The organism is Massilia sp. H6, assembly GCF_024802625.1.
Classification (GTDB): domain Bacteria; phylum Pseudomonadota; class Gammaproteobacteria; order Burkholderiales; family Burkholderiaceae_D; genus Telluria.
In genome coordinates, this window is record NZ_CP103371.1 from 3,483,985 (window position 1) to 3,538,323 (window position 54,339).

Below are 54,339 nucleotides of genomic sequence, written 5' to 3' on the forward strand. Positions count from 1 at the left end.
CTGGCGGCAGGACGCCGATGCCAGCTGGTCACGGTCATCAAGACCTGGGGCTCGAGCCCGCGCCCGATTGGCGCCACCCTCGGTATCCGCGACGACGGCATGGTGGTCGGTTCGGTGTCCGGCGGCTGCATCGAGGACGACCTGATCGAGCGGGTGCGCGCCAACGGCATCGAGCTGTCACGTCCCGAGATCCTTAGCTACGGCATCAGCGCCGACGAGGCGCACCGCTTCGGCCTGCCCTGCGGCGGCACCATCGAACTGGCGATCGAGCCATTGTCCGGCGCTAGCTGCATACCTCAATTGCTGGAGCGCCTGCACCAGGGCGAACTGGTGGAACGGCGCGTGTGCCTGGCCACCGGCGCGGTAACACTCGAACGTGCCGCTGCCAGTGCCATCCAGCGCGTGCAAGACGGCGTACTGGCCACCGTCCACGGTCCGCGCTGGCGCCTGTTCATCATCGGTGCCGGGCCGCTGTCGCGTTTCCTGGCCCAGGTGGCCAGCGGCATGGACTACCGCGTCACCGTCTGCGACCCGCGCGAGCAATACCGCGGCGACTGGAATGTGCCAGGGGTAGAACTGCTGCATGTGATGCCCGACGACCTGGTGCTGGAGGCGCGGCTGGACGCGCGCAGCGCCGTGGTCGCGCTCACCCACGATCCCAAGCTGGACGACCTGACCCTGATGGAAGCGCTCAAGTCCGAGGCCTTCTATGTCGGCGCGATCGGCTCGCGCCTGAATAACGAGCGGCGGCGCGAACGCCTCAAGCTGTTCGACCTCGACGATACCCAACTGGCGCGCCTGCACGGGCCGGTCGGCATCTACATCGGCAGCAAGACCCCGGCCGAAATCGCGATCTCGATCCTGGCGCAGATGACCGCCATCAAGAATGGCGTACCGGACCGATTGCAGGTGTCGCATGCAGCAGCGCCGGCAGCGCCAGGCGGCGCCATCTGCGCGCGCTAGCGTCGAACGCAAGAAACGGATGGCGCGCTGCGCTGCACGCGGCCATAATCCCAGCTTCGTCCCGATTCTATCTTCCATGAACACCGTGAACATGCTGCGCCTGGTGGCGCTGGCCGCCATCTGGGGCAGCTCCTTTCTATTCATGCGCATCGCCGCGCCGGTACTGGGCCCCGCCGTGCTGATCGAATACCGGGTGCTGTTCGCCGCCCTGTTCCTGGCCGGTGTCGCCTGGCTCCTGCGCCTGCGCGGCAAGGGCGCGCCGCTCGCGCTGCGCCAGCACTGGAAGCATTACCTGATCCTGGGCTTGTTCAATTCGGCCCTGCCCTTCTTGCTGTTCGCATTTGCCGCGCGTACCCTGAGCGCTTCGGTGCTGTCGGTGCTGAACGCCACCGCGCCCATGTGGGGCGCACTGGTCGGCGCGCTGTGGGCACGCCAGGCAGTGCCCGGGCGCGCCGCACTGGGCCTGCTGCTGGGCACGGTCGGGGTCGCGCTGCTGGTCGGGCTCGACCATGTGTCGGAGCGGCCAGGCGCCTTTGTTGCCATCGGGGCCGCGCTGGTGGCGGCCTTGAGCTACAGCATCGCCAGCCAGTACGCCAGGTCGGCGCGGGCGGTGGCGCCCTTCGCCAACGCGCACGGCTCGATGTGGGCCGCGACGCTGTGCGTGATCCCGGTGCTGCCTTTCTTTCCGGCGCCGGCCGAACCGACCATGGGCATCATGGGCGCGGTACTGGCGCTGGGCGTGCTGTGCAGCGGAATCGCCTACATCCTCTACTTCAAGCTGATCGAAGAGGTCGGCCCCACTTCGGCCCTGACCGTTACTTTCCTGAACCCGATGTTCGGCATCTTGTGGGGGGCGCTGTTCCTGCATGAAGCCGTCGGCTGGCATACGCTGCTGGGCTCGGCCATCGTACTGACCGGCACCGCGCTGGTGACGGGCTTCGTGCCTTCGTTTCTGCGCGTACGCGCCGCGCTGCCGGGCAAGTAATGGAGACAGGCTACGAGATCGTGCTGCCGCCCGGCTATCGCCGTCAGGATGTGCTGGCCTTTCACGGCCGCGATACCGAAGCGCTCGCCGAACAGGTAGGACCCGAGCGCTTGCGCAAGGGCGTGCTGCTCGATGGGGTCGCGGTCGTGCTGGCGGTCGCCTTCGACGATCGCACCGTGCGCTGCACGGTCGATGCCGACGGCGCGCTCACGCCCGCGCTGCTCGGACGTGCGCACGAAGCGCTGCTCAATATCCTGGGCCTGCGCATCGACCCCGCCGCGTTTGGCAGCCTGGTGCGCGACGACCCGCTGCTGGGACCACTGGTGGCGCGCCAGCCCGGCCTGCGCATCGTGCAATCGGCAACCGTGTTCGAGGCGCTGAGCTGGGCCATCATTGGCCAGCAGATCAACCTGCCGTTTGCGATCGCGCTGCGCCGCAGTGTCATCGGGCTGGCCGGGCGCCGCCATGCGAGCGGTCTGTGGTGCTATCCGGAAGCGCCGGACCTGGCCCGCCTGCCCCTCGACGAACTGCTGAGCCGCAAGTTCTCGCGCGCGAAAGCCGAGACCCTGCTGCGGCTGGCGCAGCTCGTCGAGGCTGGCACCGTCGTGCTCGAGCGCGAGCGGCCGGTCGCCGAATTCGTGCAAGAGCTGCTGGCGATCAAGGGCATTGGCCCCTGGACCGTCAACTACGCCTTGCTGCGCGGTATTGGCTACCCCGATTGCTCACTGCACGGCGACGTGGCGATCCGTACTGCCTTGCACCGCCTGCTGGGCGGCGCCGAACGGCCGGACATCGCGGCCACCGAACTGCTGCTGGCCCGCTATGCGCCGCATCGCACGATGGCGGCCGCCTACCTGTGGGCCAGCCTCGGCAAGACCAGCGATTGAGCCCTGGCAACGCCGCGGCTCGCTAGTTCCAGCGAGGCAGCAAGTCGAATTGCTGCGCGCCCTCCCCTGAAAAGCGTATCAGCTGCGGCAGGGGAACGATGGCCAGGTTGTCGCGCCCGTAGTGGCCACCCAGGGCACTGGGAATCCTGAGGCAATAGCTGCGGTCGTCGGTAAGCGGCCCCAGCGTCGCTTCGGCCAGGTGCACGACTTCGGGCATGTACCAGTCGTTCAGAAAATCCTGGTTGTACGACAGCGCGTCGAGCGCGTCGCGGCTGTCGGCCAGCGGTTCGCAGCACAGGTCTTGCGGCCGCAGGCGCCAGTAGCACCCTTCGTCGTCACGGATGATGAGATTGCCGAATGCATTGGCCCCCAGCACCTCGACAGCGGTCAAGCCAACCCACCCCCAGGCCTCGTTGATGTCGTCCACGTTGATCATGCTTGTCTTCCCCTTCGTGTCAGCGGCCGCACCAGCGCCGGCCATCGTCTGGTTCGACCGGCCTCGACAGGCAAGATTGCGGACAGACGCCCGGAGCTTGACCTGCGTCGTGAATAAGGGAAAGAAACAAGCGAAAAACGGTGATTCAGGCGCGCATGCGAAAAAGCCGCCGGCTCTTGCGAACCGGCGGCTTTTGATATTGGTTGCGGGGACAGGATTTGAACCTGTGACCTTCGGGTTATGAGCCCGACGAGCTGCCAGACTGCTCCACCCCGCGGAATGAATTATACGCCGACCACCCTGATTACGCAAATGCAATTGCTAAAAAGGCGGCAAGGGCAGAACAAGTCGGCTTCAGAGCCCGGTAGCGGCGCGCTGGCTCTGTCTGCGTGGCATCGCTCGCCAGTGGCGATTCAGTGTAAAGTAAGCATACTTCCAAGCTTCAGAGCCCTTATGAAATTTTGTTCCGAGTGCGCCCATCCGGTTAGCCTGGCCATTCCTGACGGTGACAACCGGCCACGCTACGTCTGCCCGCAGTGCCACACCATTCATTACCAGAATCCAAAACTGGTCATCGGCACGCTTCCCGTCTGGGAATGCGACGGCAAGCTGCAAGTGCTGCTGTGCAAGCGTGCAATCGAACCGCGTTACGGCTACTGGACCCTGCCGGCCGGCTTCATGGAAAACGAAGAGACCACCGAACAGGCCGCCCTGCGCGAGACCGAAGAAGAAGCCGGTGCCGATGTCGAACTCGGCAAGCTGTTCACCTTATTGAACGTGGCCCATGTCCACCAGGTTCATCTGTTCTACCTGGCACGCCTGCGCAGCCTCGACTTCGCACCCGGCGAGGAAAGCCTCGAAGTTCAGTTGTTCACGCAAGACGACATTCCCTGGGACGACCTGGCCTTCCCGACGGTGCGCAATACGCTGGAACTGTTCTTTGCCGACCGCGTCAAAATGCGCGAGGGGGGCGGCTACGGATTTCATTGCCGGGACATCCATCGGCCCATGCTGGCTCCCCGCGAACCCGACTGACCCATTGAAGACAGCATGATTCCCTGGCTCGAGCCGACTTCGCCGTTTCCCGACGTGTCCGAGGCCTTGACCCTGGACGCGCCCGGCCTGCTGGCGGCCGGCGCCGACCTGTCGCCGCAGCGCCTGCTGCTGGCCTACCAGAACGGCATCTTCCCGTGGTTCTCGGAAGGCCAGCCTATTCTCTGGTGGAGTACCGACCCGCGCATGGTGCTGCAAACCGAGCACTTCAAGGTGAGCGACAGCCTGAAAAAAACCCTGCGCCGCGTCGAGCGCAGCCGTACCGGACACGGCGCCGCCGCACCTCGCTGGGAAGTCCGCTTCGACAGCGCGTTCGAAGACGTGATGCGCGCCTGTGCGGCGCCGCGCCGGGACGGGCCCGGCACCTGGATCTCCGAAGACATCATCGACGGCTACACCGGCCTGCACGCGATGGGCTATGCGCATTGTTCCGAAGTCTGGCTCGATGGCGAACTGGTAGGCGGCGCCTACGGCGTGTGCATCGGCCGCATGTTCTACGGCGAGTCGATGTTCGCGCGCGTGCCCGATGCATCCAAGGTGGCGCTCGCCTACCTGGTCGCTTTCCTGCGCGGGCAAGGCGTGCGCATGATCGACTGCCAGCAGGAGACCGGCCACCTGGCCTCGCTGGGCGCGGCGCCGATCGCGCGCAGCGCCTTTCTTGCGCACCTGCGCGAAGCCATTCGTGAGCCCGCCATCTCGCGCTGGGAGGTGGTGGCACCGTTGACGCCCTGACGGTAATCCGGGCGCGAATTGGCTAGAATAGCGTTACCACGCCGTCTCGAGAGCCTTGCATGACGCACCTAAATGACCTGCCCTTCGCCACGCTGCAGTTCTACACGACGGCGCCCTATCCGTGCAGCTATCTCGACGCACGCCAGGCACGTTCGCAGGTTGCGACGCCTTCGCACCTGATCAACGCCGACGTGTATTCCGAGCTGGTGCGCAATGGTTTCCGCCGTAGCGGCATCTTCACCTACCGCCCTTACTGCGACGGCTGCCAGGCCTGCATCCCGGTGCGCGTGAAATGCGCCGACTTCGCGCCCAACCGCACCCAGCGCCGCGCCTGGAAGCGCCATGCCGAGCTGGTCGCCATGGTGGCCAACCTGGCCTTCTCCGACGAGCACTACGCGCTGTACCTGCGCTACCAGACCACGCGCCACGTCGGCGGCGGCATGGACCAGGACAGCCGCGACCAGTACGCGCAGTTCCTGTTGCAAAGCCGGGTCAACACGCGCCTGGTCGAATTTCGCGAGCCGGACGGCACCCTGCGCATGGTCTCGATCATCGACGTACTGTCCGACGGCCTGTCGTCGGTCTATACCTTCTTCGACCCCGACCTGGCCGGCGCCTCGTTCGGCACCTACAACGTCATGTGGCAGGTGAACCAGGCGCGCGAACTCGGCCTGCAATATGTCTACCTGGGCTACTGGATCGAGCAGAGCCCGAAGATGGCGTACAAGATCAACTTCCGGCCGCTGGAGGCACGCATCAGGGGCGAATGGGGTGTGCTAGAGCGCTAACGGCGAGCATGCCCGCTGCACGCGGCTGCGCGCGCCGGGTAAAATGGCGGGAGTCACCATCATGAGCCTTCCATGTCCCTGTACACCCTCGCCCGCCCGTTCCTGTTCTCCCTCGATGCCGAGACCGCCCACCACCTGACCCTGCCGCTGCTGCGCCGCGCCGCCTCGCTCGGCTTGAGCCGGCTGGGGGCCAGGCCCGCCCCGGACCCGCGCACCGTCATGGGGATCACCTTCCCGAACCCGGTTGGCCTGGCCGCCGGCCTGGACAAGGACGGCGCCTATATCGACGGCCTCGCCTCGCTCGGCTTCGGTTCGATCGAGATCGGTACCGTGACCCCGCGGCCCCAGGCCGGCAACCCGAAGCCGCGCATCTTCCGCTTGCCGCAGGCACAGGGCATCATCAACCGCATGGGCTTTAACAATGGCGGCGTGGATGCCTTCGTCGCCAACGTGCAGGCTTCGCGCTTTTATCAAGACAAGGCCGGCGTACTCGGCCTGAACATCGGCAAGAACGCCGACACCCCGATCGAACGCGCCGCCGACGATTACCTGCACTGCCTGCGCAAGGTCTATCCCTACGCCAGCTATGTGACGGTGAACATCTCGTCGCCGAACACCAAGAACCTGCGCCAGTTGCAGGGCGAATCCGAGCTCGATTCGCTGCTGGCCCAATTGAAACAGGAACAGCTGCGCCTGGCCGACCAGCACAAGCGCTATGTGCCAGTGACGCTCAAGATTGCACCGGACATCGACGCCGACCAGGTGCGCAATATTGCCGGCGCCCTGCTGCGCCACAGGATCGACGGCGTCATCGCCACCAACACCACCCTCAGCCGCACGGCAGTGCAAGGCATGCAGCACGGCGAGGAAAGCGGCGGCCTGTCGGGCGCACCGGTGTTCGAGCTATCGAACACCGTGATCCGGTTACTCAAGGCCGAGCTGGGCGACGCGCTGCCGATCATTGGCGTGGGCGGCATCATGCGCGGCGAGCATGCGCGCGCCAAGATCGATGCGGGCGCGCAGCTGGTGCAGCTCTATAGCGGCTTGATCTACGCCGGCCCGGCGCTGGTGCGCGAGTGCGCCGCCGCGCTGCGCCGCTAAGGACTGCCCCATGGACCGCAGGCAGCTGGGACAAAGCGATTTGATGGTAACCAAGGCCTGCCTGGGCAGCATGACCTTCGGCGAGCAAAATACCGAAAGCGAAGCGCATAGCCAGCTCGACTACGCGCTCGGGCGCGGCATCAATTTCATCGATACCGCCGAGATGTACCCGGTGATGGCCAGCGCCGCAACGCAAGGCGCGACCGAGCGCTACATCGGTAGCTGGCTCAAGAAAAGTGGCCGCCGTGGCGACGTCGTGCTGGCCACCAAGATCGCCGGCCCGAATGCCAATATGCCGTGGATCCGCGGCGCCCGCCACAACCTGGACGCCGCGAATATCCGCGCTGCCGTCGAGGCCAGCCTGCGCCGCCTGCAGACCGATTACATCGACCTGTACCAGGTTCACTGGCCAAGCCGCAACCTGCCGATTTTCGGGGCCAACAGTTTCAACCCGCAAGCCGAGCGCGCGGCCGTGCCGATCGAGGACACGCTGGGCGCGCTGGGCGAATTGGTCAAGGCCGGCACCATCCGTCACATCGGCATCTCGAACGAAAGCACCTGGGGTGTGTGCGAATACCTCAAGCAGGCGCAGGCGCGCGGACTGCCGCGCATCGCCACGGTGCAGAACTTGTACAACCTGACCGCGCGCGCCTTTGAAACCAGCTTGATGGACGAAACCTGCTATCGCGAAGGCGTCAGCCTGCTGGCCTATAGCCCGCTGGCCTTCGGGCAGCTCACTGCCAAATACCTCGACGACCCACAGGCGCGCGGTCGGCTGACGGTGTTTCCGCCAAACTGGAGCCCGCGCTATGTGCGGCCCGCCGTGCTGGCCGCTGCCGCCGAGTATGCGGCCCTGGCGCGTGCGCATGGCTTGCTGCCTTCGCAAATGGCGCTGGCATGGTGTTACTCGCGCTGGTTCGTAGGATCGACCATCATCGGCGCCACCAGTCTCGCGCAGCTGCAGGAAAATATCGATGCGATGGACCTGGTGCTGCCGCCAGAGGTAGTTAAAGGGATCGACGCGATCCATGCCCGCTACACGAATCCGGGGCAGTGATGGCGCGTGCGCGGATCGGGCCTGGCTTGCCGCCTAGATCCCCTCTCCCGCATCCACGAACACGTCGATACGGCGCGCCTTGAGCACCACCGTGTCGCCTTCCTTGAAACCCTGGCGCGAGAACAGATCGTTCGACATCACCGCTTCGATCAGCTGCTGGTTGTCGAGGCGCTCGAGATCGAGCTGGGCCAGCGGGCCGATGGCATGCGCGCGGCGCAGCCTGGCCACCACACCGCCGGCATCGACCGCGCCCGGGGTATAGCGTTCGACGTCGAGGTCGTGCGGGCGCACGTAGCCGATGCCCTTGCCGTTGCGGGCGCCCTCATGCCGGGGCAGGTCGAATTGCACCTCGCCGCTGGCCAGGACGCCGTCCTGTACGCGTCCATGGAACAGGTTGACGTTGCCAAGAAAGCCGTAGACGAAGGGCGAGGCCGGATGGTTGTAGACCGCGTCGGGCGTGCCGAGCTGCTCGATGCTTCCCTTGTTCATCAAGACCACCTGATCGGCCACTTCCAGTGCTTCTTCCTGGTCGTGGGTGACGAAGATCGAGGTCACGTGCAGGTCGTCGTGCAGGCGGCGCAGCCAGCGCCGCAGTTCCTTGCGCACCTTGGCGTCGAGCGCGCCGAAGGGTTCGTCGAGCAGCAGCACGCGCGGCTCCACCGCCAGGGCGCGCGCCAGCGCGATACGCTGGCGCTGGCCGCCTGAAAGCTGTGGTGGATAGCGGTCGGCGATCCAGTCGAGCTGCACCAGCTCGAGCAGCTGGCGCACCTTGTCGCGGATCTGCGATTCAGACGGGCGCTCCTTGCGCGGCTTGACGCGCAGGCCGAAAGCGACGTTCTCGAACACGGTCATGTGCTTGAACAGTGCGTAGTGCTGGAACACGAAGCCGACCTGGCGCTCGCGCACGTGGCGGTGCGAAGCATCCTCGCCGTCGAGCAGCACGGCGCCTGCATCCGGATGCTCCAGGCCCGCGATGATGCGCAGCAGCGTCGTCTTGCCGCAGCCCGAAGGCCCGAGCAAGGCGGTCAGCTGGCCATCCGGGAACTGGAGCGAGACGTCGTCGAGCGCGGTGAACTGGCCGAACTGCTTGCGGATGTGTTGAACTTCGATCGTCATGCTAGCGCTTCCTTTTGTCGTTCGTCGGCGGCGTTCTTGCGTGCCTGATGCAGGCGCCATTCGATAAAGCTCTTCACCGCCAGGGTCACCAGCGCGAGCAGGGCCAGCAGCGAGGCGATCGCGAACGCGGCCGTGAAGTTGTATTCGTTATAGAGGATCTCGACCTGCAGCGGCATGGTATTGGTCTCGCCGCGGATATGGCCCGACACCACCGACACCGCGCCGAACTCGCCCATCGCGCGCGCATTGCACAGGATGACGCCGTACAGCAGGCCCCACTTGATGTTGGGGAGCGTCACCCGCATGAAGGTCAACCAGCCGGAGGCCCCCAACACCAGCGCGGCTTCTTCTTCTTCGGTGCCCTGCTGCTGCATCAGCGGAATCAGTTCGCGCGCCACGAAGGGAAAGGTAATGAACACGGTGGCCAGTACGATGCCCGGCACCGCGAACAGGATCTTGATGTCGTGTTCCATCAGCCACTCACCGAACCAGCCCTGGGCGCCGAACATCAGTACGTAGATCAGGCCCGCGATCACCGGCGACACCGAGAACGGCAGGTCGATCAGGGTCAGCAGGATGCTTTTTCCGCGGAATTCAAACTTGGCGATGCACCACGCGGCCGCGACCCCGAACACCAGGTTCAGCGGCACCGAGATACCGGCCGCGATCAGGGTCAGCTTGATGGCCGACAGCGCATCGGGATCGGTGATCGACTCGATATAAGTACCCCAACCCTTCTTGAGCGCTTCGACGAAGACGGCCGCCAGCGGCACGAACAGGAACAGGGTCAGAAAGCCCAGGGCCACCGCGATCAAGAGATAGCGCACCCAGCTTGGCTCGAGCACATTGTTCGAAGATCTGCGCGCAGGCGCCGCTGCCTTGGACGGCGGGGTGATGTTGTCGATGACTGCGCTCATGATCGGCCCATCCCCTTGCCTGCCCGCCTGCGGGTCCAGGCCTGCAGCAGGTTAATCGTCAGCAGCAGGATAAACGAGATCAACAGCATGACCACCGCGATGGCGGTAGCGCCCGCGTAATCGTACTGCTCGAGTTTGGTGATGATGAACAGCGGCGTGATCTCGGAGACCATGGGCAGGTTGCCGGCGATGAAAATTACCGAGCCGTATTCGCCGGTGGCGCGCGCGAACGCCAGCGCGAAGCCGGTCAGCAGCGCTGGCGTGATGGTGGGCAGCACCACGCGGATAAAGGTCTGCACCGGCGACGCGCCCAGGCTGGCGGCCGCTTCTTCGAGTTCGCGCTCGGCTTCTTCCAGCACCGGCTGCACCGTGCGCACGACGAAAGGCAGGCCGATAAAGGTCAGTGCAACCAGCACCCCGAGTGGCGTGAAGGCGACCTTGATGCCGATCTTGGCCAGTTGTTCGCCAATCAGGCCGTTATGCGAATACAGGGCAGTAAGGGTGATGCCGGCCACCGCGGTCGGCAAGGCGAACGGCAGGTCGACCAGCGCGTCGATGATGCGCTTGCCCGGGAAGCTGTAGCGCACCAGCACCCAGGCGACGATGCCGCCGAAAATCACGTTGATGAATGCGGCGATCAGCGAGGTGCCGAAACTGAGGCGATACGACGCCATCACGCGCTCCGAGGTGACTGCGCTCCAGAATGCTTCCCAGGTCATCGTGAAGGTCTTGAGAAAGACCGCCGACAAGGGGATCAGCACGATCAGCGCCAGGTAGAACAGCGTGAAGCCGAGCGAAATCCCGAAGCCGGGAATGACCCGGCCCGGTGACTTGCGTGGCGGGGCGAGCGATGTCATGGAGGCCTTCACATATTCTTGAGGGCGCCATACTCCCACAGCGCCCCCGGATTACAAACGAAGCAATCCTTATTTGCATAGACAGTTCAGCTATTAGCTTGCACGCCCGGCTTACAGCACCAGCTTGGCGGCGACGCCCGTCAGGGTAGTGGCCAGCAAGGCGCGCAGGAAGCGTTCCGGCACCTTGCGCGCCAACATGGCGCCCAGCGTGATGCCCGGCACCGAGCCGATTAGCAAGGTGGCCAGCAGCACCCAGTCGATGGTGCCGAGCCACCAGTGGCCGGCGGCGGCGATGGCAGTTAGCGGCACCGCGTAGGCGATGTCGGTGCCTGCCACTTCTGCCGAACTCAGGTGCGGATACAGCAGGACCAGCAGCGTCGCGCCAATCGCCCCGGCGCCAATCGACGACACGGTCACAAGCACGCCAAGTACGGCGCCCGACACGATGGTGGCAACGATCAACTTTTTTCCATGCAACTGGCGCTCGGGATGGGCGCTCATCCAGCGCAGCATGCGCGTGCGCAACAGCAACGCGACCACGGTCAGCATCACGGAACCGGCAATGGCATAGCGAATGATCTGGCCGATCTGCTGGTCGAGCGTGCCGAACCGGCTCAGCGCCAGCGTGGTGAGCAGCGCCGCAGGCAAGGCCCCCAGGCACAGGTGGCGCACGATCGGCCACTGGACGGTTCGGTTGAAGCGGTGGGTAACCGTGCCGACGCCCTTGGTGATCGAGGCGAAGGCCAGATCGGTGCCGACCGCCACCGAAGGAGACACGCCAAACAGCAGCGTGAGCAGCGGCGTCATGAGCGACCCTCCGCCGACCCCGGTCATGCCGACCAGGAGGCCCACCGCGAAACCCGCCACCACATATGTCATCGACATGCCATTGCCCCCATTGATGACACAGCCTAAAGGGACTGAGCGGTAATGGGAACGACAGGTTTCTTATTTGCTTATGGTGAGCAGACGGTGGAGGGGGCGCTGCAGCAGCCCCCTACGGGCTTACTTGTTTGGCTGCGGTGTCAGGCGAAGATAAGGACGCGGCGAGGTATAGCCTTTTGGATACTTCTGTTCGATGACGGCAGGATCTTGCACGGTGAGCGGAATGATGACATCGTCGCCATCGCGCCAGTTGCCGGGCGTTGCAACCGTATAGGCATCGGTCAGCTGCAGGGCATCGATCACGCGCAGCACTTCATCGAAATTGCGGCCGGTACTCATCGGGTAGGTAATGGTCAGGCGAATTTTCTTGGCCGGATCGATCACGAACAGCGAACGCACGGTCGCCGTGGCCGAGGCCTCGGGGTGGATCATGTCATACAAGGCCGAGACCGAGCGGTCGGCGTCGGCAATGATAGGAAAACCAACCACGGTCTGCTGGGTTTCCTCGATGTCCTTGATCCAGTCGTGGTGCGAGCTGGCCGGGTCGACCGACAGGGCAATGGCCTTGACGTTGCGCTTGTCGAATTCCGGCTTGAGCTTGGCAGTCAGGCCCAGTTCGGTCGTGCAGACCGGGGTAAAGTCGGCCGGGTGCGAGAACAGCACTACCCAGGAATCGCCCGCCCACTCGTGGAAGCGGATCTTGCCGACACTGGAATCCTGCTCGAAGTCAGGGGCGGTATCGCCGAGGCGTAAGGTCATGATTAACTCTCCATGTTGATGGGACTGCAGGGGCAAAGCCTGGCCGTCGCGTCCAAGGCGCCAGACTGCCTAGTCTAGGGGAAGCGGGGGATTAAACAAACGACAAGTTTGTTATTTGCTTGTGCGCTGGTGCTGCTGAAGGATAGACAGGTCTTGCCAGAACCGCCTTGATCTTGCCACGGTCGAGAGCAGCGCCGCGCTACAGATAGCGGCTGTACAGCACCACCGCCCAGGTCGACACCGCCAGCAGCAGGGTCAGGGCAACGGCGGCGCTGCCCATGTCCTTGGCAACCTTTGACAAGGGGTGGCGGTCGAGCGAAATACGGTCGACGATGGCCTCGATGGCCGAGTTGATGATCTCGACGATCAGCACCAGCACCAGCACCCCGATCAGGGCCAGTTTCTGGATGCCCGACACCGGCAGCAGCAGCGCAAGCAGCGAAGCCAGGGCGATGACCACGATTTCCTGGCGGAAGGCAGCTTCGCTGCGCCAGGCCCAGGCGAGGCCATCGCAGGTGTTGCGGCAAGCTGCAAGCAGGCGCGCAATGCCGCGCTTGGTCTTGAATGGGCTGATCGGTTGCTCCATGGGCGGTAGACTGACGTGGTTGAACTTGTTAGATGAAACAGATCGAACTGGCATTATGCCGTGCAAGTTAGATATTGCACACCAAAGCCCGAGGGTTTGCATCAGCGTTTCACATCATGGTATAAAGAGCCAATACTGCACTGCATCAAGCACATGATGAAAATGGAAACACCCGAACTAGCCGCCGCGCCCGCCAAGACGTCGATCCAGGTGATCGAGCGCATGGTGGCGCTGCTCGACGCCCTGGCAGGCTATTCCGATCCAGTGAGCCTGAAGGAATTAGCCAAGGTCTCGGGTCTGCATCCGTCCACCGCCCACCGCATCCTGAACGACATGGTGGTGACGCGCTTCGTCGACCGGGTCGAGCCCGGCACCTACCGCCTCGGCATGCGCCTACTGGAACTGGGCAACGTGGTCAAGAGCCGCCTGTCGGTACGCGAAGCGGCGCTCGACTTCATGCGCGCATTGCACAAGAAAACCCAACAGACCGTGAACCTGTCGGTGCGCCAGGGCGACGAAATCGTTTATATCGACCGTGCGTTTTCGGAGCGTTCCGGCATGCAGGTGGTGCGCGCGATCGGCGGGCGCGCCCCGCTGCACCTGACCTCGACCGGCAAACTGTTCTTGTCGATCGACGATCCGAAGGGCGTGCGCGCCTACGCCACCCGCACCGGCCTGGCCGGGCACAACAAGAATTCGATCACCGACCTGGCGCGCCTGGAGCGCGAATTGAGCCTGGTACGCGCGCGCGGCTATGCGCGCGACAACGAAGAGCTGGAACTGGGTGTGCGCTGCATGGCCGCCGGCATCTTCGACGACGGCGGCAAGCTGGTGGCCGGGCTGTCGATTTCGGCGCCGGCCGACCGCCTTCAAGAGCAATGGCTGGAAGACCTGGTACAGACGGCATCGAGTATTTCGGGAACCCTCGGTTACCGCCCTATTCCGGCCCTGTAATCAATGCACTGCGGGCGCTACGCTGGCCGCGCTTATCACCGGGGGAACGACCGGGCCGCCCAGGGTGCCTGGCGCCAGCACGTCGATCTTGTCCGGAGACAGAGATTCAAGAAAGCGCCTGACCCGGCCCGCATCCGCGGTACGCGACATCTTTCCCTTGGAATCGAGGAACACCATGATCACGCTGCGGCCGTGGATGGCTGCCTGCATCACGAGGCAGCGGCCGGCCTCGTTGATGAAGCCGGTCTTTTGCAGGCCAATGTTCCAGTCGGGCAGCGCGACCAGGTAGTTGGTGTTCGCATAGCGCATTGCGCGGCCGCTGGCGTTGACGATGGAATTGGGCGTGGTCGAGTATTCGCGCAGCAGCGGCTCTCCATAGGCCTTGGCCACGAGCCGTGCCAGGTCGCGGGCGCTGGAGACATTGCGGCTCGACAGGCCGCTGGCGTCGACATAGCGCGTATCGCGCATGCCCAGTTCGCGCGCCTTGCCATTCATTGCAGCGATAAATGCGTCGGTTCCGCCCGGATAATGACGGCCTAGCGCCGAGGCCGCGCGGTTTTCCGAGCTCATCAGGGCAATGTGCAGTAGTTCGCGGCGCGTCATGCGCGTGCCGACCGGCAGGCGCGAGCTGGAATACTTGTGGCGATCGACGTCGGCATCGGTAATGCGCAGCACTTCTTCCAGGTCCTGGTTGGCCTGGACCACGACCAGGCCGGTCATGAGTTTGGTGATGGAAGCGATCGGCAGTGGCACGCCGGCATTTTTCTCGAACAGCACTTCAAGGCTGTCCTGGTCAAGCACCAGGGCGACATTCGAGCGCAGCGACAGTGCGTCGGCCGTGCCACCGAGGCCGGCTGCGTCGCCGGCGGTGCGTGGCGCATAGGCGGCCACGCGTGAGGTTGCCGCGCCGGCACGGCGCACCATCTGGTAAGTCACTTTGCGCTTGCCGCGCACCATTTCCACCCGGCGCACCATGCGTGCGCGGTTGTCGTTGGCAATGGCGTGGGCCAGGTCCTGGCGTTTGGCGCGCGCGCCCTTGCGCGCGACTTTCTTGCGCACCGTTTTTTTACTGACAGCAGCGCGCTGGGGTTTCTTCTTGGCGACCTGGCTTTTTTCGGCGCCCGCGCCCGTACCTGCACCTGTACCTGCGCCAGCTGCCTGGACTGGCTGAAACGCAAACAGCAGCGACACGATGGTGGCCAATGCAACTTTGAACATCCGGGAACCCTTCGACGCAAACTGATGAGGTACAAATGCAGTTTAGCCGAACGAGGCGCCATCGCAAGTGAAATGTGCGTTCCGTGCAGCAACACAACGGCTTGTCGTCGCCCGCTATCTACCTGCCGCGCGCCCTTATTCCATGAAGCGGGCGAAGCTGCTCGCCGGCTCGCGCTCGGTTACCAGGGAATTTTCGATTTTTCCCTGGTCGGCCCAGCCCAGCGCCATGCCGCAGACGACCATTTCATTGTCCGGCAAACGCAGTTGTTGCGCAATCACGCGATGGTATTGCGTGAACGCCGCTTGCGGGCAGGTGTCGAGACCCCGCGCGCGCGCCGCTACCATGATGTTTTGCAAGAACATGCCGTAGTCAAGCCATGAGCCCTGTTCCAGGATGCGGTCGATGGTAAAGATCAAGCCGACGGGCGCATCGAAGAAACCATAATTGCGCGCGTGCTGCGCGGCCATGCCCGCCTTGTTATCACGCGTCAGGCCAAGCAATGCATACAAGTCCCAACCGAGTTTGCGGCGCCGATCCACGAAGGGCGCTACCCATTCCCTCGGATAATAGGCATATTCCTCGGTATGCTCCCTGGCCTGCTCGGGGTCGGCGTTCACGGCCAGGATTGCATCGCACAGTTGCTGGCGGGCCTGTCCCGTCACCACCACAACCTTCCACGGCTGGATGTTGGTGCCGGAAGGCGCGCGCGCGGCCACCTCGAGGATGCGCTCGACGTCGGCGCGCTCTACCGGCTTGTCCAGAAAAGCGCGGATCGAACGGCGCGAGGTAATCGCCGCATCGACGGCTTCTTGCTGGGGGGTGTGGATCATCGTATTACCTTGTATTGAATGATCGCGTCGACCGGCCGCGGCTGCGCGTCGACAGCTTGAGAAAATGACAAGCGACTAGTCTAGCATGGCCTTTGCAGACGACTGGCCCGGCCGGGGCACCTGGATTTATTGCCATAGATCAAACATAAACGCTTGAAAATTCTTGCAATCAATGCATTTCAGAATTTTATGCACATCGGATGGTGCAGCGCATCAAATTCGCTTGACTCATTTGTCCACATGGGTGAAAATTCGTTCTGTTGCGGTGCACAAAAAAGAGTTTCGTCGTCATCAATCGAATAAAACCTGTCTCACCGGCCTGAGCAACATTTCATCCACTTGCACTTTTTGAATTCTGGAGATCCACATGTTTGCAATCCCTGAGCAGTTCTCGAACGCCACCAAATCCAACCTGGAAGCGCAATTCGCGCTGTTTTCCTCGCTGACCGCCAAGACCTTCGAAGGCATGGAGAAACTGGTCGAGCTCAACATCAACGCCGCCCGTACTTCGCTGGAAGCGTCGCAAAACGTCACCCGTCAGCTGATGGGCGCCAAAGACCCACAAGAATTCTTCTCGGTCACCGCTTCGCAAGCCCAGCCAACGGCTGAAAAGGCGATGTCGTACAGCCGCCAGCTGGCATCGATCGCCAGCGGCACCGGTGCCGAGTTCTCGAAAGTCGCCGAGACCCAGATCGTCGAAACCAACCGCAAGGTCATCGCACTGGTCGACGAAGTGAGCAAGAGCGCACCTGCCGGTTCGGAAAGCATCGTCGCTGCCGTCAAGACCGCGATCAGCAACGCCAACGCAGGCTACGAGCAGTTCAGCAAGACCAGCAAGCAGGCTGCCGAAGCCATCGAAAACAACGTCAGCGCCGCTGTCAATCAGTTTTCGGCTACCGCACGCAAGGCAACTGCTACCGCCACTGGCGCTGGCACTGCCGCCGCCTAAGCTGGGTAGCTTCAGCTAGAAAAGCCGGAACGGTGACGTTCCGGCTTTTTGCTTTTTACTTCTTGCTGTTCGGTGTCGCCGCTGCCGTCAGGCGGCGCGCCTTACTCCCCCAGATATGCCGCCCGCACCCGTGGGTCGTCCAGCATCTGCGCCGCATTGCCGGTCATCGTCACCAGCCCCGATTCCATGACATAGCCCCGGTGCGCCGCCTGCAGCGCCAGCCGGGCGTTCTGCTCTACCAGCAAGACCGTGATCCCCTGCTGCGACACGTCGCGAATGACCTCGAAGATCTTCTCGACCATGATCGGCGCCAGCCCCATCGACGGCTCATCCAGCAGCAGCAGGGTCGGATGGCTCATCAATGCGCGTGCCATTGCCAGCATCTGCTGCTCGCCGCCGGACAAGGTGCCGGCCAGCTGGCCCGAGCGTTCTTTCAGGCGCGGGAACACGCCGTACCACTTCTCGACGTCGAGCGCGATGCCGGCCTTGTCGTCGCGCGTAAAGGCCCCCATCAGCAGATTCTCGTGGATCGTCATGCGGGTGAACACGCCGCGTCCCTCCGGCACCATGGCCAGCTTCTGCTGCACCAAGCGAAATGGCGCGGTCCCCTTCAGCGACTTGCCCAGGTAGGTAATCTCGCCCTCGACCTTGCAGGGCGGGAGCGTGCCGGTGATCGCCTTGAGGGTGGTGGTCTTGCCGGCGCCGTTGGCACCGATCAGGGTTACCAGCTCGCCCTTGTTCACTTCGAGGTCGATGCCCTTGACCGCCTTGATGCCGCCGTAGGCAACCTTCAGGCCCGCCACTTTCAGGATGTTTTCGCTCATAGTCAATGGGCCCCGCCCAGGTAAGCCTTGATCACTGCCTCGTTCTTCTGGATCTCGGCCGGCACGCCTTCCGCGATCTGTTTGCCGTATTCCAGCACCGTCATGCGGTCGCACAGGCCCATCATCAGCTTGACGTCGTGCTCGATCAGCAGCACGGTCTTGCCCTGCGCCTTGATTTTCACCAGCAGGTCGCGCAGCCCCATTTTTTCGGTGGCGTTCATGCCCGCTGCCGGCTCGTCCAGCGCCAGCAGCTGCGGGTCGGTGGCCAGTGCGCGCGCGATTTCCAGGCGCCGCTGGTCGCCGTACGACAGGTATTTGGCGGTGCGGTTGGCGTATTCACCGATGCCCACGAACTCGAGCAGCTCCTGCGCGCGCACGCGGATCGCGGCTTCTTCCAGGCGCGCGGCCTTGTGCCGGAAGATCGCGCCAAACACTCCCTGGCGGGTGCGGACGTGGCGCCCCACCATGACGTTTTCCAGCGCGCTCATCTCGCCAAACAGGCGAATGTTCTGGAAGGTGCGCGCAATGCCAGCCCTGGCCACTTGGTGCGGGGCCGACGGCGAATACGGCTTGCCGCCCAACTCGAAGCTGCCGCTGTCGGGCTGGTACAGACCGGTAATCACGTTGAAGAAGGTGGTCTTGCCGGCGCCGTTCGGGCCGATCAGTCCATAGATCTGGCCACGTTCGATGCGGATGCCGACATCGGTCAGCGCCTGCAGGCCGCCGAAGCGCTTGTTCACGCCGGCGATGTTCAAGATCAGGTCGCTCATGGCGCGGCTCCTGCCTGTTCTTCACGGGCCAGCGCCGCATTCGGGCGCTCTTCCTTGTTCGGCGACGGCCACAGGCCGGCCGGGTTGATCAGCATGATCAGCACAAGCGCCAGGCCGTACAGCAGCTGGCGCAGCACCTCGGCCTCGATCAGCACGGTGCCGAACAGCGCCTGCTGGGCCGGCTCCACCACGTGGCGCAGCACTTCCGGCAGGGCCGCCAGCAGGACCCCACCCAATACCACGCCGGGAATATGCCCGATCCCGCCCAGCACCACCATCGCCAGCACCGCGATCGATTCGGTCAGCGAAAACGATTCCGGCGACACGAAGCCCTGGAAGGCGCCGAACATGGCGCCGGCCACGCCACCGAAGCTGGCGCCCATCGCAAAGGCCAGCAGCTTGACGTTGCGGGTATTGATGCCCATTGCCTTGGCCGCGATCTCGTCTTCGCGGATTGCCACCCAGGCCCGGCCCAGGCGCGAATGCTGCAGGCGGCTGGTAACGAAGATCGTCGCGATACACAGGAACAAAAACAAGAAATAGTAAGCGTTAACCGAGGGCATCGCGTAGCCGCCGATGAACACCGTGGCCTGCGAACCCGGCTCGCCGGCCAGCGACACCCCGAACACGCGGATCGGGTCGATCATGTTGATCCCCTGCGGCCCGTTGGTGAAGTTGATCGGGTCGTTCAGGTTGTTCATGAAGATACGGATGATCTCGCCAAATCCGAGCGTGACGATCGCCAGGTAGTCGCCGCGCAGCTTCAGGGTCGGGGCGCCGAGCAAGGCACCGGCCAGCCCGGCGACGATGCCCGCCAGCGGTACGATTGCCCACACCGACAGGTGGATGCCGTCTTGCGCGATCTCGGGCCCGAACAGGGCCACCAGCGCCTCGCCCAGCGCCGGCGAATAATAGAGGATCGATTCGAGCAGCGCCGCGAACTGCGGCGACGAGAACAGCCCGACCAGGTAGGCGCCCACCGCGAAGAAAGCGATATAGCCCAGGTCGAGCAGGCCGGCAAAGCCGACCACGATGTTCAGGCCCAGCGCCAGCATGATGTAGAGCAGCGCGATGTCGATGATGCGCACCCACGAGTTGCCGAACTGGGAAGCGACAAACGGAAAGACCAGCATCAGCGCCAGCACGGCCGCCATGCTCAGGCGCGCCTGGCGCGGCTTGTGCTGGAGGTCGAAAGTCAGGAGTGCCATGGTTCGTATCTCCTTGATGTCAGGCGCGGTCGGCCACGCGCTCGCCCATGATGCCGGACGGGCGCAGGGTCAGTACCAGGATCAGCACGACGAAGGCGAAGATGTCCTGGTAGTGGCTGCCCAGGAAACCGCCGGTCAGGTCGCCGATATAACCGGCGCCGAGCGCCTCGATGATTCCGAGCAGGATGCCGCCAATCATGGCGCCGTAAATGTTGCCGATCCCGCCCAGCACCGCGGCGCAAAAGGCTTTCAAGCCCGGCAGCACGCCCATGGTGAAGGTGATCGACGCGTAGTTCGCGCCCCACATGACCCCCGCGACCGCGGCCAGCGCGGCGCCGATCGCAAACGTGGCGACAATCACCCGGTTCGAATCCACGCCCATCAGGCCGGCCACGCGCGGGTTCTCGGCCACCGCGCGCATTGCGCGGCCCATCCGGGTGCGCTCGACCAGCAGCACCAGCGCCACCATGGCGAGCGCCGCCAGCACCAGCAGCAGCAGCTGGGTTTGCGAGATCAGCGCGCCGCCGATCTCGATCGGCTCGGGCGAGAGCAATTGCGGAAACGGCAGCGGACTACGGCCCCAGATCATCATGGCAAAGGTCTGCAGCAGGATCGATACGCCGATCGCCGTGATCAGGGGCGCCAGGCGCGGAGCGTTGCGCAGGCGCCGATAGGCCACCCGCTCGATCACGATATTGACCAGCATGGTCATGGGAATGGCGCCGAGGATGGCGATGGCCAGCTGCAGGTAGCCCGGCAGCCCGGGCAGGTAGGCATCCAACAGCTTCAGGATACTCAGGCCGACCATGGCGCCGATCATGAGCACATCGCCGTGGGCGAAATTGATCAGGTTGAGCACCCCGTACACCATGGTGTAGCCCAGGGCCACCAGGGCGTACATACTACCCAGTACCAGGCCGTTGAGTAACTGTTGGATGAAGGTTTCCATCTTGCGCTTTGCCTCTTTAGAACTAACAAAAAACGGCACTCCGGATTAACCCGCAGTGCCGCTCATGGCGGTGCTACCGCCTGCTTGTTGCCTGCCTACGAGATCCGCGCCCCGTCCAGCCCCTTCGGCAAGGGAAACACCACGTTCTCTTCCACGCCTTCGAGCGCGCGCACGCTGGCCGCGCCGAGCTGCTTGAGGCGGTCGATCACGGCCTGCACCAGCACTTCGGGTGCCGAGGCCCCGGCGGTGACGCCAATGCGCCGCTTGCCAGCGATCCATTGCGGATCGATCGCCGCGGCGTTGTCGACCATGTACGCCGGCGTACCCATCTTGTCGGCCACTTCGCGCAGCCGGTTCGAGTTCGAGCTGTTCGGGCTGCCGACGACGATTACCACTTCGACCTGCGGCGCCAGGAATTTGACCGCCTCCTGGCGGTTGGTGGTGGCGTAGCAGATGTCGCCCTTTTTTGGCTCGATGATGCTCGGGAAGCGCTGCTTCAGGGCCGCGATGATCTCGGCGGTGTCGTCCACCGACAGCGTGGTTTGCGAGACATAGGCCAGGTGCTCGGGATTATTGACCCGCAGCGTGGCGACGTCTTCCACGGTTTCGACCAGGTGCATGCCCTCTTCGGCCTGCCCCATCGTGCCTTCGACTTCCGGATGGCCGTCGTGGCCGATCATGACGATCTCGCAGCCCTGCCTGCGCATCTTGGCCACTTCGACGTGGACCTTGGTCACCAGCGGACAGGTCGCATCGAAGATCGTCAGGCCGCGAGATTCGGCCTCGGCCCGCACCGCCTTCGAGACGCCGTGCGCCGAGAACACCAGGGTGTTACCGGCGGGGACGTCGTCGAGATTCTCGATGAAGATCGCGCCCTTGTTGCGCAGGTCTTCCACCACATAGGCGTTGTGGACGATCTCGTGGCGCACGTAGATCGGGGCGCCGAACTGGGTCAAGGCGCGCTCGACGATCTCGATGGCGCGGTCCACGCCGGCGCAGAAGCCGCGCGGCTGGGCAAGCAGAATTTCATTTTCCATGGCGGGTCCTGTTTACAAAACCGAAATCAGTTTCACTTCGAACTGCAAGGCCTGGCCGGCCAGCGGGTGGTTGAAATCGAATAGCGCCGAGGTTTCGCGCATTTCCAGCAGCATGCCGGCAAAGCGCCCGCCCTTGGGCGCATTGAACTCGACCAGTTCGCCGACCTTGTAGTCGGCGTCCGGCACCGAGTTCTCGGCCAGCGTGGCCTTCGACACCGACTGCACCAGCTCGGGATTACGTTCTCCAAAAGCATCGAGCGCGCTCAACTCGAAAGTCTGGTGCGCGCCTTCCGCCAGGCCGATCAAACGTTGCTCTAGAAACGGTGCCAGCTGGCCCTGGCCCAGCATTAAAGTAGCCGGGTTGCCGGCAAAGGTAGTGATCAGATCAGTACCATCGGCGGTGGCCAGCCGATAATGCAAGGTCAGGTAGGACGCCTCGTTGACGACGCTAGCAGATGGTATGGACGACGGGACGTTGGACATGTTCGTTTGTGATAACACGCAGGCCTGTGACAGGCAATCCGCTATTTTACCGCTACTCCGCCATGGCCGGGCTCCGGCGCCGCAGGTGGCTCACTTTTATGGCAAGGATCCGACATGGCAATATGTGACTGGCCAGAACAGCAACGCCCGCGCGAACGCCTGGTGAGCGCCGGCGCGGGTGCGCTGTCGGACACCGAACTGCTGGCCATCTTCCTGCGCGTGGGCGTGGCAGGTAAAAGCGCCGTGGCGCTGGCACGCGACGCGCTCGACCATTTCGGCTCGCTGCACCGGCTGCTGCACGCCAGCGCGGGAGAGTTCGGCGCACTGCACGGCCTGGGCCCCGCCAAATACGCCCAGCTCCAGGCGGCGGTCGAGCTGACGCGGCGCGCGGTGGCCGAGAATTTCGAACGAACCGGCATGTGTTCTCCGGACGCCGTGCGCGACTATCTGCGCAACCAGTTCGCGCTGCAGGCACACGAGTCCTTCGTCGTACTTTTCCTTGATGTAAAGAATCGCCTGATCAATTACGAAGAAATGTTTCGTGGCACGCTGACCCATACCAGCGTCTATCCACGCGAGGTGGTCAAGGCCGCCTTGCGCCGCAACGCCGCCGCCGTGATCCTGGCGCACAACCATCCGTCGGGCGTGCCTGAGCCAAGCGAGGCCGACCTGCGCCTGACATCGAGCCTGATCCAGGCCCTGGGCCTGGTCGAGATCCGGGTACTCGACCATTTTGTGGTGGCGGGAACACAGGTGCATTCGTTCGCCGAACATGGCCAGCTGTAACTGTTTACAGCATGAAAACAGGGTGTTATCACACTCAACAGAAATTGTTAAATCATATTTACATCAAACGACACACTTGTTTTCTGCAAGTGATTGATTTGGCGTCTGTTTTCGCGCTATACTCTCGTTTTTCCAGTCCTGGAACATTATTTAAGGAGTGCACTATGGCACGTGTCTGCCAAGTTACTGGCAAGGGACCGATGGTTGGTAACAACGTCTCCCACGCTAACAATAAAACCAAGCGTCGCTTCCTGCCTAACCTGCAGAACCGTCGCATCTACGTGGAATCGGAAAACCGCTGGGTCTCCCTGCGTCTGTCCAACGCCGGTCTGCGCGTGATCGACAAGCTCGGCATCGATGCCGTGCTGACCGACATGCGCGCCCGTGGCGTAAAAGTTTAATTAGGGAGCTATCATGGCAAAAACTGGCCGCGACAAAATCAAGCTGGAATCGACCGCAGGTACTGGTCACTTCTACACCACCACCAAGAACAAGCGCACGATGCCGGCGAAGATGGAAATCACCAAATTCGACCCAAAAGCACGTAAGCATGTGATCTACAAGGAAACCAAGATCAAGTAATCGATCTTGTTTCCCCGAAAAGCCGCCCGTTTCGACTGGCGGCTTTTTTATTGGCATCGTCTTTGGCGCTGTACCCGTTAGCTATGGATGAGCACTGAACTGTTGAGCTATTTTGCGATCCAACCCCGGTCGATCTCGATAGGGAGTGGTGGATGGAAGCGCCCCGATTTGCCAAGCTGTTTTCCCAGCTTCCCATGCTCAACCAGGCCCAGCGGTTGCAGGTGCGCGATGCCCTGCACCCAGCAGCCGGCCTCGACCGTGTGATCGCCCTGATCGGGCAGATCCGTTCGGCAGGGCGGCGCTGTCCGCAGTGCGGCTGCCAGCGCTACCACCGGCACGGCCAGGCCAACGACCTGCAACGCTTTCGCTGCTGCCAGTGCCGGCGCACATTCAACGACCTGTCCGGCACGCCGCTGGCGCGGCTCAGGCTGCGCGGCAAGTGGCTCGACTACCTCGGCACCGTGCTCGATTCTCGTCCGGTGCGCGACGCCACCATGCGAGTCGGCGTCCATCGCAACACGGCGTTTCGCTGGCGCCAGCGTTTCCTGGACCGGGTCAAGTATGACCGGCCAGCGCAGCTCGGCCATAAAAAAAGGCTCCGAGGAGCCGTTTTTCACCTGCCGCAGGCCTCTGGTGAGACCTTGAAGATCATGCGTAGCTGCGCAAACGCAGCGAGAATTCCTGCAGCGACTTGATGCCCGAAGCCTCGGCGCGTGTGCACCAGTCTTGCAGCTGATGCAGCAGCTGGTCGCGGGTCGCATGCGAACGTTCCCAGATCGCGCCGAGTTCGACGCGCATATGGTGCATGGTTTCCAGCGCCTTGCTGTGCTGGAACAGTTCGATCAGCTGTTGCTGCTGCGACGATTCGAGCTTGCCCGGCTCGCGCTGCATCAGCTTGCGCGAACTCTTCAGGAAACGCGCTTCCAGTTCGGCCTTGTGTTTCAGGTGCTCGAATTCTTCACGGAAGGCATGACGCACCGACTTGGCATATTTGGCCATGACGTCGTAGCGGTTCGCGATCACCGACTGCAGCGTATCGAGGTCAGCGACCAGCTTGTCCTTGGCGAACTCCGGCTTCGGCGCAACCCGCTTGACCTTGGCCAGGCGCAGCGTCTCCAGGATGCGGATATAGCCCCAGCCCAGGTCGAACTCATACCACTTGCTCGACAGCTTGGCCGACGTAGCAAAGGTGTGGTGATTATTGTGCAGCTCTTCGCCGCCGATCAAGATGCCGAACGGGATGATGTTGGTCGCGGCGTCGCTGCAATCGTAGTTGCGGTAGCCCCAGTAGTGACCAATGCCGTTGATGATGCCGGCGGCGGTGATCGGGATCCACATCATTTGTACTGCCCACACCGAAATGCCGACGATGCCGAACAGCGCAACGTTGATGAACAGCATCAGGACTACGCCCAGGGCGCTATGCCCGGTGTACAGCTTGCGCTCGATCCAGTCGTCCGGCGTGCCATGGCCATATTTCTCCATGGTCTCCTTGACCTTGCTCTCGGCGCGATACAGTTCGGCACCTTCGAACAGCACCTTGCGGATGCCGCGCGTCTGCGGGCTGTGCGGATCTTCTTCGGTGTCGCACTTGGCGTGGTGCTTGCGGTGGATCGAGGCCCATTCCTTGGTCACCTGCCCGGTGGTCAGCCACAGCCAGAAGCGGAAGAAATGACTCGGAATCGGATGCAGCTCCAGCGAGCGGTGCGCCTGGTGGCGGTGCAGGTAGATCGTCACGCTGGCGATCGTGATGTGCGTCAGCCCCAGCGTAGCAAAGAACACTTGCCATCCGGTGAAATCGAGCAGGCCGGTAGACAGGAACTGCAGCACTGCTTGCACGGGTTCGCTACTAAAGAAATCCATTGAGTCTCCAAGATTATTACCGCGGCTACCTTGACGCGGCAGCCTGCTACCGTGCATTTTACGCGGTTCTAGTGACGCACGGCACGCGTACGTGCCTTAATTCACGCCTGACTGGGGGTTCGCGCCACAACCGATGCGATATGCGCATCGAGTAAGCGTGTATCCATGGACGGATAGCCAAGTTTGATGGTGCCGGCTTGCACTAGAGCATAAATCTTCTGGTTAACGTCAGAAATCGGACCGCCCTGCCCGTTTTCCGGGTCGGCCAGCCAGAATCCAACTTCGAGCTCGTAGCCGTCGGCGCCAAAGGCGTTGAGCAGGACATTCGGGGCCGGCGCTTCCAGCACCCGGGCTACGCCGCGTGGCTGGGCTTCGAGCAGTGGCATGACGATCGCCAGGTCGCTGTCATAGGACACGATCAGCCTGGTCGTGGCGCGCACATTGCGGTTGAATGTGGACTGGTTCTGCACAACACCGGTGATCAGCATTTCATTCGGCAGCAAGGTCTGGGTGCCATCCGCACCGCGCAGCACGGTATAGCGCGTATTGATGCGCACGACCCGGCCTGAATACTTATCGATCGTGACTGGATCGCCAATGGTCAAGCTACGCTCGAGCAAAATAATAAAACCCGACACGTAATTACTGGCAATACGCTGCATGCCCAAGCCCAGGCCAACGCCAAGGGCACCGCCAAACACCGACAGCACGGTCAGGTCGAGCCCCGCCAAAGACAGGCTGAACAGCACGGCCACCAGGATCAGCACTGCCCGGCTCATGCGCGCGAGCACGACTTTCAAGGAGCTGTGCATGCGGTCGACGCGCATCAGGCGCTCTTCCAGCGCGGCGCCCGCCCACAGCGCCAGCATCAACAGCACCACGATCGAGACGATGCCTTCGACCATGTCGGACAACTTGAGCTTATATTTGCCAATTGGCAAATATTTGCTTTCGAAGAAGCTAAGTACGTCCGGCAGCACACCCGTGATGTGCAGGGCCACGCCCAGCCAGACGATCAGTGCGAAGATTTTTTCAAAGGTTTGCAGCGCTTCGCCGAGCTGACCGCGCCGTGCGAACACGCGCCGCAGCAGGTAGAAGAAGGTGCGAATGACCGCCAGCGACGAGGCCAGCGGCACGGCGACGTCCAGCAGGTGCACGCTCCGGTGGTCCGCCATCGCAGCCCGTGTCACCAACAGGAAAGCGACCATCAGCAAGGGCGACAGTACCCGGCCGAAGCTCCCCATCCCCAGGCCGATCAGCCCGGTGTGCTGGTGATTCTCCAGCCACGAACGGTGGATCAGCCGCCCCAGGCCCCAGCCGGCGGCGACGCACACGACAATGGCAAGCGCCTGCCACAGGATGGCAGGCTTGGGGATGTCGCCGAGCAGGTCGGCCAGCAATTGCTGGAGCGGCATGTCCCGATTTTAGGACTGAGCGTTGCCAGCGGCAGCCGCATCTGGCGCATCGTCCTCGGCGGCGGTCTCTGCCGGCACCTTGGCCGGCGCGGCCTTGGCCTTGCGATCCATGACGGCAGCAAAGAAGCCGTCGGTCTGGTGCTTGTGCGGCAGCATCTTGAGGTAATCGCCCATCTCGAGCGGGATCTTCTGCTCGGCCAGCACCTTGCTCATCGGAACCAGTTCGAAGTCCGGATGGGTGGCCAGGAATTGTTCGACGATGAAGTCGTTCTCTTCAGTCAAGAGGCTGCAGGTGGCATACACCAGGCGGCCGCCGCCCTTGAGCAGGCGCGCCGCGCCGTCCAGGATCGCGGCCTGTTTCTCTTGCATCTCGCCAATGGCTTCCGGGCGCTGGCGCCACTTGACGTCGGGATTGCGGCGTAGGGTGCCCAAGCCACTGCATGGGGCGTCGACCAGCACGCGGTCGATCTTGCCTGCCAGGCGTTTGATCTTGGCATCGCGCTCGTGTGCGATCAGCACCGGATGCACGTTCGACAGGCCGCTGCGCGCCATGCGCGGCTTGAGCTTGGCCAGGCGTTTTTCCGACACATCGAATGCATACAGGCGGCCGGTGTTGCGCATCAATGCGCCCAGCGCCAGTGTCTTGCCGCCGGCGCCGGCGCAAAAATCCACCACCATTTCGCCGCGCCGTGCGCCAACGATTTGCGACAGCACCTGGCTGCCCTCGTCCTGCACCTCGATCGCGCCGTCCTTGAACAACGGCAGGTTCTGCAGCGCAGGCTTTTTAAGTACGCGCAGGCCCAGCGGCGCAAATCGCATCGGCTCGGCGGCGATCGGTGCCTTGGCCAGTTCGGCCATGACCTCGTCGCGGGTAGCCTTGATCGAATTCACGCGCAGGTCGAGCGGTGCCGGCGTATTGAGCACGGCCGCCAGTTCGAGTGCTTCCTGTTCGCCAAACTGGGCTACGAACTTGTCGTACAGCCAGGTCGGGAGATTGGCCTGCATTTGTGGCGGCAGCAGGCTGCGGTCGACTTCTGCGATACGGGTGAGGAAGCTCGTTTCGTCATCGCTCACGCCGCCGAGGGCATCGATGCCGGCAGTTTCAGCCAGGCCCAGCAAGGCAAGCTTGCGCATCGACGGCATGTTGCCGGCGCCGGCGAAATCGGTGAAGAACGACTTGTTACGCAGCACTGCATACACGGCTTCGGCAATGACGCCACGCTCGCGGCCACCGAAACGGGGGTGGTCCTTGAAATAACGCGACAGGGTGACGTCGGCCGGCGATGTAAAGCGCAATACCTCGCGCAATACTTCTTCGGTATTGCCGATGATTGCTGGTGGCAATCTCATGGTGTTCCTTTGTTAAATACTGGAGGTTTCGGCGGGCGCATCTCGCATGATGCGCACTTCGCCGTCATGAATACTGAGCCTGTCTTCTACGAACAGGCGCACTGCATGGGGATACAACGTGTGTTCTTCTGCCAGCACGCGCGCGGACAGCGTGTCTTCGGTGTCGTCCGCCAGCACCGGCACGCGGGCCTGCGCCACCACCGGGCCATGATCGAGCTCGGCGGTTACGAAATGGACCGTCGCGCCATGTTCGGCTGCGCCTGACTCGAGCGCCTGCCGGTGGGTGCCCAGTCCCGGGAACAGGGGCAGCAGCGACGGGTGGATATTGAGCATGCGCCCCGCGTAATGCTCGACGAACGACGCGGTAAGAATACGCATGAAGCCGGCAAGCACCACCAGGTCGGGAGCGAAGCGATCGATCACTTCTTGCAGCGCAGCGTCAAACTCGACACGGCTGGAAAATTCTTTGCTGGCCACAACCGCGGTCGGAATGCCGCGGGCACGCGCGAACTCCAGGCCCTGCGCTTGCGGTTTGTTGCTGATCACCGCCGCAATCCGGGCTGGCCACCCTTCGTTTTCCGCTGCGCGCACCACCGCTTCCATGTTGCTGCCGCGGCCGGAAATAAGGATGACAATATTTTTCATACCCCGCATTGTACCGTAAGGCCCGGGGGCAACGGCAGTATGCCGAGGGAAGGCGCAGGCTCAGGCAGGCTCAGGCGGGAATAGCGAAAGAGTAGAATACCCGGAACGGAATCTTCTTTTCGGCCCAGAACTCGGCCGCATCGCGAAAGACATCCAGCAGGTTTTCACGGGCTTCCTTGTCAAATTTCTGGGCACTCGGGAGTTGCTCGAGCACGACCAAAAAGCCTTGTTGTGGACCGGCGCCAGCAATGGTGTCGGTCAGGCAGGTACGCAGCGCATCGAAATTCTTGCTGCAGGCTTTGGGGAAGCCAAAGTTTTCGCCGATGCGCGCGCAGACCTGTTGCTTGGTCAAGGTGTTGGCGCAATGCGCATACAGAAAATGCTGACCCAGGCGCGCAGCCTCCTGTTGCAGTTCGACAACGCGAAACGCGCGGATCGACTGTACAAGATTGGGCGGCACTCTCATCAGCAAACTCATTTTTTCCTCAAGTTGACCAGTTAGGTAAGCTGCGTTCGCCACAATGCCGCGCCGGTTGGCATCCGCCGCGCTTGCCTCCCTGCTGTCGTTTCCACGCGCCAATAAATCATTAATGTGTGTAAGGGTAACGTTTTGTGGTATTGGAAGCAACCCAAATGTGATTCACGGAATCGACTTTGTAAGATTTCGTAGCAGCGTATGCGCCGCTGTTGTCCCTGGCGGCAGCGCTGCCATTCTGGCGCGGTAGAGGGATCACCCGCGCTGCTGTTACATTTTGTTGCCACGAGGATCAAGCAGCGGCGGACGATCGGATTACCATATAAGGCATGAACCCTGGCGGCCAGCTTGCGCCAGGCGCGATGACTCCCCCACTACGAGGACCACCATGAACATCCAAGCCAAACTGATGATTGCCGCAATCGGGCTCGCCGCGTTGCCGCTGGCCCAGGCCCAGTCCCAGTACTCCGATTTCGAAGACGTCGGCCGGGTGTTGCGCGTACAGCCGCGCGTGGAACAGATCCGCGTGCCGCGCCAGGAGTGCCGCACCGAATACGTGCAAGTGCCGGTGCAGCAGCAACGCGGCGCCGGCGGCGGGATCGTCGGCGGTATCGTCGGCGGCCTGCTGGGCAACCAGATCGGCAGTGGCAGCGGACGTGCGGCAGCCACGGCGGCAGGGGCGATCGCCGGCGCCATGGTCGGCGATCGGGCGGAAAACAACTATCGGCCGCAAGGCGTGCAGGAGCAGGCCGTGCGCCAGTGCCGCGACGTCGACGCCTACGAATCACGCACCGCCGGCTACGACGTGACGTACGAATACCGCGGCCAGACCTACACCACGCTGATGAACCGCGACCCGGGCAACCGCGTGCGCCTGCGCGTTTCGGTCCAGCCGATCGACGCCGCTTATTGATGTCTGCCGGCGCGCTCGTGCCGGCACTGATTGTCCAGCCCGGGGTTTCCGCGCTTGCGCTGCGGGAACCCCTCCCCCGATAATAGAGCGATTCAACCAGGTCGCCCTATGCTCATCAAACGCAAATCCATCGAACAGGCCGAATCCTCGCGCCGCCCCGCGCGCAAGCCGAAGTTCGCCCCCGTCACCTTGTCCGAACAGGACGGCGTGCGCTACCTGCATTTCGGCACCGAATGGGTGCAAGGCGCGATGCGGCTGCGCAAGCCCGACTGGCCGGAGCTCGAGTATGCGCAGCAGATGATGGCCTGGATGCTGTTCATCGACGCGCCGCGCGCCATCGCCCAGTTAGGGCTCGGTGCCGGAACCCTGACCAAATTCTGCTACCGCCAGTTCCCCGAAGCGACCGTGACCGCGGTCGAGCTCAACGAATCGGTGATCGGCATTTGTGCCTCGATGTTTAAATTGCCTGACAGCGACGACCGGCTGTCCGTGCTGCCAGCCGATGCGATGGACTTCGTGCACGACCCCGCCAACCATGGCGCTTTCGACGTACTGCAGTGCGACCTGTATGACGCCACCGCGCGCGGCCCGGTGCTCGACACGCCGGAGTTCTACCAGGCCTGTCACGATTGCCTCCACGAAGGCGGCATCATGACGGTCAACCTGTTTGGCGACCACCCGAGTTTTTCCAAGAACATCAAGGCCATGAAGTTCGCGTTCGGCCATGTGATCTGCCTGCCGGAAGTGCATGACGGGAATGTCGTCGCGCTCTGCTTCCGGGACCGTCCACAACTGGACAAAGCAGCATTGGAGGCAATGGCCGTGCAAATCGTGGCCGCCACCAAGCTTCCCGCCAAGTCCTGGGTCAAGGGCATCTTCTCCACCGATTGAATAGTGCGTACCGGGAGCCGAACGTGATACCGCATGCCGTCCCACCCAGCACCAAGCCGCCGCGCCTGCGCACGCTCGACCTGCAATCCATTTTCTCGTGGCTGCTTGCCGACGGCATCGTCACCAAGGACGACGTCAAGGCCAAATTTGCCCAGGCCCAGGGCATCCTGAAGAACGCGGTTGGCTCCATGCACCCGCTAACGGCCGCGGCCCAGTGCAAGCTCGTGTCCGCGCAAGCCCCGCACCGGCTGCTGACACTGGACCTATTGACCGAATGGTGCGCGGCCAAGGTCGGCCTGCCGTTCATCCGCATCGACCCCTTGCGGATCGACTTTACCAAGGTGGCCGACGTCATGTCGGCCGGCTATGCGGCGCGGTTCAATATCCTGCCGGTGGAAATGACCGCATCGACGCTGGTTGTTGCAACCGCCGACCCGGCCAATACCGAATGGGAAGCCGAGATCGCCAAGGTCTCGCGCCGCAAGATCGAACTGGTGCTGGCCAATCCGCTCGATATCTCGCAATACATTTCACAGTTCTTCAGCCTGGCCAAGACCATCCGCGACGCCAACCGCCATACCGGGCAAGACCTGGCGATGCGCAACAACTTCGAGCAGCTGGTCGAACTGGGAAAATCGAACAAGCAGTTCGACGCCAATGACCAGCACATCGTCAACATCGTTGACTGGCTATGGAGTTATGCCTTCGAGCAGCGCGCCTCGGATATTCACCTCGAGCCCAAGCGCGAGTTCGCCGTCATCCGCTTTCGTATCGATGGCGTGCTGCACCAGGTCTACCAGGTGCCTGCGGTCGTGATGATTGCGATGACGGCCCGGATCAAGCTGCTGGGCCGGATGGACGTTATTGAAAAGCGCCGGCCACAGGATGGACGGATCAAGACCCGCACCGCGGGCGGCCAGGAAGTCGAATTGCGTTTGTCGACGCTGCCGACCGCATTCGGCGAAAAGCTGGTGATGCGCATCTTCGATCCCGACGTGGTCGTAAAAACCCTGCCGGAACTGGGATTCCCGCCCGAGGATGCGGCGCGCTGGGACGCACTGACCAGCCGGCCGCACGGGATCATCCTGGTGACCGGGCCGACCGGGTCGGGCAAGACCACCACCCTGTACACCACGCTCAAGGCGCTGGCCACGAGCGAAGTCAATGTGTGCACGGTCGAAGACCCGATCGAGATGGTCGAAGCGGCCTTCAACCAGATGCAGGTACAACCGGGAATCGACCTGTCGTTCGCAGACGGCGTGCGCGCGCTGATGCGGCAGGATCCGGACATCATCATGGTGGGCGAGATCCGCGATCTCCAAACGGCGGAGATGGCGATCCAGGCGGCGCTGACCGGGCACCTGGTGTTCTCCACGCTGCATACGAACGATGCGCCGGCGGCGGTGGTGCGTTTGCTGGAACTGGGCGTGCCGGATTACCTGCTCGAGGCAACCCTGATCGGCGTCATGGCGCAGCGCCTGGTGCGCACCCTCTGCCCCGAGTGCAAGGCGCCTGGCGGGGAGATCAGCGACGAACTCTGGCAGGGCATCGGCGGCGCCTGGAATATTCCCAAGCCTTCGGTCATCTACCGCCCGATCGGCTGCCCGGAATGCCGCCAGACCGGATATCGCGGCAGGGTCGGCATCTATGAACTGCTGACAGTCAGCGAAGGATTCGCGCGCATCGTGCGCGAATCGGGCGATATCCAGAAGCTGCGCCAGCAAAGCGTCACCGACGGAATGAAGCCGCTGCGCATCGCCGGCGCAATGAAGATCGTCGACGGCGTGACCACGGCGGACGAGGTGCTGAAGGTGACCGCGGCACTGGCGTAAGCTGCGCGCCGCGCGCTTGGTACTAGCGCAAACCCGAACAGCAGGCTATAATTCTGCCTCTTTCGGGTCGTTAGCTCAGCTGGTAGAGCAGCGGACTTTTAATCCGTTGGTCGCAGGTTCGAATCCCGCACGGCCTACCACGAATTTAGTAGTATCAGATCAAGGCGTTACGAGCAATCGTGACGCCTTTTTTTGTGTTCGCAGCAGTCCGCTCTTTTACCTACTGTGCCGTACTTGTGACGCGCAGCAGCCCATCTACTGCCGCCGCGTGGCGCGCCATGTGTGCCGGCGCCAGGTGCGCGTACCGCCGCACCATCGCGGCCGACTTCCAGCCGCCCATTTCCTGCAGGTCGTACAACGGTGTGCCGTTCTGGATCAGCCAGCTGGCCCAGGTAAGCCGCAGATCGTGCCAACGGAAGTCGGCAATTTCTGCATGCTTGAGGGCATTGCGCCAAGCCTTCGTGTTCACGTAACTGACCGGTTTGCCTTCATACGTGAATACGCGCTCTGGATGCTTCCCACGCTGGCGCTCCAACACTTCCAGTGCCAAATCGCACAACGAGATGTGGATGTCCTCGCCACTTTTTGCGTCGTCAGCCGCGATCCAGGCCGTTCGCCGCTTGAGGTGAACCTGCGCCCAACATAGACCTGTTACGCTGCTCTGCCTTAGACCGGTCGCGCGCGCGGAAACCGTCATCTCACGCTGATGCTCCGGCAACGCCTCCAGTAGCGCCCTCGCCTGCTCGGGCATTATCCAGCGGACGCGGCGCTTCGGCTCTGCGTACATCTTCACTTTCGGCACCTGTGGTGGTCAAGTAATTTCGGACACAACGATAGGTTCTTTCACTGCCATTTTCCGTTCATTGCGTATCAAACTGCGCACCTTTGTAACGCCCGATGTTGAAGCCTTGGCTGGCCATGGCAGCGACCAGCCGACGGCTGCCGTAGCTCTGATGGCTTGCCATGAACGCGGCCTTCAGGTGCACGGTCGCCTTGCAGACAACCGGCTTGGCGGTACGACGCTGCGCCTCGTAAAAACCGGACCGGCTGACGTCCAGGACGCGGCAACTGTGCTGGACGGGGATGGCTTCCTTTTGCAGCTGACGAACGACTTGATACGTCATTTCATTTCGCGGGCAAAGAAGGCCGAGGCCTTTCTCAAGATGGTCACAGCCTGTCTGAGTTGCAGATTTTCCGCCTCCAGTTGCCGGATCCTTTGCTGCTCTGCGGTGAGCGGTTTGCAAATGCCTGGCTGGCCGCTCTGCTCAGCGCCGTATTGAGCCAGCCAGCGCCGGATTGCCGTCTGGCCGATGTTCATGCTCTCGCTGACGTTCTAGATGCTCTGACCTTGCTCTTTGATCATCCGAACCACTTCTAGCTTCAGGCTGGGATCAAAGGTCTTTCGTTTTCTTGCTGTCATTTATTACTCCTCAGAAGATGGATTTCCACCTATTGAGGTGTCCGGGAAAATTAGACCACAGCACTATTTGCTGGGCGGTTTGAGCCCACACAGGCGCTTGCGAAGGGGTGCGTCGTGATGGTCCTCGACCTGGCCAACGCGTTCCGGGAAGCGCGAACATGATGACGACCACCAGAGCGTCTTCGCGCCGCCGGACTGCCGGATAGCCTGAATAGCGTCAGTGGAAACGTGGGCGTTAAGCAATTGCAATTACCTCCATCTTCAACCCCGGTATCCCATCGGGGGTGTAGATTGCCAGCGCGCCGGCTGCGAGCGCCTTTTCATACAAGGTACTTTTCGTGGACAGCGAGAAGTAATAGGTATTCGGCCGCACGGGAATTGCTGGAGGCACCTGCGGCATGTGCGCCAGCGGCACGCCCGGCAAAGCCGATCCGACAATGCTCTCGAGGTCGTCAGGGGCGGCGACCTTGAGCCGAATCGGCACCGTCGCCACCAGCTCAAGCCCTGGCATGTCGGCGGTGACCGCAAGACACAACTGCGTTTGTGGCGTCACCTTCGCCGGGTCGAGCACTGCTTGCGCGTATGCGCGCCGTCCCCGGTCGCCGACAACCGGAATGATGAAATATTTTGTTCCGATGACAGTATCGACCAGGTCGCGCAGCAGCGTATCCAACTCCGCGAACACTTCTCCCAGCATCTCATGTCGGTAAGCTGGCAGGTCGGCTGTCTTGTAGCGCTCGGAGAACGTCATCAGCCCGCCAACGGCGGCCAGCATCTGTCGGAACATCGCTTCCGGATGCAGACCCGGGGACCGGGCACAGTGCATCAGCTGGGCGCTGGCGGTGCTTAGGATGTTGAGCATCCACCAGGAGGAGATGTCGCCCGCACCAACCTCGTACACTTCGCTGCTCGCCTTGCGATGCGTGCGCTGGAGGGTTTCGATTTTCGCGGTCATGACGCTGACCACCCCATCGAGCATGTGCTTGAGCATGGGAGCGCCGCCAATCGTGATGCTGGGTGGAACAAATGACGGGTCGAGCTCGAACCCGCCTTGCGGCGCGCGCCGGATCCGAACCACGGGAACGCTGATGTGCTGGCCGCTCGCCTCGGCCCGTGCGATCAAGCTCGCCTGCTTTTTCAGGAAAGGTACCTCGATGGCCAGTGCCTCGCTGTACAGATCGGCTGTTTCGATGTCGCGGCACACGTAGCGCCCGTTCTCATCGGCGTTGCCGCCATGCGTCTTGACAAGGGCCAGCGCGACGCAAAACGTAAACGTGTCGAGGTTCGCCGGCAGGCGTGAGAGGTCGACCGGCTCAGGCAACAGGTCGGCCGTCGGCGCCTCGTAAATCTCGCCATCCGGGAAGATGACCGACAACGTGTCCGCACCGAGCCAGTTGTTTGCCAGGCCATCCAGGTTCCATTGCACCGCGTGTACGCCCCAGAAATACGGGTTGAGGGCCGAGGCCATCCGCTGGAGCCGCGTCTCATGATAACGATCCTGACACTGGAAGTGCTGCGGCCCCAGCGTCAGGCCCTCCGACCACATGATCTTGGATGCCACGCTCATGAGTTCCTCCAATAAAGTCTTTCTACAGACAGGCTCTTGAAAGCATGGCTTCATGGTGCTGTTCAGTGGTTGATCTTGCTCATTCTCTTCGGCAATTATTTCAACCAAGCTACTCCATTGTGAAGGCGCAACATTCTCATCCTGCAAGGCTTAATAATGTGTGCGGTGATCACGTCCGGTCTCGTCGAGGAGAACACCATGCAAGGATTTACCCGCGGCTTGTTTGAGCGCCTCGACACTGATGGCAAACCTGCGGAGGGCAACAAGCGTGCCGCGCGTACACGGGCGGTGGAAGAAGCCATGCGCAGCATCACGAGCGACCTGCAGGCGCTGCTCAATACGCGTTCGGCCCTGTCTGCGGCCTCTCTCAAGCCCTACAAGGAAGTATCGCGGTCCATCGTGAACTACGGCCTGATCGACTTCGCCGGCATGTGCATGAGTAGCGACACCGACCAACAGGAAATCTGCAAGGCCGTCCGCCTGGCGATCGAACGCCACGAACCGCGCCTGTACAAGGTCGAAGTGACGCTGCAGCCACGGAAAGGGGCGATCAACCGCGTCGACTTCATCATCACGGCCCGCCTCAAGAGCGCGCCGCAGGCCGAACCGATGTTCTTCAACGCCGTGTTCCGGCCTTCCCTCCAGCAGTACTCGATCGAAGGCACAGACTAGCAAGCGAAAGACGGCGATCCCATGGATGAACTGTTCACGAAGTACGAGCGCGAGCTCGTGACCCTCAGGTCTTTGTGCCGGGAATACGCGCAGCGTTATCCGAAGGTCGCGGCACAACTGCAGCTTGGCGGCGAAACGTGCGACGATCCGCACGTGGCACGGCTGATCCAGGGCGTGGCCTTGCTCAGTGCGCGCGTCGCGAAGCGCCTGGACGATTCGTACCCGCAGTTCACCGAGGCGCTGCTCAACCTCCTGTTTCCCCACTACCTGCGGCCGTTCCCGTCGTGCGCGATCGCGAGCGTGCTCGGTGCGCCGGATGGAGGTGAAAAACCCGAGGCGATGCCCGAGATGCCCCGCGGCACCCTCCTCGAATCCGCGCAGCTGGCCGGCGTTTCGTGCACGTTCAGGACTGTGTACGACGTCAAGCCGTCGCCTGTCGTGCTGCTTGACGCGAGCTTCGACACCGCCCTCTGCGCACCGGTCGCGACGCGCCTGCCAGAAGGCGTCACCGCCACCCTGAGTCTGAAGTTCGCGTCGGCGCGGGACGGGGAGCCGCTCTGCGCGGCGAGCGCTAGCGCCATGCGCCTGTACGCCGACGGCGATGCCTCGTTCTGCGCCGCGCTGCGCGACGCGCTGTTCATGCACACCCGCGCCGCTTACGTGCAACTGGACGAGAAGGGGCCGTGGGAGCGATTGCCGATTGTCCCGGTCACGCCGGCCGGTTTCGCCGATGACGATGCGCTCATTCCCTTCGAAGCACGCGCCCACACGGCCTACCGCCTGCTCGCCGAGTATTTCGCCTTCCCCGAGAAATTCAACTTCTTCGACATCGACGTCCCCGCGCTGCTGGGCCACATCCCTGCCGGGCGCACGCACTTCACGCTGCGCCTGGCGATCGCCGACATCCGTCCCGAAGGCGACAAGGCGCGGATGCTGGCAAGCCTGTCGAAACAACATCTCCTGTCCGGCTGCACGCCGGTGGTCAACCTGTTCAGTCAACCGGGTGTTCCGGTCGCCTATGACCAGCTATCGGCCGACTACCCCGTGCTCGCGCATGGCAGCCATCCGCACGCCTACGAGGTGTACTCGGTCGACCGCGTACGCATGCTGCGCCAGAACGGGGCCGGCAGGGCCGTCACGGAGTTCCGTCCCTTCTATTCGCTGCGGCATGGCGAGGAAAGCTCCATGAGCAAGGGACACTACTGGATGATGCGCCATGACGAGACACTTGCCATCTGCAGTCCGGGCCATGAGAAATCGATCACCCTGGTCAACGCCGACTGCGAGCCGCTGGCGATCGAACGACACTTCCTTTCCATCGACCTGACCTGCACCAACCGCGACCTGCCATGCTCGCTCAAGATCGGCGTGGCTGGCGGCGACCTGTTCGTTCCCGGAACGGAGCAAAGCAGCGTGATCCGCCTGCTGCGCAGGCCGACCCGCCCGGTCCGGCTTACAAACGCATCCGGCATGCAGTGGCGCCTGATCTCGCACCTGGCGCTCAACCACCATTTGCTGCTGCTGGAAGGCGCGGAAGGCTTGCGGGAAATGCTGGCACTGTACGACTTCGCGCCGTCGCCCGTCTCGCGCCGGCAGATCGCCGGCATCGTCACCCTCGAGCAGAGCGAGACCACCGCCTGGATGCGGCACAAGCGCGGTTCCTCCCTGATACACGGCACCGAGATCCGCCTCACGTTCGACGAAGAAGCCTACGCCGGCGCCGGCCTGCAGCTGTTCGTGCAGGTGCTCGACCAGTTCTTCGCGCTGTATGTCCAACTGAACAGCTTTGTCGAACTCGTCATCCTGTCCCGGCAAAGCGGAAAGGAACTGTTCCGATGCAAACCCCGAAGCGGACGCATGGCGCTAGTGTGATCGGCCAGCTGCTTGACGAGCCGTACCGGTTCGAATTCACACAGTTGCTCAACCTGCTGCTGCGCGAACTGCGGCGCCAGGGCATTCCCTATGAGCGTGCCATGCGCGAGGTGCTGAGGTTCCAGAACAACCTGTCCCTCTCGTTCCCGGCCAGCGAAGTGCACTCGCTCGAGATCGAGCCGGACGTGCCGGACCCACTTGCCTCCCTGCGCAAGGGAGAACTGAAACGCATCCGGATCACGCCGGCATTCATCGGGCTGCTGGGGGCCGGTGGCACCCTGCCCCTGCACGACACCGAGCGCATCGCCGCCCGCAAGGGGCATGACGGCGATGCCAGCCAGCGCGAGCTTCTGGACGTGCTGTCGAACCGCCTGGTCGGGCTGTTCTATGAAGCCTCGGTCAAGTACCGGGTCGAGCATGGCCTCGACGTCCAGGGCCAGGACCGCCTGCTTCCGATGCTGACCGCCATGGCGGGCACGAGATCGGCATCCGCGAGCCAGGTAAAGCAGGAGACGGTGGCCTATTTTGCAGGTCTGCTCAGAACCCGGCCGGTAGCGGCCAGCACGGTCGAACAGGTGTTGAGCGCATACTTTGGAATACCCATCCAGCTGGAGCAGTTGGTCGGCTGCTGGGCGCCGATCCCCGCGAACCGGCGCAGCACGCTCGGCGTCACGGCGCCGACGCTGGGCAGCAGTGCGGCGCTCGGCGTGCGCCAGTGGCGCCACGACCTGCGCGCCAGGCTGCACATCGGCCCGCTCGTTGAAGCGCAGGCAGCAGGCTTTCTTCCCGGCGGGGCGGCGCTGCGCGCCCTGGCGGAGATGGTCAGCCTGTTTGCGACGCCAGCGGTGCGTTACGAACTACGGCTGCTGCTGGCGCCTCCCTCTATCCACCGCCTCACCTTGAGTACGAGGGCGACGCCACGCCGGCTTGGCTGGAGCACCTTCCTGACCGGAACCGAGGGCGTCGCCCGCCGTCCCGAAATCCGGTCGATGCTGCGCCTGCCGGCACGCTCGCCCACCCCCGCGCAGGGGGCGCGAACGCATCAAGCGGCAGTGAGGGCACCCGCGCCGGCCCGGTAGGATCTTGGCGTGGGCATCTCGCCCTGCAACTGCTCCGCATGCACCAGCACCGGCGCGACAAAGATGAGCTTGCGCTGCTGCTTGCCGGCGCCGAAGGGCTGCATCCGGAAGTGCCCGCGGCGCCAGAGCGGCGGCACGCTGCCCCCCAAGCGCACAAGCCGGAGCGCTGGACGGCAGGAACTCGGGACCGACGGTGATTCCATCGTACAGGGACGCAGCCCTCTGCAAGAGTTTGGCGCGCTTGCGCTCACCCAGGCCGGCGGCCCAGCGCAGCGCCGCGTCGTGGTCCCGGCTCCGTCACGCGCGCCTGTTTCAAAGCCATGTAGAGGAACACCCTCACCACGTAGCTGACGGCGGCGTGCATCGGACGATGGAATTCCTCCTCCGGCTGTCCTTTGACAGCGCCAAGCACCCTGGTCAGCCATTCGCCTATCGTGCCGCTCCCCCTGTCGGTATCGCCGAGCAGCGATACATGGCCCATGTTGAGATCCTGGCGCTTGGTGGCGAAGATGAGTTCCAGCGTCCAGCGCGGCTCCCCGGGGGCGCACGGCTCTGGAGGTGGAGTCAGGAAGCAGAATACCCCGTCGAATGCATGGTCGGCAGCCTGCGCGGCCGGCACCTTCAGGTAGCGCATCGCCGTTTCTCCAAAGCGCAGATACTGCGCTCGGTAGGGCGGCGCCACCATGCTCATCGGCAGGCTGAGATCCACATCCGAGTTCGTCAGCAGCGTTTCCAGTGCCGGCGTGGCCTCGATCACCATCCCCTTTTGAAAATGGTATTTCAGGTTCACGCTGATCGCGACCGCGAGCCTTTGCAGCTCCTCGGCGAACATCCCGGCCATCGCGCCGGATAGCGGGCGTTCGGGACGCGCGTGTTCGAACTGCCGGAGAATGTCCGTCCTGATCTGCCTGCACAGCGTGCCCGGATCTTGCCAGCGGCGCCAGACCTCAAGGGTTTCGAGTGCCCGCGTCCAGGCCTCGATTGCGCCTTGATGTCGAAACTGAACCGGGTAAGGCCGTCCGAACAGATATGTCACCTGACTGCAGTTGATCGCCGGACCGAGGTCGATCGGTTCGTCATCCGGCCGCACCTGCTTTCCACGCGCGGCGGTGGCATCGCTTCGGGCCAATCCTCGTCCCTGTCGTCTCAGTTTTTTCAGCATGTCGGGTCCGCCTGGGAATTCGAAGTAGACACCCAGGAAACTGTAGACATGGCTCAGGGAAAGACATTGATGCCGATCAATTTCAGCACAGCGAGCTCAAGCTAATTTAAGCGTTGGATTTTTTCATTTCGAGCAAGCATCGGAGGCAATCAGTGGGCGACATCCAGGCAATCGCGGCCGGCGCCGCGCGGTCGGCGTTCAGCGGACAGTCGCAGCACAAGCGGCTCATGCGCCTGGATTTTCCGTTCGATGATGGCCCGCCGGCGATCCTGCTTCCCAACAAGCTGGTCGCCCATGAGGAAGTCTCGCGCGGCTACCGTTACGTGATCGAGCTGCTGTCGGACGATGCGCAAGTCCCGTTGAAGATCATCATGGGAAAAATGGTGACGATTTCCCTGGTGCGCCAGGACGGCTCGCTGCGCTACTTCAACGGCTATGTCACCGAGTTTCGTTTTCTCCGCAGCGACGGCGGCTTCGCCTTCTTCGAGATGGTGCTGGAACCCTGGCTCGCCTTCGCGCGGCTGCGCAAGAACAGCGTGTCCTTCCACCACAAAAGCGTGCGCGAGATCACAGAGGACACCCTGAAGCACTACCCCCAGGCCAACTGGACCATGCTCATGGTCGAGGAAGACGCGCGCCTGACGGTGGCCAACCAGTACAACGAAACCGACTACAACCACCTGTACCGCCGCTGGGAAGCGCTCGGCCTGTTCTACTATTACGAGCACCGTTTCGACGGCCACAAGCTCGTACTGTCCGATATGAGCTTGCTGGCCGAGCCGATCGACGCCACCCGCCATGACGACGAGGACGTCATCCCCTTTCGCGACAAGGGCGGCTCGCTCGAGGACGATGGCATCCGCGAATGGGTGGCCATCCGGCGTCTCGGTTCGGGCCAGACCACCCTGGTCAGCACCAACTACAAGAACCCTGGCGCGCAGCACGCCGGCTTCGATTCGGCTAACCGCCAAGGCGACATATTCCCCTACGAGGTCTACGAGGACACTGGCGCATATGGCTTTCGCATGCGCAGCGACGGAGAACAACTGGCGGCGCGGCGCATGGTCGAGCGGGACAAGGATACGCAGACCTTCGAGGCCGTGGGCAACGACAGGAGTGTGCTGCCCGGCCGCGTCTTCAAGCTCGGCGGCCATGTCAGCGGCGAGCCGCGCTCGCTCGAGTACGATCCCGAACCGCGCGCCTGTATCGACGACCGCGACTACCTGATCCTGTCCGTCGACCACGAGGCCAGCAACAACTACCAGGCCGGCCCGGGCGCGCCTTCGCACTACGAAAACCGTTTTACCTGCGTGCGCAAGGACATCCGCTGGCGCCCTGGCCTTGGGTTCAACAGCGAACCCGGCATCTACACGGGCCTGCACACGGCCACCGTGGTCGGCCCGGCTGGCGCCGAGATCCACACGGACGGCTACGGGCGCGTCAAGCTGCAGTTCCACTGGGACCGGCTCGGCAAGTACGACGAGAACAGCTCGCCGTGGATTCGCGTGATGACGCCGGCCGCCGGCCACGAGTTCGGGCAGATCCGCCTGCCGCGCGTTGGCGAGGAAGTGGCCGTGGTCTACCCCAACGGGAACATCGACCACCCGCTTATCCTCGGCGCTGTCTACAACGGCAACCACATGCCGCCTTGGTCGCTGCCGAAACAGCAGTCGCTCGCCGGCCTGCGCAGCCGCGAGCTCGGCGGCGGCAAGCGCGGCAACCACCTGATCCTGGACGACACCAAGGAACAGATCCAGGCACAGCTGAAAAGCGATCATCTTGCGAGCCAGCTCAGCCTCGGGCACATCACGCGCATCGAGGACACGAGCGGGCGCAAGGACGCGCGCGGCGAAGGCTGGGAACTGCGCACCGACGGGCACGGCGTGGCGCGCGCCGCCAGGGGGCTCCTGATCACGACCGAGGCGCGCCAGGCGGCGCGCGGGCCGATCAAGGACATGGGCGAGACGACGCATCGGCTCACCCTCGCCGCCGAACAGCATCAACTGCTGGCGGAGATCGCGCACAAGAACGGCGCGCAGGAGCCGGCCGACAACCAGGATGCCGTCGCCTCGCTCCTGCAGGCGCAGAACGACGCGGTCCAGGGGACGGCGTCCACGGCGGGAGGGTTTCCCGAGCTGGTCAAACCGCACCTGGTGCTGGCCAGCCCCGCCGGCATCGCGACGACGACCGCTGGCGACACCCATATCGCCAGCGACCGCCACACGGCTCTCACGACCGGCAAAAGCCTGTCCCTGGTCGCCGGCAAGCACTTCTTTGCCAGCATCCGCCAGTCGTTCCGGCTATTCGTCCAGAAGGCCGGCATGAAGATGGTGGCTGCCGCCGGTGACATCGACATCCAGGCGCTGACCGACAACATCAAGCTGCTAGCGAAGCTGGACATCACGCAAACGGCCAACCGGATCACGATCAGCGCCAAGGAAGAAGTCGTCATCAACGGTGGCGGCAGCTACGCGAAGTTTGCCGCCGGTGGCATCGAACAAGGCACCAATGGCAACTTCGTCGCCCATGCCGCCTCGCATAGCTTTCTTGGTGCAAAGAGCATGAACGTTGCTGCTGCAATGGCCGCAGCGAGATTCGGGTCGTCGACCGCTAGCGAACAGACGCTCAGTGACCTCACCGACAGCTTGACTTGGGTCGAGTTCAAGCTTGTCAACGAGAGTGGCCCAATCCCAAACGAGTCCTACGTCCTTACTGACCCCGGCGGTACTCAGCACACTGGAAATGTCGATGATCAAGGACGTGCCCGTATCGATCAGATTCCCGCCGGGCAATGCAAAATCGAATTCCCCAATCTTGGGTATTCGTACGAAGCTTCAACGAACTGAAACACGCCCTTTTACTTTCGAGGACGCTGATCGTGCCCATAATAAACGCAACCACGAAGAGCACTAAAGATGGTCTGGGCATCGCAACCAAACAAACTACGACGATACAGGTGCAGTCGCCCACAATCGAGATTCTGATCGGCGGCCCTTACCAATCGAATGGCAAAGAACACCCATACGGGCATGTCGCACTCAGGGTAGTCACTCCTACCGATGAGCATGTGTATGATTTTGGAAGATATAACGGCGAGACCGGTCCTTATGGCCAAGGCAGACTTCGGGTCTGGACGACCTTAAAAAAATATATTGCGGGTGAAAATGCGACTGGCCGCATGACCACTAGCTTCGCTTATCATGTTCCCGCCGCTTCAGCAGCCAATGTGAACGCGCATTTCAAATCTCTCATCGGCAATCGTCCGGTCTTGAAAGCGTATGGGGACTACATGAAGGAATATCGTCTAGCCGAGGATTACCATGCGCTGAACAATAATTGTGCAACTACCGCGATGGCAGGCGCGCGTGTAGCGATCCGCGATCTTGATTTTGACGTGCCAAAATTTAACAAAGGCGAAGGCATGAGCGGCGCGGAGCAGTTCGCTGCGAAGGTAGCCGGATGGCCATCCCGTATCTTCATGCCGGCGGATCTGAAAAAAATGCTAGAGAGCAACCCTCACCGCCGACCCAATAAGGTGGAAAAATTCGGTGGCGCAAAATGAACAAGAAAATTCTTCTAACTAGTGGAATAACCCTGCTCGTCATCGCGGGAATTTCAACGCTTTTTCTTTGGAACAAAACCATGAATAACAAACCTATGTACCGCCTCGCAGAACCAATGCTCATCGCCACTAGCAAAGGGGAACCGTATTACATGATTCCGGCGAATACAGTTCTTCATTTCAAAGAAGGGTTCGCAGAGGGGCATCAACTCTACACGATTGAAGTGTTTTACAAGGGGCAGCTCCCCGCCGAGCAAATGTCTTCATCTGCTTCAACCGAGTCGACTTGGCTCTATCAGCTTGATGCGGACGATGTAACGAAGGTTTTAAACCAATACCCTTTATCGAAGGACGATCTTGTACAAATACTAAAAGCCAGGAAAATGACGCGCGACGATCTCGCACAAATCGTCCGCGAGTGGAAAGACTAACGAACGCGAATCGGGTAAATGTCAAGACCCGCTTGGTTATAGACGCGTTTAACGAATAATTCCGGCTTTTTATCGTGCCATTTTTTCAGAGCCTGGATCGGCGTTTGGTGTTCGATGGCGCGCTGTGGGATGCTGTTGTTGTAGATTTTGAGGTAGTTGCGCAGCGTCGATTCAAGCTCGGCAGCAGAGCAAGAACGCGTCTGTCCAACGATCTCGCTGATGCGGCCATTGAAGCGCTCCACAATGCCGTTGGTTTGTGGATGGCGCGGTGGAATCAGCCGGTGTTCGATCGCCAGGGTTTTGCAGAGAACGTCGAAGGCGTGCTTGCCGGACGGGATGCGGTCGCCAGTGATGGGGTCTTTTTTCTTGCTGGTAAAGCGGTCGGTAAACTGACTGCCGTTGTCGGTCAATAGTTTGACGATCTTGATCGGGCAGGCGTTTTTCACCTTGAGCAAGAAGTCGGTGCTGCTGCTGTCAGACTGGTCGGCATAGATGTCCATGAAGACCCACCGGGTTGCGCGATCGATCGCGACGAACAAGTAGCGCCGAGATGTCTCGTCCGGCATCTGCGGCAAGTATTTGATATCGATGTGGAGATAGCCGGTTCGTAATCCTTGAATGTTTTCTTGATCGCTGGCTGCTCGACCTCCAAGGCTGGAACCAGATCGCGCAAGTCCGAGACGCCGTGACGGCGCAGGCAACGGCCCAGACCGGCACGAGAGACGGCCGGGTTGATGAATTCGCGAGTTACCGTGAGCAGATCGTCGGTGGCCAGCAGAAGCGTTTTACGCAGCTCAACAACGATGAGTTCCTGCTCCGGTGTCAGCGTGGTGTTCATCGTCTTGGGGCAGTGCGAACCATCAAGCGGCGTTGCGCGATCTTGCCACTTCCGGATCGTCTGCCGCGTGACGTTGTAGATCCTTGCTAGCTCTGCCTGGGGCAGCTTGGAGTTCTTGATTTCTTCACGAATCAGGTGAGTCGTTCGCGCTTGGCTGTGCAGGGCTTGGGTCATGAGTTCAGCAATGGCTTGTCGGTGGTTAGCAGTGTACGCAAAACGCGTCTGGCCTTGAAGAGTGGCCAGCTACGGATGGGTACATGATCCCACGAGTCGAAACACTTACGCTGCAGCCCCCAGCGGCGCCGGGCGACGAAACGGTTCCTGCCGCCCGCTCCGCCAGACTGATTGCCGGGAAATTATTCGTGCATGGCGAGACCAGGGGTAAGAGCTACGAACACCAGAACAGTTATGCCGACCGCGACGTATTGGCGTCCCTGTTGTACTCGATTGTTCAAATCGCCAAGACAGCGAAATGGGAGTGATCGTGAAAACAATGACTTACATAATAAACGGCTCTATCCTGGCTGTCTCGCTCACCGTTTTGGTTTCGTTATCTGGAAATTCCCGCAGTTATACTTACAAGGAGACTGCCGTGCCCGAACCAATCAAGCTCGGCCCACGCCTACGGGCATTGTTCGAGAAAACTAAGATCCTCTGTTTTGGCCGCTATGCGATCGAAGTGCCTCAGGAAGCGCAGCTTATTTCCGGCAATGCCGTTCTCGCTTCTAACGTCGAGATCGTTGCTGGCGGGCTGGAAAAAGCAAAGGGCCGCGCCAACGAGGAATTCAGGAAAGCGAAGTGGGAAAATGACAGTGCCGAGATTACCTACAACGGACCGGGACCAATAGAGGATAGCTGGCAAGTGCGCTACTTTAGCAGCAAGTTTGGAAAGGAAGATAATTTACTTCTTTTCGGCACGTATGTCAGTAAAGGAGAAATCACGTTTGTCTTGGGTGATGCTATCAATACAGGTGAAACCGAAAACATGGTGATCGCTCGACAGTTGGCGCAAGCCAAGAGCTTGCGGCTGCGCGCCTCTGATGAGATGCCGGCCGAGCCGGGTTTCTGCATCGAACACGGCTTCATCGCCAACGATCGATATGTGGCTCAGGAAACGATCAGTGCAGGGATTTACTTGCCCAGCCTCCCGGATGTTACCTTTTCCATCAGCTCGAACAAGGACGCCTACGCCGATTACAACAAGGCCAGATTCGAGGAAATGAAGCGTGACGAGCTGCCCCTGCTTGCCCGCATCAAAGCCGCGCAAATAACCCAGGGGGTGTTGTATCCCAAACGAGACGTTCTGCGCGAAGGCAAACGGGACGTACAACATTGGCAGGGCGAAGAATCGCTCATTCGCAGGCCCGACGGCACTCACGATTTCGAATGGGCCTTTGTCGGTACGCCGACAGACGTGGCCAATCCATCCGAGTTTCACGCTGCAATGTTCACCAAGGTCAAAAACAATTTGGTCGGGGCCGCTGAAAAGGCATCGGTCAGCGACGACGAGGCCGTTGCACTTTGGGACGAACTCCTCTCTAGCCTGAAGTTTAGGGTCAAAGTGCCTGGCGCACCCGAGGGTTCCTACCTTTACCCAAAAAGCAAACCGGATACGTCTGCCGCCAAGTGACAATGCGGCGAAACTGTAATTAGGAGCGATGATGAAACATCAGGGCCGAGGCGTGATTCGCCTGGACGACAAGACCGATCATGGCGGCCAGGTCATCAGCGCCTCGTCAGAGACGATTGCTATAGGCAAAGCAGCAGCAATCCAGAACGACATGACCTTTTGTCCGAAGTGTAAAGGAAAATTTGCGATCAAGCCTGATGGCGCGGGCGCGAAGCACAAAGGCAAACCGTACGCCTACGATGGCGACGTCACCGAATGTGGCGCCCGCTTGATCAGCTCTCTTTGACTGATTTCGGGAAGCTCTGACTGAAAATCCTTATTGCCGGCCATCTTTGACAGCGGATTAGAAGCTCATCGTTGTCGAACTGCGTAAAACGCTCTTGCTGCCGACTGACGGTCTGCTGGCAGTCACACGTGAGTTCATCAACCCGGCCGTCTCGCGTGCCGGCCTGGGGCGTTGTCTGCGTCGTCATGGCGTCTCGGACCTGCGCGATCTGGTTCCGGTATTGGAGGGCGATAAGCCGGCGACCAAGAAGACGTTCAAGGATTACGAACCGGGCTATCTCCATATAGACATTAAGTATTTGCCGCAGATGCCAGACGAGAAGGCACGCCGCTATTTGTTCGTCGCCATCGATCGCGCCACCCGTTTGGGTCTTCATGGAAATCTATGCAGACCAGTCCGACAGCAGCAGCACCGACTTCCTGGTCAAGGTAAGAAACGCCTGTCCGGTCCGCATTATGAAGCTGCTCACCGACAACGGTAGCCAATTCACTGACCGCTTTACCGGCAGAAAGAAAGACCCCATCAGCGCCGACCGTATCGCCTCAGGCAAGCATGCGTTTGACGTTCTGTGCAAAGATCTGGCAATCGAACATCGGCTCATTCCGCCACGTCATCCCCAAATGAACGGGATGGTCGAGCGCTTCGATAGCCGCATCAGTGAGATCGTTGGCCAGACCCGTTTCGGCTCTGCTGGCGAGCTCGAATCGACGCTGCGCAACTACCTCAAGATCTACAACAACAGCATCCCGCAACGCGCGCTCGATCATCAAACGCCAATCCAGACACTCAAAAAGTGGCACGATGAAAAGCCTGAAATATTCGTTAAACGCGTCTATGACCAAGCGGGTCTTGACAAATAGGCGCACATGTGTCTCGGCAAGTCCATGATTACTTCCCCCCACAGAAAATATCAATCTCGACTAAAAAAGTATCTCGGTTGCGTCTGACCATGAAGAAATTAGTGTCCTCGTTGACGAAGGGGTAATTGAGGAAGGAGAAGTTGCTGGAAGCACTTACCTGCCCGCCTCCCCGATCATCGGCACGGCGCGCTCGCTCTGTAAAAACCGGATTGTGCCAGCAGCGCCCCGCAGCGCCTGCTGTAGTCAACTCCGGCGAACGCCTCAATCTTGCCAGACCCGGATATTGCAGACACCCGCCATGGGCCACAACGAGATGCCCAAGCCGTGACAGGCCAGGCCGCCATCGCGGCCAAGCAGCTTTGCATCGCGGATCTGCCGGCAAAGCGTACGTGCCCGCTCCGCGGCGCGCGGAACGCGTAGCGAACGCGTTCGGCTGGCATATGTCATTACAATTATGACAATTACACCCACCGGACACACCGTGAAATACATTCAGAACGTATTCCTTGTCGGCTATATGCTGATCGTAGGTCTCTTCTTCATTTGCGGTATTGGCCTGATTGGCCTGGCCGGCATCGAGACCTGGTCCGCACTGAATCCGGGTACCGAATTCGCAGTCCGCGACCGGTTCGAGCTCATCCTTGAATGTATCGGCCTGCTGACCATCGCGGTGGCCTCGCTGGAGCTGGGCCAGACGGTACTGGAAGAAGAAGTCCAGCGCTCGGTGAACATCAGCTCGCCGACCCGGGTGCGCCGCTTCCTGTCGCGCTTCCTGATCGTGGTGGTGGTGTCGCTCTCGATCGAATGCCTGATCGGCGTATTCCAGTTCATGCATAGCAAGCCGGAATATTTGCCACATTCGGCAGCGGTCGGCCTGGCTGCGGCCGCGATCCTGGCAACCTGGGGCCTGTTCATCCGCAATAACGTCGAAGCAGAAAAGCTCGAGCCGCACTCGATGCACGAAGTCCAGGCCGAAGACGAGGAACTCGAAGCTTGACCCGAACCGCCGACGCAAATCACGCGTATTTTCACAAGAATGATACGAAGCGCTTGGATATTCGTGCAAACGCCGCTATAATCTTGGCTTCCTTGGGTCGTTAGCTCAGCTGGTAGAGCAGCGGACTTTTAATCCGTTGGTCGCAGGTTCGAATCCCGCACGGCCTACCAAGATTCAGCATCAAAGGCGTCATGAGCAATCGTGACGCCTTTTTTGTTTTTCGTCCTGCCACGCGTGTGCTGGCCTGCCCTGTAGCGGCGAACGCCCTCCCCGCGCCCCACCGATCACCGTCCATGCCCTCCGTCATCGCCGCCGCTGTCCACGTCGAACTCGTGATCAAGAAAAGTCGCTTCATCGCCTGCGTCGAGCCGATGCCCGACCGGGCCGGCGCGCAGCAGGTCGTTGCCGGCCTGCGCGCCGCTCATCCGGGCGCCGCACACGTGTGCTGGGCGCTGCTGGCAGGTGGGCAGTCGGCCGCGGTCGACGATGGCGAACCGAGCGGTACGGCGGGCCGCCCGATGCTCGATGTCCTGCGCCACCAGGACCTGGACGGCGTGCTGGCCACGGTAGTGCGCTATTTTGGCGGGGTCAAGCTGGGCGCTGGTGGACTGGTTCGCGCTTACACGGACAGCGTGGCGCAAGCCTTGTTGCAGGCGCAAAAGGTGCCGATCATTAAGCTGCTGCAGCTGCGCTGCACGGCGCCGTATGCGCTCGAAGGCATGGTCAGGCGTGAGCTCGATGCAGCCGGCGCCCGTCTCGACGCGGTCGCGCATGGCGACGACGTATTGTTCGAGTTCAGCCTGAAGGCAGAAGAAGCCGTTTCACTGCGCATCCGCCTGGGCAACGCCGGCCACGGCCGTATTGCCTGGCCAGGGATGGACCAGTAGCGCGTTTCAGCGCGCATGGCGGCACGCTTTGGATCAGACCAGGGTGGCGTCGCCCAAAGCCTCGGCAGTTTCCCCGGCCTCTTCAAGCAGCGTCCGCACCATGGCGGCGTCGAGCGGGCCTGCATCCGGCCCACTCTCGCCCGCGGCCAACGACGAGGCCACTTGTGCATAGCGGTTGGCCAGCAGCAGCGTGTCGAGCAGGGTATGCGGCTCGGGATTGAGGGCGCCGTCGCGTAGCGCGGCAATGGCCTGGGCCACGTCGGACGGGATCGACAGCTTGCGAATGACTTCGGCACTGACGACGTCTTCGCACAGCGCGCTCCAGTTCTCGGGATCGTCGTCGAGCAATCCAGGAAACTCGTCGGCGCGCGAGAGCAGGTAGAAGCCGCCGACTTCATGCACGATGCCGGCAAACAGCGCGGTATCGGGATCGACACGGGTTACGCGGCGCGCCAGCACCTGGGCCAGGGCAGCAACCTGGACGCTGTGCGCCCACAATTGCTCGGCCTTGGCACGCAGCACCGGATCGGCGATGCGGTGGCCGAACTGGCGCACCATCAGGGCTGCGACCAGCCCGCGCAGGCGGCGGTAGCCGATGCGCAGGACAGCCGCGCGCACATTGGTCACTTGCACGCCACCGGCGCTGAAGGCGGCGGTGTTGGCCAGGGCCACGGTGCGGGCCGCCAACTGCGGCTCGGACAGCACCAGCCTGATCGCTTCTTCGACATGGCAGTCGGGATCTTCCAGCGCGAGCTGCAGGCGCAGCACGGCATTCACGCTGGTGGGAAAGGTAATGTCTCCACGCGCGGCCTGGGCGGCGATGTATCCGAAAGCTTCAAGTTTGTTCACGTCGGCATTATAACCCCGGTGCAAGACCATCCCGCCAGTCAGTCATTACCTTCTATTCAAGAAAAAAGCCCGTACGCAAGCGTACGGGCTTCAGTACCAGCTGCAACTACGCGCCGGTTTATTTCACCTTGATCGCGTTCTGGACACGGGTCACGCCGTCGACGCCCTTGGCGACTTGCTCGGCACGCTCGGCTTCCGCTTTCGACTCGGCAAAGCCGCTCAGCATGACCACGCCTTTTTCGGTCTCGACCTTGATTGCCAGTGCGCTGGTGTTCGGCGCCTTGACCAGGCCAGCCTTGATCTTGGTGGTGATCAGGGCATCGGACAGGTTCGAGGCGCCGCGCTCGCCGGCGCGCTCGGTCTTGGCGGCGGCAGTGGCTGCTGCCGCTTCGGTACGGTCGCCGGCATCGACGGCGGCCATGCGGGTCTTGTCGCCGGCACGCTCGGCCGCAGCAACAGCCTTGCTGCTGTCGTTTTCAATGATGCAGGCAGTCTTGTTGCCCTGCTGTTCGCATTTCTCGACAGCGGCGGCCTTGACCGGATCCTTGGTGTCGGTGGTAGCGATCAGGCCGCCATCGGTATCGGCCTTGGCGGTAACGGCCGCGCCTGCAGCGGTGGCGCCGGCGGCGCTATGGGCCATGGCGGTGTCTCGGGTGGCTTTGCTATCGGCCAGCGCGGCGGTACGGGCTGCCTTGGCGTTGGCCTTGCAGCTGTCTTCCTGGTCGCCCTTCATGGTCTCGCATTTTTCTTCGGCCAGCTCGTACTCGGCTTCGGCCAGCTTGCGGCGGGCCGCGTCACGCTTGGCCGGCGTATTGTCGTATTTGGCAACCGCATCGAGTTCGGCACGGGCGCGCATCACGTCGGCCTGGTCTTCGCAGACGTCTTCATCCTTGAGCGCATCGCATTTCTGCTTGGCTGTCTTGTGGTCGGCCGCGATCTTGTCCATCGCAGTGCGATAGCCCGCGGTATCGGCTTTCTGGGCAAAAGCAGGGGCGGCGGCGATCGTGGCGCCGGCGACGGTAGCCAGCAAAGTGGCGAGGAGCTTGTTCATGATGGTGTCCTTTTATAATCGGTTGTTGTGACAGAACCCATTAAACGCTCCCCGGCTCGAGACCATCTGTGCGACAACGTACACTTGTCGATAAAACATCATATTGACTGGCTGTTCCGACATTACTCGGCATCGAGCAAGCCTTCACGCCACAGCTCGGCGGCGGCCTCGAAGGGCGCGGCGGCATTGCCGAAACGGGCGCCGTCACCCGCCAGCCGGACCCAGGCACGCGTATCGTGGCCGCTGCGCGGCACCGTGACCCGGTCGCGTACGCTAGATAGCCAGCGGTACACGCGCGCATAGTCGTCCGGGTTGCTGCGGCGCGTCCATGCCAGTGCGACCAGGTCGGCAAACCCTTCTTCGCGTCGTGTCTCGCGCATTGCCTTGGCGGCCTTGAGCAAGGACAGGTCGGCCGCGAATTCTTCGCCGATTTCCTCGAAGCCGGCCGGCAACGCATTCCACGCCCCTTGCGCGTAGCGCCAGCAATGGGCGATCTCGTGCGCGGCCATCGCTTCGATCAGCGGTCCCTGCTCGGCTTCGGGAACCCCTGCCAGCACGCTTTGCGCATCCGGATTGTTGCGCAGCGAAAGCACCAGCTTGCAACGGCCCTTGTCGAAACCCATCGCCAGCGGCACATCGCCAGTGCGCGGCCAAGGCTGGACGGTGATATCGAGCGGAAGCCGCATTTGCTGCGAATAGGCCAGCACCGGACCGGCAGCATCGAGCCAGCGCTGCTCAAGCACGGTCAGCTCGGCAGCGTTCAGCGGGGGCGTCATGCAGGTTGCGGCCAGCGTAGCAGCGAGCAAAATGGACTTGAGCATGGCAATTCTCCGGGGGACTATGAAATGCCTAACGGCAATTCCAATCCGGGCTAAAGCCCTGCTTGCAGCAATAATTTACGCTGTGTCCAAAAGCACAAGAGCTGCCACGGCAGCGCTTGTCGTCTGCCCCTTATCGCTTGCTTACGCCGACACCGCCTGGCATGCCTGTTCAAGCTTCTGCTCTGCCAGAACACCGGGCCGCGAGCTGCCGGCCACCTGCGCCAGGCATCGGGCTTGCGTTTCCAGCGCGGCGGCGGCGGCGGCTGCCTGCCGCACCAGTACCGCGTTCAGGCCAGCCGCTTCGCTCATCTGCCCGATCGCATCTTGGCGGCAGGGCTCCACGGTGTGCCCCGGCACGCCAGGGGTGATTCCGTCGATGACGTCGGTGACGCGGCGCACGGCAGCGACTAACTCGTCCATCCGCTCACCGGCTTCGTCTACAAGACGTGCGCCGGCCTCGACGCGGTCGACCGACAAAGCGACAAGTTCTCTGATGTCTTGCGCGGCCACCGCCGAGCGCTGGGCGAGCACGCTCACTTCGATAGCCACATCGGCGAATGCGTGCCGTCGTTCGCCCGCGCGCGCCGCTTCGACCGCCGCACTCAGGGCCAGCAGGGTAGTCCGAAACGCCAGGTCGTCGGCTACGCCCATGATGTCGACAATCTTGCTGGACGAGGCATCGATCGTTGCCATCGCCTGGGCCAGCCGCGGCGCCGCCGCGCTTGCAGGGGACGCAGGTTGCGGCGCCGGCACGGCACGTTGCGCGAACTGGCGCCGCAGTCCCTGCGCCAGGGCCCAGGCGCCGAGCCCGCCAGCGACAATGGCGCTGATGCACAGCAGCACCATCCAGCTAAAGAAACCGGATGCCGTGCGGCGCGCGGCGGCGGCATGTTCGTTCGCGATCTGCTCTTGCAGCCCGATGAAACCATTGATGCTGGCGAGCCAGTCGACGAAGGCTGGCGCAGCCTGTTGCGTGAGCAGCGCCGATGCTTGCGCCACCTGGCCGGCGGCGTGCAGGGCGGCCACGCGCTCGATCAGCGGCCGGGTGCGGCGCTCCTGCTCCTTGATCGCGGCCAGCGCGTCTTTTTCGGCCGCCAGCGTATCCGGAAGCTCATGGAACAAGGCATCCATTGGCGAGGCAAAGCGGGCATACAGGTCGTCCTGGGTCTTGATCAGGCCGATCGGTGCGACGGCATGGGCCGCGTCCGGCGCCAGCACCACGTCGCGCAGCGCAATGGACCGGTCACGCACGCTGGCG

57 protein-coding genes, 3 tRNA genes and 2 pseudogenes (2 of these 62 cut by a window edge) are annotated in these 54,339 nt (G+C 62.3%); 31 read left to right on the forward strand and 31 right to left on the reverse strand.

Annotation, left to right across the window (positions count from 1 at the left end; all coding sequences use genetic code 11):
• The 3 genes from NRS07_RS15635 to NRS07_RS15645 all read left to right on the forward strand — a co-directional run.
• On the forward strand, positions 1-963 hold the 3' portion of the coding sequence (locus tag NRS07_RS15635) for an XdhC family protein (RefSeq protein ID WP_259208534.1). 45 nt of this gene lie to the left of the window's left edge; only the last 963 of its 1,008 coding nucleotides appear in the window; its start codon lies off the left edge, out of view; the stop codon is at positions 961-963.
• 76 nt (positions 964-1,039) lie between these two features.
• Positions 1,040-1,948, forward strand: a complete 909-nt coding sequence (locus NRS07_RS15640; protein ID WP_259208535.1) for a DMT family transporter — start codon at positions 1,040-1,042, stop codon at positions 1,946-1,948.
• Positions 1,948-2,835, forward strand: a complete 888-nt coding sequence (locus NRS07_RS15645) for a DNA-3-methyladenine glycosylase (RefSeq protein ID WP_259208537.1) — start codon at positions 1,948-1,950, stop codon at positions 2,833-2,835. Before NRS07_RS15640 ends, NRS07_RS15645 begins: the two co-directional genes overlap by 1 nt.
• Before the next feature lie 22 nt (positions 2,836-2,857).
• Here the strand turns inward: NRS07_RS15645 and NRS07_RS15650 are convergent, their stop codons facing one another.
• A complete protein-coding gene (locus tag NRS07_RS15650; RefSeq protein ID WP_259208540.1) occupies positions 2,858-3,271 on the reverse strand; it encodes a DUF1851 domain-containing protein in 414 nt (137 codons plus the stop codon).
• A gap of 200 nt (positions 3,272-3,471) precedes the next feature.
• Positions 3,472-3,548: transfer RNA gene (locus NRS07_RS15655), tRNA-Met, on the reverse strand.
• Between the two features lie 176 nt (positions 3,549-3,724).
• Here NRS07_RS15655 and NRS07_RS15660 point away from each other — a divergent pair.
• The 5 genes from NRS07_RS15660 (at position 3,725) to NRS07_RS15680 (ending at position 8,002) form a co-directional block, all read left to right on the forward strand.
• Positions 3,725-4,306, forward strand: coding sequence for an NUDIX hydrolase (locus tag NRS07_RS15660; RefSeq protein WP_259208542.1), 582 nt, complete (start codon positions 3,725-3,727; stop codon positions 4,304-4,306).
• Positions 4,307-4,321: 15 nt separating this feature from the next.
• Positions 4,322-5,056: a leucyl/phenylalanyl-tRNA--protein transferase gene (aat, locus tag NRS07_RS15665; protein WP_259208544.1), complete on the forward strand. Its 735-nt coding sequence runs from the start codon at positions 4,322-4,324 to the stop codon at positions 5,054-5,056.
• Positions 5,057-5,115: 59 nt separating this feature from the next.
• On the forward strand, positions 5,116-5,844 hold the full coding sequence (locus NRS07_RS15670) for an arginyltransferase (protein WP_259208546.1): 729 nt from the start codon (positions 5,116-5,118) through the stop codon (positions 5,842-5,844).
• A 72-nt stretch (positions 5,845-5,916) separates the two neighbouring features.
• Positions 5,917-6,945, forward strand: a complete 1,029-nt coding sequence (locus tag NRS07_RS15675) for a quinone-dependent dihydroorotate dehydrogenase (protein WP_259208549.1) — start codon at positions 5,917-5,919, stop codon at positions 6,943-6,945.
• A gap of 10 nt (positions 6,946-6,955) precedes the next feature.
• Entirely contained in the window at positions 6,956-8,002 is a 1,047-nt protein-coding gene (locus NRS07_RS15680; protein ID WP_259208552.1) for an aldo/keto reductase, read from the forward strand.
• A gap of 33 nt (positions 8,003-8,035) precedes the next feature.
• Here the strand turns inward: NRS07_RS15680 and NRS07_RS15685 are convergent, their stop codons facing one another.
• From NRS07_RS15685 to NRS07_RS15710, 6 genes are all read right to left on the reverse strand, one after another.
• A complete protein-coding gene (locus NRS07_RS15685; protein WP_259208554.1) occupies positions 8,036-9,118 on the reverse strand; it encodes a sulfate/molybdate ABC transporter ATP-binding protein in 1,083 nt (360 codons plus the stop codon).
• A complete protein-coding gene (gene cysW / locus NRS07_RS15690; RefSeq protein WP_259208557.1) occupies positions 9,115-10,035 on the reverse strand; it encodes a sulfate ABC transporter permease subunit CysW in 921 nt (306 codons plus the stop codon). The genes NRS07_RS15685 and cysW overlap by 4 nt, the downstream gene beginning before the upstream one ends.
• Positions 10,032-10,892, reverse strand: coding sequence for a sulfate ABC transporter permease subunit CysT (cysT, locus tag NRS07_RS15695; RefSeq protein ID WP_259208559.1), 861 nt, complete (start codon positions 10,890-10,892; stop codon positions 10,032-10,034). The genes cysW and cysT overlap by 4 nt, the downstream gene beginning before the upstream one ends.
• A 111-nt stretch (positions 10,893-11,003) precedes the next feature.
• Positions 11,004-11,777, reverse strand: coding sequence for a sulfite exporter TauE/SafE family protein (locus NRS07_RS15700; RefSeq protein WP_259208560.1), 774 nt, complete (start codon positions 11,775-11,777; stop codon positions 11,004-11,006).
• Between the two features lie 120 nt (positions 11,778-11,897).
• Positions 11,898-12,536: a peroxiredoxin gene (locus NRS07_RS15705; protein WP_259208563.1), complete on the reverse strand. Its 639-nt coding sequence runs from the start codon at positions 12,534-12,536 to the stop codon at positions 11,898-11,900.
• Positions 12,537-12,735: 199 nt separating this feature from the next.
• Positions 12,736-13,122, reverse strand: a complete 387-nt coding sequence (locus NRS07_RS15710) for a diacylglycerol kinase (protein WP_259208564.1) — start codon at positions 13,120-13,122, stop codon at positions 12,736-12,738.
• A 156-nt stretch (positions 13,123-13,278) separates the two neighbouring features.
• On the opposite strand from NRS07_RS15710, the gene NRS07_RS15715 reads away from it, so the two are divergent.
• A complete protein-coding gene (locus NRS07_RS15715) occupies positions 13,279-14,076 on the forward strand; it encodes an IclR family transcriptional regulator (protein WP_259213288.1) in 798 nt (265 codons plus the stop codon).
• On the opposite strand, the gene NRS07_RS15720 is transcribed toward NRS07_RS15715, so the two are convergent.
• Together NRS07_RS15720 and NRS07_RS15725 are read right to left on the reverse strand one after the other, a co-directional pair.
• Positions 14,077-15,294 (reverse strand): serine hydrolase, encoded by a 1,218-nt coding sequence (locus NRS07_RS15720; protein ID WP_259208565.1) that lies wholly within the window; start codon positions 15,292-15,294, stop codon positions 14,077-14,079.
• Positions 15,295-15,429: 135 nt separating this feature from the next.
• The gene (locus NRS07_RS15725) at positions 15,430-16,125 is read right to left on the reverse strand and encodes a nitroreductase (RefSeq protein ID WP_259208567.1); all 696 of its coding nucleotides are present in this window, start codon (positions 16,123-16,125) and stop codon (positions 15,430-15,432) included.
• A 367-nt stretch (positions 16,126-16,492) separates the two neighbouring features.
• Between NRS07_RS15725 and NRS07_RS15730 the strand changes: the two genes are divergently transcribed.
• Entirely contained in the window at positions 16,493-17,074 is a 582-nt protein-coding gene (locus NRS07_RS15730) for a phasin family protein (protein ID WP_259208568.1), read from the forward strand.
• A gap of 101 nt (positions 17,075-17,175) precedes the next feature.
• On the opposite strand, the gene NRS07_RS15735 is transcribed toward NRS07_RS15730, so the two are convergent.
• From NRS07_RS15735 to NRS07_RS15760, 6 genes are all read right to left on the reverse strand, one after another.
• Positions 17,176-17,898, reverse strand: coding sequence for an ABC transporter ATP-binding protein (locus NRS07_RS15735; protein WP_259208570.1), 723 nt, complete (start codon positions 17,896-17,898; stop codon positions 17,176-17,178).
• Between the two features lie 2 nt (positions 17,899-17,900).
• The gene (locus tag NRS07_RS15740; RefSeq protein WP_259208571.1) at positions 17,901-18,668 is read right to left on the reverse strand and encodes an ABC transporter ATP-binding protein; all 768 of its coding nucleotides are present in this window, start codon (positions 18,666-18,668) and stop codon (positions 17,901-17,903) included.
• Positions 18,665-19,876 carry an ABC transporter ATP-binding protein gene (locus tag NRS07_RS15745; protein ID WP_259208575.1) on the reverse strand — a complete coding sequence of 404 codons (1,212 nt, stop codon included), beginning with the start codon at positions 19,874-19,876 and terminating at the stop codon, positions 18,665-18,667. The genes NRS07_RS15740 and NRS07_RS15745 overlap by 4 nt, the downstream gene beginning before the upstream one ends.
• Before the next feature lie 19 nt (positions 19,877-19,895).
• On the reverse strand, positions 19,896-20,825 hold the full coding sequence (locus NRS07_RS15750) for a branched-chain amino acid ABC transporter permease (protein WP_259208577.1): 930 nt from the start codon (positions 20,823-20,825) through the stop codon (positions 19,896-19,898).
• Positions 20,826-20,920: 95 nt separating this feature from the next.
• The gene (gene ispH, locus NRS07_RS15755) at positions 20,921-21,862 is read right to left on the reverse strand and encodes a 4-hydroxy-3-methylbut-2-enyl diphosphate reductase (RefSeq protein WP_259208579.1); all 942 of its coding nucleotides are present in this window, start codon (positions 21,860-21,862) and stop codon (positions 20,921-20,923) included.
• A 12-nt stretch (positions 21,863-21,874) separates the two neighbouring features.
• Positions 21,875-22,345 (reverse strand): peptidylprolyl isomerase, encoded by a 471-nt coding sequence (locus NRS07_RS15760; protein ID WP_259208582.1) that lies wholly within the window; start codon positions 22,343-22,345, stop codon positions 21,875-21,877.
• Between the two features lie 114 nt (positions 22,346-22,459).
• Here NRS07_RS15760 and radC point away from each other — a divergent pair, with 114 nt between their 5' ends.
• The 4 genes from radC (at position 22,460) to NRS07_RS15780 (ending at position 24,408) form a co-directional block, all read left to right on the forward strand.
• On the forward strand, positions 22,460-23,131 hold the full coding sequence (radC, locus tag NRS07_RS15765) for a DNA repair protein RadC (protein ID WP_259208584.1): 672 nt from the start codon (positions 22,460-22,462) through the stop codon (positions 23,129-23,131).
• Positions 23,132-23,295: 164 nt separating this feature from the next.
• Positions 23,296-23,532, forward strand: coding sequence for a 50S ribosomal protein L28 (rpmB, locus tag NRS07_RS15770; RefSeq protein ID WP_259208586.1), 237 nt, complete (start codon positions 23,296-23,298; stop codon positions 23,530-23,532).
• Between the two features lie 13 nt (positions 23,533-23,545).
• Positions 23,546-23,713 (forward strand): 50S ribosomal protein L33, encoded by a 168-nt coding sequence (gene rpmG / locus NRS07_RS15775; RefSeq protein ID WP_005665735.1) that lies wholly within the window; start codon positions 23,546-23,548, stop codon positions 23,711-23,713.
• 152 nt (positions 23,714-23,865) lie between these two features.
• The gene (locus tag NRS07_RS15780) at positions 23,866-24,408 is read left to right on the forward strand and encodes a hypothetical protein (protein WP_373889830.1); all 543 of its coding nucleotides are present in this window, start codon (positions 23,866-23,868) and stop codon (positions 24,406-24,408) included.
• Here NRS07_RS15780 and NRS07_RS15785 read toward each other — a convergent pair.
• The 5 genes from NRS07_RS15785 to NRS07_RS15805 form a co-directional block, all read right to left on the reverse strand.
• On the reverse strand, positions 24,362-25,576 hold the full coding sequence (locus tag NRS07_RS15785) for a fatty acid desaturase (RefSeq protein WP_259208606.1): 1,215 nt from the start codon (positions 25,574-25,576) through the stop codon (positions 24,362-24,364). The genes NRS07_RS15780 and NRS07_RS15785 overlap by 47 nt on opposite strands.
• A gap of 101 nt (positions 25,577-25,677) precedes the next feature.
• On the reverse strand, positions 25,678-26,991 hold the full coding sequence (locus NRS07_RS15790; RefSeq protein WP_259208608.1) for a mechanosensitive ion channel family protein: 1,314 nt from the start codon (positions 26,989-26,991) through the stop codon (positions 25,678-25,680).
• A 9-nt stretch (positions 26,992-27,000) separates the two neighbouring features.
• Complete coding sequence (locus NRS07_RS15795; protein ID WP_259208611.1) at positions 27,001-28,341, reverse strand: RsmB/NOP family class I SAM-dependent RNA methyltransferase; 1,341 nt, start codon at positions 28,339-28,341, stop codon at positions 27,001-27,003.
• 12 nt (positions 28,342-28,353) lie between these two features.
• Positions 28,354-28,986 (reverse strand): phosphoribosylglycinamide formyltransferase, encoded by a 633-nt coding sequence (purN, locus tag NRS07_RS15800; protein ID WP_259208612.1) that lies wholly within the window; start codon positions 28,984-28,986, stop codon positions 28,354-28,356.
• A gap of 70 nt (positions 28,987-29,056) precedes the next feature.
• Positions 29,057-29,464, reverse strand: coding sequence for a barstar family protein (locus NRS07_RS15805; RefSeq protein ID WP_259213289.1), 408 nt, complete (start codon positions 29,462-29,464; stop codon positions 29,057-29,059).
• 385 nt (positions 29,465-29,849) lie between these two features.
• Between NRS07_RS15805 and NRS07_RS15810 the strand changes: the two genes are divergently transcribed.
• The 4 genes from NRS07_RS15810 to NRS07_RS15825 all read left to right on the forward strand — a co-directional run bounded on the left by NRS07_RS15810 (position 29,850) and on the right by NRS07_RS15825 (position 33,237).
• Complete coding sequence (locus NRS07_RS15810; RefSeq protein ID WP_259208613.1) at positions 29,850-30,374, forward strand: glycine zipper 2TM domain-containing protein; 525 nt, start codon at positions 29,850-29,852, stop codon at positions 30,372-30,374.
• A gap of 108 nt (positions 30,375-30,482) precedes the next feature.
• Positions 30,483-31,265, forward strand: coding sequence for a spermidine synthase (locus NRS07_RS15815; RefSeq protein WP_259208615.1), 783 nt, complete (start codon positions 30,483-30,485; stop codon positions 31,263-31,265).
• 188 nt (positions 31,266-31,453) lie between these two features.
• A complete protein-coding gene (locus NRS07_RS15820) occupies positions 31,454-33,097 on the forward strand; it encodes a GspE/PulE family protein (protein ID WP_373889875.1) in 1,644 nt (547 codons plus the stop codon).
• Between the two features lie 64 nt (positions 33,098-33,161).
• Positions 33,162-33,237, forward strand: a tRNA-Lys gene (locus NRS07_RS15825).
• A gap of 80 nt (positions 33,238-33,317) precedes the next feature.
• Here the strand turns inward: NRS07_RS15825 and NRS07_RS15830 are convergent.
• The 4 genes from NRS07_RS15830 to tssK form a co-directional block, all read right to left on the reverse strand.
• A complete protein-coding gene (locus NRS07_RS15830; protein ID WP_259213290.1) occupies positions 33,318-33,884 on the reverse strand; it encodes a site-specific integrase in 567 nt (188 codons plus the stop codon).
• A 73-nt stretch (positions 33,885-33,957) separates the two neighbouring features.
• Positions 33,958-34,221 (reverse strand): hypothetical protein, encoded by a 264-nt coding sequence (locus NRS07_RS15835; RefSeq protein ID WP_259208619.1) that lies wholly within the window; start codon positions 34,219-34,221, stop codon positions 33,958-33,960.
• A complete protein-coding gene (locus tag NRS07_RS15840; RefSeq protein WP_259213465.1) occupies positions 34,218-34,415 on the reverse strand; it encodes a hypothetical protein in 198 nt (65 codons plus the stop codon). The genes NRS07_RS15835 and NRS07_RS15840 overlap by 4 nt, the downstream gene beginning before the upstream one ends.
• A gap of 337 nt (positions 34,416-34,752) precedes the next feature.
• A complete protein-coding gene (tssK, locus tag NRS07_RS15845) occupies positions 34,753-36,084 on the reverse strand; it encodes a type VI secretion system baseplate subunit TssK (RefSeq protein WP_259208620.1) in 1,332 nt (443 codons plus the stop codon).
• Between the two features lie 198 nt (positions 36,085-36,282).
• On the opposite strand from tssK, the gene tssE reads away from it, so the two are divergent.
• The 3 genes from tssE to tssG are packed head-to-tail and all read left to right on the forward strand — an operon-like array spanning position 36,283 to position 39,707.
• The gene (tssE, locus tag NRS07_RS15850; RefSeq protein WP_259208623.1) at positions 36,283-36,756 is read left to right on the forward strand and encodes a type VI secretion system baseplate subunit TssE; all 474 of its coding nucleotides are present in this window, start codon (positions 36,283-36,285) and stop codon (positions 36,754-36,756) included.
• Positions 36,757-36,777: 21 nt separating this feature from the next.
• The gene (tssF, locus tag NRS07_RS15855; protein WP_259208625.1) at positions 36,778-38,628 is read left to right on the forward strand and encodes a type VI secretion system baseplate subunit TssF; all 1,851 of its coding nucleotides are present in this window, start codon (positions 36,778-36,780) and stop codon (positions 38,626-38,628) included.
• Complete coding sequence (gene tssG / locus NRS07_RS15860; protein ID WP_259208626.1) at positions 38,592-39,707, forward strand: type VI secretion system baseplate subunit TssG; 1,116 nt, start codon at positions 38,592-38,594, stop codon at positions 39,705-39,707. The genes tssF and tssG overlap by 37 nt, the downstream gene beginning before the upstream one ends.
• 247 nt (positions 39,708-39,954) lie before the next feature.
• Here tssG and NRS07_RS15865 read toward each other — a convergent pair whose 3' ends face one another.
• Complete coding sequence (locus NRS07_RS15865) at positions 39,955-40,869, reverse strand: hypothetical protein (protein ID WP_259208628.1); 915 nt, start codon at positions 40,867-40,869, stop codon at positions 39,955-39,957.
• A gap of 152 nt (positions 40,870-41,021) precedes the next feature.
• On the opposite strand from NRS07_RS15865, the gene NRS07_RS15870 reads away from it, so the two are divergent.
• Genes NRS07_RS15870 through NRS07_RS15880 form a run of 3 tightly spaced genes read left to right on the forward strand, consistent with a single transcriptional unit; the run spans position 41,022 to position 44,862 of the window.
• Positions 41,022-43,715, forward strand: coding sequence for a type VI secretion system Vgr family protein (locus NRS07_RS15870; RefSeq protein WP_259208630.1), 2,694 nt, complete (start codon positions 41,022-41,024; stop codon positions 43,713-43,715).
• Between the two features lie 32 nt (positions 43,716-43,747).
• The gene (locus NRS07_RS15875) at positions 43,748-44,431 is read left to right on the forward strand and encodes a hypothetical protein (protein WP_259208632.1); all 684 of its coding nucleotides are present in this window, start codon (positions 43,748-43,750) and stop codon (positions 44,429-44,431) included.
• The gene (locus tag NRS07_RS15880) at positions 44,428-44,862 is read left to right on the forward strand and encodes a hypothetical protein (protein WP_259208635.1); all 435 of its coding nucleotides are present in this window, start codon (positions 44,428-44,430) and stop codon (positions 44,860-44,862) included. The genes NRS07_RS15875 and NRS07_RS15880 overlap by 4 nt, the downstream gene beginning before the upstream one ends.
• Here NRS07_RS15880 and NRS07_RS15885 read toward each other — a convergent pair.
• Positions 44,859-45,874: pseudogene (locus NRS07_RS15885) on the reverse strand (IS481 family transposase). The gene NRS07_RS15880 and the pseudogene NRS07_RS15885 sit on opposite strands and share 4 nt — an antisense overlap.
• Positions 45,875-45,957: 83 nt before the next feature.
• Here NRS07_RS15885 and NRS07_RS15890 point away from each other — a divergent pair.
• The 7 genes and pseudogenes from NRS07_RS15890 (at position 45,958) to NRS07_RS15920 (ending at position 50,360) form a co-directional block, all read left to right on the forward strand.
• On the forward strand, positions 45,958-46,182 hold the full coding sequence (locus NRS07_RS15890; RefSeq protein WP_259208637.1) for a hypothetical protein: 225 nt from the start codon (positions 45,958-45,960) through the stop codon (positions 46,180-46,182).
• Between the two features lie 11 nt (positions 46,183-46,193).
• Complete coding sequence (locus tag NRS07_RS15895; RefSeq protein ID WP_259213294.1) at positions 46,194-47,330, forward strand: T6SS immunity protein Tli4 family protein; 1,137 nt, start codon at positions 46,194-46,196, stop codon at positions 47,328-47,330.
• A gap of 31 nt (positions 47,331-47,361) precedes the next feature.
• Positions 47,362-47,616 carry a PAAR domain-containing protein gene (locus NRS07_RS15900; RefSeq protein ID WP_259213295.1) on the forward strand — a complete coding sequence of 85 codons (255 nt, stop codon included), beginning with the start codon at positions 47,362-47,364 and terminating at the stop codon, positions 47,614-47,616.
• A gap of 61 nt (positions 47,617-47,677) precedes the next feature.
• Positions 47,678-48,476 (forward strand): annotated as a pseudogene (locus NRS07_RS15905) (DDE-type integrase/transposase/recombinase); the annotation flags it as partial.
• 481 nt (positions 48,477-48,957) lie between these two features.
• On the forward strand, positions 48,958-49,473 hold the full coding sequence (locus NRS07_RS15910) for a hypothetical protein (RefSeq protein WP_259208639.1): 516 nt from the start codon (positions 48,958-48,960) through the stop codon (positions 49,471-49,473).
• Positions 49,474-49,567: 94 nt separating this feature from the next.
• A tRNA-Lys gene (locus tag NRS07_RS15915) sits at positions 49,568-49,643 on the forward strand.
• Between the two features lie 123 nt (positions 49,644-49,766).
• Entirely contained in the window at positions 49,767-50,360 is a 594-nt protein-coding gene (locus tag NRS07_RS15920; RefSeq protein ID WP_259208641.1) for a YigZ family protein, read from the forward strand.
• Between the two features lie 33 nt (positions 50,361-50,393).
• On the opposite strand, the gene NRS07_RS15925 is transcribed toward NRS07_RS15920, so the two are convergent.
• The 4 genes from NRS07_RS15925 to NRS07_RS15940 all read right to left on the reverse strand — a co-directional run.
• Positions 50,394-51,209: an HDOD domain-containing protein gene (locus NRS07_RS15925; protein ID WP_259208643.1), complete on the reverse strand. Its 816-nt coding sequence runs from the start codon at positions 51,207-51,209 to the stop codon at positions 50,394-50,396.
• A 118-nt stretch (positions 51,210-51,327) separates the two neighbouring features.
• Positions 51,328-52,260, reverse strand: coding sequence for a BON domain-containing protein (locus NRS07_RS15930; protein ID WP_259208644.1), 933 nt, complete (start codon positions 52,258-52,260; stop codon positions 51,328-51,330).
• A 122-nt stretch (positions 52,261-52,382) separates the two neighbouring features.
• Complete coding sequence (locus tag NRS07_RS15935; protein WP_259208647.1) at positions 52,383-53,081, reverse strand: hypothetical protein; 699 nt, start codon at positions 53,079-53,081, stop codon at positions 52,383-52,385.
• A 141-nt stretch (positions 53,082-53,222) separates the two neighbouring features.
• Positions 53,223-54,339, reverse strand: partial view of a methyl-accepting chemotaxis protein gene (locus NRS07_RS15940; protein ID WP_259208649.1) — the 3' portion only. 176 nt of this gene lie beyond the right edge of the window; only the last 1,117 of its 1,293 coding nucleotides appear in the window; its start codon lies beyond the right edge, outside the window; it ends in the stop codon at positions 53,223-53,225.

Excerpts from the sequence above, each read along its gene's own strand:
- NRS07_RS15640 (WP_259208535.1), top strand. The coding sequence starts at position 1,040 with ATGAACACCGTGAACATGCTGCGCCTGGTGGCGCTGGCCGCCATCTGG.
- NRS07_RS15645 (WP_259208537.1), top strand. The coding sequence starts at position 1,948 with ATGGAGACAGGCTACGAGATCGTGCTGCCGCCCGGCTATCGCCGTCAG.
- NRS07_RS15650 (WP_259208540.1), bottom strand. The coding sequence starts at position 3,271 with ATGATCAACGTGGACGACATCAACGAGGCCTGGGGGTGGGTTGGCTTG.
- NRS07_RS15660 (WP_259208542.1), top strand. The coding sequence starts at position 3,725 with ATGAAATTTTGTTCCGAGTGCGCCCATCCGGTTAGCCTGGCCATTCCT.
- aat (WP_259208544.1), top strand. The coding sequence starts at position 4,322 with ATGATTCCCTGGCTCGAGCCGACTTCGCCGTTTCCCGACGTGTCCGAG.
- NRS07_RS15670 (WP_259208546.1), top strand. The coding sequence starts at position 5,116 with ATGACGCACCTAAATGACCTGCCCTTCGCCACGCTGCAGTTCTACACG.
- NRS07_RS15675 (WP_259208549.1), top strand. The coding sequence starts at position 5,917 with ATGTCCCTGTACACCCTCGCCCGCCCGTTCCTGTTCTCCCTCGATGCC.
- NRS07_RS15680 (WP_259208552.1), top strand. The coding sequence starts at position 6,956 with ATGGACCGCAGGCAGCTGGGACAAAGCGATTTGATGGTAACCAAGGCC.
- NRS07_RS15685 (WP_259208554.1), bottom strand. The coding sequence starts at position 9,118 with ATGACGATCGAAGTTCAACACATCCGCAAGCAGTTCGGCCAGTTCACC.
- cysW (WP_259208557.1), bottom strand. The coding sequence starts at position 10,035 with ATGAGCGCAGTCATCGACAACATCACCCCGCCGTCCAAGGCAGCGGCG.
- cysT (WP_259208559.1), bottom strand. The coding sequence starts at position 10,892 with ATGACATCGCTCGCCCCGCCACGCAAGTCACCGGGCCGGGTCATTCCC.
- NRS07_RS15700 (WP_259208560.1), bottom strand. The coding sequence starts at position 11,777 with ATGTCGATGACATATGTGGTGGCGGGTTTCGCGGTGGGCCTCCTGGTC.
- NRS07_RS15705 (WP_259208563.1), bottom strand. The coding sequence starts at position 12,536 with ATGACCTTACGCCTCGGCGATACCGCCCCTGACTTCGAGCAGGATTCC.
- NRS07_RS15710 (WP_259208564.1), bottom strand. The coding sequence starts at position 13,122 with ATGGAGCAACCGATCAGCCCATTCAAGACCAAGCGCGGCATTGCGCGC.
- NRS07_RS15715 (WP_259213288.1), top strand. The coding sequence starts at position 13,279 with ATGAAAATGGAAACACCCGAACTAGCCGCCGCGCCCGCCAAGACGTCG.
- NRS07_RS15720 (WP_259208565.1), bottom strand. The coding sequence starts at position 15,294 with ATGTTCAAAGTTGCATTGGCCACCATCGTGTCGCTGCTGTTTGCGTTT.
- NRS07_RS15725 (WP_259208567.1), bottom strand. The coding sequence starts at position 16,125 with ATGATCCACACCCCCCAGCAAGAAGCCGTCGATGCGGCGATTACCTCG.
- NRS07_RS15730 (WP_259208568.1), top strand. The coding sequence starts at position 16,493 with ATGTTTGCAATCCCTGAGCAGTTCTCGAACGCCACCAAATCCAACCTG.
- NRS07_RS15735 (WP_259208570.1), bottom strand. The coding sequence starts at position 17,898 with ATGAGCGAAAACATCCTGAAAGTGGCGGGCCTGAAGGTTGCCTACGGC.
- NRS07_RS15740 (WP_259208571.1), bottom strand. The coding sequence starts at position 18,668 with ATGAGCGACCTGATCTTGAACATCGCCGGCGTGAACAAGCGCTTCGGC.
- NRS07_RS15745 (WP_259208575.1), bottom strand. The coding sequence starts at position 19,876 with ATGGCACTCCTGACTTTCGACCTCCAGCACAAGCCGCGCCAGGCGCGC.
- NRS07_RS15750 (WP_259208577.1), bottom strand. The coding sequence starts at position 20,825 with ATGGAAACCTTCATCCAACAGTTACTCAACGGCCTGGTACTGGGTAGT.
- ispH (WP_259208579.1), bottom strand. The coding sequence starts at position 21,862 with ATGGAAAATGAAATTCTGCTTGCCCAGCCGCGCGGCTTCTGCGCCGGC.
- NRS07_RS15760 (WP_259208582.1), bottom strand. The coding sequence starts at position 22,345 with ATGTCCAACGTCCCGTCGTCCATACCATCTGCTAGCGTCGTCAACGAG.
- radC (WP_259208584.1), top strand. The coding sequence starts at position 22,460 with ATGGCAATATGTGACTGGCCAGAACAGCAACGCCCGCGCGAACGCCTG.
- rpmB (WP_259208586.1), top strand. The coding sequence starts at position 23,296 with ATGGCACGTGTCTGCCAAGTTACTGGCAAGGGACCGATGGTTGGTAAC.
- rpmG (WP_005665735.1), top strand. The coding sequence starts at position 23,546 with ATGGCAAAAACTGGCCGCGACAAAATCAAGCTGGAATCGACCGCAGGT.
- NRS07_RS15780 (WP_373889830.1), top strand. The coding sequence starts at position 23,866 with ATGGAAGCGCCCCGATTTGCCAAGCTGTTTTCCCAGCTTCCCATGCTC.
- NRS07_RS15785 (WP_259208606.1), bottom strand. The coding sequence starts at position 25,576 with ATGGATTTCTTTAGTAGCGAACCCGTGCAAGCAGTGCTGCAGTTCCTG.
- NRS07_RS15790 (WP_259208608.1), bottom strand. The coding sequence starts at position 26,991 with ATGCCGCTCCAGCAATTGCTGGCCGACCTGCTCGGCGACATCCCCAAG.
- NRS07_RS15795 (WP_259208611.1), bottom strand. The coding sequence starts at position 28,341 with ATGAGATTGCCACCAGCAATCATCGGCAATACCGAAGAAGTATTGCGC.
- purN (WP_259208612.1), bottom strand. The coding sequence starts at position 28,986 with ATGAAAAATATTGTCATCCTTATTTCCGGCCGCGGCAGCAACATGGAA.
- NRS07_RS15805 (WP_259213289.1), bottom strand. The coding sequence starts at position 29,464 with ATGAGTTTGCTGATGAGAGTGCCGCCCAATCTTGTACAGTCGATCCGC.
- NRS07_RS15810 (WP_259208613.1), top strand. The coding sequence starts at position 29,850 with ATGAACATCCAAGCCAAACTGATGATTGCCGCAATCGGGCTCGCCGCG.
- NRS07_RS15815 (WP_259208615.1), top strand. The coding sequence starts at position 30,483 with ATGCTCATCAAACGCAAATCCATCGAACAGGCCGAATCCTCGCGCCGC.
- NRS07_RS15820 (WP_373889875.1), top strand. The coding sequence starts at position 31,454 with ATGCACCCGCTAACGGCCGCGGCCCAGTGCAAGCTCGTGTCCGCGCAA.
- NRS07_RS15830 (WP_259213290.1), bottom strand. The coding sequence starts at position 33,884 with ATGTACGCAGAGCCGAAGCGCCGCGTCCGCTGGATAATGCCCGAGCAG.
- NRS07_RS15835 (WP_259208619.1), bottom strand. The coding sequence starts at position 34,221 with ATGACGTATCAAGTCGTTCGTCAGCTGCAAAAGGAAGCCATCCCCGTC.
- NRS07_RS15840 (WP_259213465.1), bottom strand. The coding sequence starts at position 34,415 with ATGAACATCGGCCAGACGGCAATCCGGCGCTGGCTGGCTCAATACGGC.
- tssK (WP_259208620.1), bottom strand. The coding sequence starts at position 36,084 with ATGAGCGTGGCATCCAAGATCATGTGGTCGGAGGGCCTGACGCTGGGG.
- tssE (WP_259208623.1), top strand. The coding sequence starts at position 36,283 with ATGCAAGGATTTACCCGCGGCTTGTTTGAGCGCCTCGACACTGATGGC.
- tssF (WP_259208625.1), top strand. The coding sequence starts at position 36,778 with ATGGATGAACTGTTCACGAAGTACGAGCGCGAGCTCGTGACCCTCAGG.
- tssG (WP_259208626.1), top strand. The coding sequence starts at position 38,592 with ATGCAAACCCCGAAGCGGACGCATGGCGCTAGTGTGATCGGCCAGCTG.
- NRS07_RS15865 (WP_259208628.1), bottom strand. The coding sequence starts at position 40,869 with ATGCTGAAAAAACTGAGACGACAGGGACGAGGATTGGCCCGAAGCGAT.
- NRS07_RS15880 (WP_259208635.1), top strand. The coding sequence starts at position 44,428 with ATGAACAAGAAAATTCTTCTAACTAGTGGAATAACCCTGCTCGTCATC.
- NRS07_RS15890 (WP_259208637.1), top strand. The coding sequence starts at position 45,958 with ATGATCCCACGAGTCGAAACACTTACGCTGCAGCCCCCAGCGGCGCCG.
- NRS07_RS15895 (WP_259213294.1), top strand. The coding sequence starts at position 46,194 with ATGACTTACATAATAAACGGCTCTATCCTGGCTGTCTCGCTCACCGTT.
- NRS07_RS15900 (WP_259213295.1), top strand. The coding sequence starts at position 47,362 with ATGAAACATCAGGGCCGAGGCGTGATTCGCCTGGACGACAAGACCGAT.
- NRS07_RS15920 (WP_259208641.1), top strand. The coding sequence starts at position 49,767 with ATGCCCTCCGTCATCGCCGCCGCTGTCCACGTCGAACTCGTGATCAAG.
- NRS07_RS15930 (WP_259208644.1), bottom strand. The coding sequence starts at position 52,260 with ATGAACAAGCTCCTCGCCACTTTGCTGGCTACCGTCGCCGGCGCCACG.
- NRS07_RS15935 (WP_259208647.1), bottom strand. The coding sequence starts at position 53,081 with ATGCTCAAGTCCATTTTGCTCGCTGCTACGCTGGCCGCAACCTGCATG.